The following is a 57,671-nucleotide window of genomic DNA, read 5'->3' as shown; positions in this document are numbered from 1 at the left end:
ATCTTTGACTTTTTGTGGTACATCCGCAGTTCTCAAGTTTAATAGAGTTTTGTCTTGCTCACGAGTCAGAAATACCCTTAAACGAGCGCCCATTTTACTCGCTTCCCTAATACATTTGTTCTGCGTCTTTTCCAGATTTATCTATCTTTACATAGTTTGGTTTTTTCATGACAGCTTACTTAATCCACTTAATGCAACTTTATAGGACTCATATTTAGTTTTTGAAATCTACGTAGGATACGTTATGCCAAAGGCTAACGCATCACTCTCAGTTTTTGGTGCGTTACGCTAATAAATAGTTAGCCCGCTTTGCCTTGTGTGTCTGTATTCTGGCGACAAGACGGTTAGGGAGGTATCTTATGAGCCTTGTAGAGGAAGTTGTAGCACAATTCGCCCGTCCCACAGGATTTTTTGGGAGTATCACTGGCTTCATCATGGCACATAGACCATCAAATCTTGAACGCAATGAGTGGGCAATTTCCCTGCTTAACCTGCAACCTTCCGACCGCGTCTTGGAAATCGGTTTCGGGCCTGGAGTAACGATCCAAAAGATGAGTAAAATTGCGATCTACGGTGTTATTTGGGGTATCGATCATTCTGAAGTGATGTACAGGCAAGCTTCAAAAAGAAATCAACGCGCCATTTCGGCTGGAAGAGTGCGATTGGTTCTCACTTCGGTATCGCAATTGCCCTCCTTCGACGACCCATTTGACAAGATTCTGGCTGTTAATAACTTTCAGTTCTGGGATAACAAGACTGATGTGCTGAGACGGCTAAGAGAGCACTTGCGCACGGGAGGAATCATAGCCCTCGTTCACCAGCCCAGAATCCCTGGCGCTACAGAAGATGATGCGACTGAAGCGGGAGGAAGGTTCGCACGCTATCTGGAAATGGCTGGATTTAAAGACATCAAAGTGGAACGGAAGATGATGAAGCCTGTTTCGACGGTGTACGTGCAAGGAAGAAATGTTCAATAGGGACGACAACAGAAGACAGTGCACGAAAATGCACCGCGTCTCCACAGCATTCTGGGTATAGTTAGGCATGGGCTAAAAACCGCGCTGCACCGGAACGTATCAAGTGATTGGTTGAGTTATAGGGTGTCTGCGTCCGCTGAGCGCGACCGTTAACTTACTGAGTTATCGTGAGAGCAAGACGAAAGATTATGTATAGAATGCGATCGCATCTCCAATCTTAATTTCTCAAATAGAATGCGATCGCCTCTTCTACTTAACCCCCCACAGCCCCAGAATAAATCAAACCCCGCTGCAGATCTAAAGTCAAAATTGCCCCATCCCGAATCACTTCGGTAGCGCGTTTGACTCCTACAATGACAGGAATCCCCAAACGCAAACCCAACACCGCAGCATGACTGGTAAGACTCGCATCTTCAGTGATAATCCCTGCGGCTTTGCGGATTGCATCGACAAAATCAGCAGAAGTGCGGGGCGCAACTAAAATTTCCCCAGGATTAAATTTACTCACATCTATCCCAGCGTGAGCTACCCTAGCGCGACCGCTAACGGAACCCTGACCGATGCCAATCCCTTGACCGAGTAAAGCTGTCACCACTTCTACCTTAATCAAATCTGTCGATCCCGATACTCCCTGAAGCGTCCCAGCCGTCATCACGACCAAATCTCCTTCTGTTAAGAGATTTTTCTCTAGCGCTACATTGAGAGCCGACTGAAACGTTTGTCCCGTTGAAGCTAAATCCAGTACTAGCAGCGGTTTTACTCCCCACACCATTTGTAACTGTCGGGCTATATCGACATGGGGAGTGACGGCAAGAATTGGAGTCTGAGGTCGAAATTTAGACACATTTCGCGCCGTCGAACCTGTCTTCGTCATCGTCATAATTGCAGATGCTTCTAATTGTTCGGCAATCTGTCCTACTGCCTGACTGATCGCATTAGGGATCGATCGCCGCGCATCTTTGATATGAGCTGGAGGCGAGGCTAGAGATTGTTCCTGTTCGATCCGCACGGCAATTTTTGCCATTGTCGCCACGGCTTCCACCGGATATTTCCCCACCGCCGTCTCATTCGACAGCATCACTGCATCCGTACCATCTAAAATCGCATTTGCCACATCCGAGACTTCAGCGCGAGTCGGTCGGGGACTGTGAACCATGCTGTCTAACATTTGGGTCGCCGTGATAATTGGGATACCCAAACGATTTGCCGTCACGATCAACCGCTTTTGCAAGATCGGCACGTCCTCCGCTGGTAGTTCTACCCCCAAGTCTCCTCTAGCCACCATCACACCATCGCACAGAGGTAAAATTGCCTCCATCTGATCGATCGCCTCGTGTTTCTCAATCTTGGCAACTACAGGCACTTGCTTGCCTGCATTAGAAATAATTTCTTTAATTTCTAAGATGTCTTGAGGATTGCGCACAAAAGAAAGGGCTACCCAATCTACACCTTGATCTAGACCGAAGAGTAAATCTTCGCGGTCTTTATCTGTCATTGCTTTGATGGATAGATAGACCCCAGGAAAATTTACCCCTTTATTATTAGAAAGAATGCCCCCCACAGTGACGCAACAGTGTAATTCTCGATTGCTGCGATCGACATCTTCCACGAGCATTTCGACTCGCCCATCATCCAGTAAAATTGACGCTCCTACGGGGACTTCATCGGCTAGCATGTCGTAAGTCACGCAACTGCGCTCTTGAGTCCCGACAATGCGATCGCTAGTTAAAGTAAAGCGATCGCCCCGACCCACTTGAATCGAGCCAGTCTCAAACTTACCCAGGCGAATTTTCGGTCCTTGCAAGTCTTGTAAAATTCCAACCGGACGATCCAATTCAAAAGCGGTTTGCCGGATCAGGCGAATGCTGCGTTGATGGTCGGCGTGAGTGCCGTGGGAAAAATTCAGCCGCAAAGTGGTTGCTCCAGCCTCAATTAATGCTTTGAGGACTTCTGGGCTACTAGTAGCGGGACCAATGGTAGCGACAATTTTAGTGCGACGAACGGAGTCTAGTGACTGCATGAAGGCAACTTTCAAGGGGAACATTAAGAGAGCTGAGGGAGCTGAGGGGCTGAGGGAGCTGAGGGAGAAAGGTCACTTTTGACTTTTGACTTTTGACTTTTGGCTTCTCTGCCCTTTTGCACTGGTAGCAGTAGTCAAAATGACTCATGCTACACAAAACTTTAGTATTCTAGTGAACGTACCATAATAATTTGCAACATAATTTGCAACAACCGATAACAAAAGGAGTCAAGATGATCGCGTCGGAGGCAAAAAAGCCACTGACAGTTCCCAAGGAGTTTTTAGCACCTCCTGAGACAATAAATCCCGATGTGTGGATGTTTCTGGCAGCCATGACCTTATTGGTATTATCCAACTGCGGTTACTGGCTGTGGGAGTGGCAACACTGGTGCTGCTTTACAATTAACGTTCTTGCCATTCATATGTCTGGCACTGTGATTCACGATGCTTGTCACCAAGCTGCCCATCCTAATCGAATTATCAATGCAATTTTAGGGCATGGCAGCGCCATGATGTTAGCTTTCTCGTTTCCCGTATTTACGCGGGTACACCTACAGCACCACGCCCATGTCAACGACCCAGAAAACGATCCAGATCATTTTGTCTCTACTGGTGGTCCCTTGTGGTTAATTAATGCTCGCTTCTTCTATCATGAAGTCTTTTTCTTTCAGCGGCGCTTGTGGCGAAAATACGAACTATTAGAGTGGTTTATTAGCCGTGCAATTGTCGCAGCAATTTTTTACATCTCTATTCAATATCACTTTTTGGGCTATATCCTCAATTTTTGGTTTATCCCAACTGCGATTGTGGGTCTGACTTTAGGATTATTTTTTGATTATCTACCCCATCGCCCATTTAGCGATCGCGGACGTTGGACAAATGCCAGAGTTTATCCCAATCCGGTACTGAATCTATTGATCGGCGGACAGAATTATCACCTCACCCATCACCTATGGCCTTCAATTCCCTGGTATAAATATCAACCCGCATACCATGCCACCAAGCATCTTTTGGATGCCAAAGGTAGTCCTCAAACTCTAGGTATCTGGCAAGGAAAAGACTTTTGGAGCTTTTTATATGATGTCTTTCTAGGGATTCGGTTGCATCGGAAAGAGGAAACGAGTGTAGAGACGTTACATGTAACGTCTCTACACAATGACCAATAACCAACGACTAACTACCACAATTCAATCTCTCATACGCATTGCTAATAACTCGCTGACCCCGCAGAAACCCTGTATTTGCTCCAGGGCAGATGTATTGTAAGGTTTCTGGGGTAAAGCGATCGCAAATGAGTTTGACGCTGCGTAATTGGCGTAACCAGTGGAAGGTTTTTGCCGTTCTCAGCGGTGCTGGTTCGCCTTGGAGATTGGGAAGAATATGACGACCAGAGAATAAAATACCCCCATGCTGCGGGTAGTAAAGGCAAGCAGAACCAGGCGAATGTCCGGGAGTCCAGATAATCTCAATGCCATTTTCCAGGTTAAATTCTCGCTCAAAAGTCGTAACTTTTAATCCCGGCAACAAATAGGCTTCTTGTTCCTGAATGATAATCTCGCAGTTGTACGTTGCTTGCAGGTGTCGCGTTTGACCGATCGCACCTCTGTGCGTCATAAATAACCAGCGGACTCCACCCAAAGAATTGAGATATTCCCGATTCACTTCGTCCCAACCTGGAGAGTCTATCAGAATATTGCCTTGATTTTCTACAATAAGATAAGCAGTTCCTCCTAACGTCTCTCTATTGGGTGGAAACGCAAATACGTTATGCCAAATTGCTTGTGGTAGTTTGGGAGAACGGGTAGGTTGGTTTTGCAAAGTTTGGGAATGATGAGTGAGGGGTAAAAGTTAAATTGAGAGTCTAATGGTGAACTTATGGTGGCGATAAAAGTTATGGCACTGGCACGGCAAACAGGAGGTGAAAGATAAGTTTTCTTAACTGACTTGTCTACATCGCCCAGACGCGATACCCATTCAGTACAACTGCAACAGACATGGAATTTTGGTTTCTCCTCCTCCTCGGACTATTTACTTATATCATCGTGCGGCGCAGTGTCGCTGGCATGACGCGGACACCCGTTTGGCTTTTATGGCTGGTACTGATGACACCAGCCTTAATTTGGAGCATATGGATGGCAGTCTACGGTCCAGATCAACCGCTGCCTATTGCCCTGGCGATCGGTCCGTTTGTCATTTGCCCAGTTTTGTACTGGCTGCTGATTCAGTGGGGACGGAGAGGGATGTCACCCGCGCCACCAACTGCTAACCCAGCAGCAGTCAATTCTAACCCAGAACCAACACCAGAACCGACACCAGTTCGCCCAATCGAGCCAGCAGAAGAAGCTCAATTGCGAGACTGCTTTCCTTGGTCAGCTTTCTACATTCACAACATTGAATATCGACCCCAAGCCGTGATCTGTCGCGGACAACTCCGCACTTCTCCGACAGATGCTTACGAGAAAATTCGCCGAAATATTGAAAATCAATTTGGCGATCGCTTTTTAGTTCTGTTGCAAGAAGGACTCAACAGCAAACCCTTCTTTGCCCTAGTTCCCAATCCCCAAGCGCGAAAAGATAGACCAGCGGAGCGATCGCAGCTCTCTAGACCTTTTTTAGCCGTAGGCTTAGTTGCAGCCACCTTATTTACAACTGCCGTCGTTGGCGTGCAATTAGCTAGTAACAATAACGCCACACCATCAGCAACTATTACCCAATTACATGAAGGATTGCCCTATGCCTTAGCTTTACTGGCGATTTTAGGCATTCACGAAATGGGTCACTATTTAACAGCTAGATTTCATAAAATTCTCGTTACACTACCTTATTTCATTCCCATTCCCTTTTTTCCTGGTACGTTTGGGGCATTTATTCAAATGCGCAGCCCCGTACCCAACCGTAAAGCCTTGTTTGATGTTAGTATTGCTGGTCCCGTAGCTGGATTTGTGGCAACACTACCGCTGCTGATCTGGGGTTTAGCAAACTCTCAAGTCGTGCCAATCCCAGAGAAAGCAGGAACTCTAGACCCCGATGCCCTCAACCCAGGATATTCGATTTTACTAGCAGTCCTGAGTAAATTAGCATTAGGCGCTCAACTAACCGCAGATAAAGCGATCGACCTACACCCAGTGGCGATCGCGGGATTTCTAGGACTTGTCGTTACGGCACTCAACCTAATGCCTGTAGGACAACTCGATGGTGGTCACATCGTCCATGCTATGTTTGGACAGCGTACTGGAGCCGCGATCGGTCAAATTGCGCGGTTTTTAGTTTTAGGATTAGCTTTAGTTCAACCTGGTTTTTGGTTGTGGGCGATAATTCTCTTTTTCATGCCCATTGCTGACGAACCAGCCCTCAACGACGTAACCGAACTCGACAACAAACGCGATATTATCGGTTTACTAGTCCTAGCATTACTCGTTTTAATTATCCTGCCAGCACCCAGATTTATTACTAATTTATTACAAATTTAGAGGGGTAAGGGATAGGACAAGGGGGACAAGGGAGAAGTTAAAATTTACCTCTTGGCAACTACCAATGACCAACGACCAATGACCAATGACAACATAATTCAAGTTATCGGTGGTGGATTAGCTGGGACAGAAGCGGCTTGGCAAATTGCCCAGGCGGGAATACCAGTGATTTTGCACGAAATGCGTCCTTTGCGATCGAGTCCCGCCCACCATACAGAACATTTAGCAGAATTAGTCTGTAGCAATTCTTTTGGGGCGCAAACAAGCGATCGCGCAGCGGGTTTGTTGCATGAAGAACTGCGTCAATTGGGTTCCGTGGTAATTGGCAAAGCTGATAGTCACGCCGTCCCTGCTGGGGGTGCTTTAGCTGTAGATAGAGGACAATTTAGCCAAGATTTGACTGAAACTCTATCTCGTCATCCCCTGATTCAACTGCGGCGGGGCGAACTTCACGCCATTCCAGAGGGTGTTGTCGTGTTGGCAACTGGTCCTTTAACTAGCCCCGATTTAGCCGCCGACTTGCATCGCTTCACGGGAATGGAGTACCTCAGCTTTTTCGATGCCGCAAGTCCGATTATTGTAGGCGAATCGATTAACCGTGATATTGCTTTTCTCGCTTCTCGCTACGACAGAGGCGATGCAGCCTATCTCAACTGTCCGATGAATAAAGAGCAATACTTGCAGTTTTGGCAAGCGTTATGCACGGCAGAACAAGCAGAATTAAAGGATTTTGAGCGCGAAAATGCCAAATTCTTTGAAGCTTGTTTACCAATTGAAGAACTTGCCCGACGCGGGGAGGATACCATGCGCTACGGTCCCCTCAAACCTGTAGGATTATTTGATGCCCGCAAGGGAGACTTCCGCGCCCCAGAAAATCAGTCGGAACGCCCTTATGCGGTAGTACAACTGCGTCAAGAAGATAAGGCGGGGCAGTTGTGGAATATGGTTGGATTTCAGACAAATTTACGCTGGGGCGAACAAAAGCGGATATTTCAAATGATTCCAGGTTTGGAAAATGCTGAGTTCGTGCGTTTGGGAGTGATGCATCGCAATACGTTTATTAATGCCCCACAATTATTGCAACCGACATTGCAGTTTAAAAAGTGTCCGACTCTTTTAGGTGCGGGACAATTAATTGGTACGGAAGGTTATACAGCAGCGGCGGCTGGCGGCTGGCTGGCGGGAACGAATGCGGCGAGAATCGCTTTGGGTAAAGATTCGTTAGTTTTACCACCCACAACAATGATGGGAGCATTATTTGAATTTATTAGTTCTGCTGCCCCGAAACACTTTCAACCGATGCCACCTAATTTTGGCATTTTGCCTGAGTTAGGCGAGAAGATTAAGAATAAACAGCTCAGATATGGTAAGTACCGCGATCGCTCTTTGGCGGATCTTGCCAGTTGGAAGGCTGGGCTATCTTTGGGCTTAACGACTATAGGAGTATAAAAATTTCGCTCTTTGTGACACTATCATTCTGGGGACTGCTCCTCTTCCTGCTGTTCATCGTCTTCGCCTGCTACCGTTTCCTCAATCGCTGTTGGGAAGAAATCAGAGTCTAGCACTTGCTCCAAGGAATAAAGACATTCTAAAGGAAAAATTTGCTCTGGCAATTCCGTCTCATCAGCCGCTACTTCCCTTGCTTCTAAGTAGCACTCATAGAAAACGGTTTCTGTATGCACTTTCAACACCGGATATTTGCGTTGTAGTTTAGCGACTTGTCGTCGCGCATCTTTGATTGAGATCGTCCAGCTATTCGTCCTTTTACTTGGCTGATACTGCCATTTCAACAAATGCATTAGCAGCCTGATTATTTGACTTTCTAGAGCATCTCTTTCACGTCTCCCCAAATCTCGCACCTCTTCCACCAAGTTAACTAAATCCAACTCATCCCAGCGCTTTTGCTCTAGTAACAAAGCTTGCTCGTCTGCCCACGCTACAAAGTCTCGTTCGTATAAACTTAAATTTGCGATCGCCCCAGTTTTGGCTTGCATGATAGTGTCTTCTCTTCCAATCCCTTAATTTACATCGTTACAGCTTTGTGAAAAAAGCGATCGCCTCTTGCCCCCAAAACTTCTCGGTTAGAATATATAACCCTTGGAGATCCCCCTTAACAAGGGGTCAATTAGACCGTTTTTAGCCCCCCTTGTTAAGCGGGGTTGGGGAGATCTTACACAAGCTTGCGGAAATTGCGCTGCTAATGTTGATGATTACCACTAGTCAGGATTGCATCGTATTTTAGGAAGAAAATAACTATGTTTCAACCTGCAAGTAAGAGAGCAAAGTTGCATTTCGTTTCTCACTTCCTCAGACGCGCACGTTTCTCTATTTTCATTGCAGGCATTTTCACTACCATAGCTAGTACTTCTCCAGCCGCAGCTCAAGTAGCAGTTCGCATTGTTAGCAATTCACAACTGGCAGTCAATGATATCGAGAATATCAACGGTCAAGTTTGGCTGGCAACAGAACAAGGTGTGTATCGCATCGAAGGCAACACTGCTAATCCCTCTTCTGTCAGAGTGGGGTGAAACCTTGATTTTTCGTTGGCTGAAACAACGCAAATACGTCAAATTTTCCAAAAGTGACAGAAGAGGAATAACAACTATTATTAGCCAATTAAATGCAGAAACTCATAAAATTTATCAAATTCCCCAAAACTTAGAATTTGCCATTGAAATAATTAAGCAAAATCAGCCTTTACCGCAAACTGAAAGAGAACTTTACGAAGCAACACTCAAACCAATTTTAGATTTATGGTGTCAAAATGGGCGGACAGATTACCCAGACATATTATTTGAACGAGCATATAAAATGTTCAAGTCACGCAATACATTTTTTGATCGCCAAGACGAACCCGTACCAGAGGAGTTACAAGATAACCTAAAAACAAAGAAATTTCTGATTCAGCGCGGCGAACATTACTATTTTCGTCATGACTTAATTCGATCCTACCTAGCAGCAAAATATTTTGTCTCTCGCTGGCAAAACCTACTCAATGACAGCGAAATTACTGTAGATGCTAACTGGCATTCTCTGCTAGAGTTTACAATTCTCGATCTGGAAACAACACAGCCTGCTGAGGTAAAGGATTTGCTGTTTACCGTTCTCCAGAAAAACAAAAAGGTAGCAGGAGAAGTATTCAATTGGCTGCAACAGTCTCATCCTCAACTTTGTACGAGTTGGACTGATGATTTTACTCGCAGCTTCGGCGCAGCTACTTTGGCACAGGTTTAGATTTTAAATATGGCGATCGCTTCCCAATTAACTTGCTGTGCTATAATATCCGAGTGCAAGGGCATATAGCTCAGTGGATAGAGCATCAGATTCCGGTTCTGAGGGTCGGGGGTTCAAATCCCTCTATGCTCGCTTTTTCATGTATGTAAAGGAATGTCAGCCAAAAGCGTGCAGCCTGAGTTGGGGGCAGTGTGAATATTGAATTCACCTCCTAAGCCTTGGGCGCGATCGCGCATACTTTGCAACCCAAAACCAGTGGTATTTTGATTTAATTGAAATCCTTTACCATTATCCGCAATTGTTAATTTTAAATGGTTTTCCGTAACCTGTAATTGAATTTTCACTTCAGTCGCTAACGCATATCTACTAATATTTGTCAATGCTTCTTGAGCAATGCGGTAAATAGCTGTAGAAACTTCTGTCGTGATGGGATCGGCAAGTTGAATTTGACATGAAGGAATAATCCCAGTGGAGCGCCCGAAATCCTCAGCCAAAGATGCGATCGCTTGCTCTAAAGAACGCCCTAGCAGCGGATCGCGCAGCGCTGAAACCGACTGGCGCACATCTTGCAAAGCTTGAGAACCTAAATTTTTTGCTTGTGCTAGGAACGTATAAGCTCTGGTAGAATCGCTCAGCCAAAGTTTCAGTGCCGTTTCTAATTGAAGATTGAGTGCTGTTAAAGAGTGTCCGAGAGAATCGTGAATTTCTCGTGCAATGCGACTACGCTCTTGTAAAGTTGCTTGGTCTTCAATTCTCAAAGCATATTTTCGCAGTTGTTCGTTCGCGATCGCCAGTTTTTCTCGACTTTGACGCTCAGCCAAAACTGCATTCATTAATAACAACACAAAAACTAAAACTAACCCAAATAATAATGCTAGGAGGAGCGGAAAAAAACGTAACCGTTCTTGAGCCGATGGTGGTGCGGGAATGCGATGAAAACGGCGCTGTAGCGTCAATAGGAAAAGAGTAAAAGATAAACCCGTAATTAATAATCTTCCTGGTAGCGCAAAAATCAGACAACTTCGAGTGACTAGAAGTAAGTAAAGGAAAGGAAACAGACGGATTGCTCGACTACCAGTTAGAGAAGTGAATAAAATTAGTACAATTTCAAATGCAGTATAAATAACTTTGTAAATTAACTTACCCGTGGGTAATCTCAACCCCATCAATCCAAAGCCAGTAATGCTTAACAGCGTTAGCAAAGGAAACCTTGGAAACCGCAAACTGGGATTAGGTAATAATTCAGTCCAAATTGCGATCGCCAATAATGCCCACTCTAGATAGAGCAGAAATGGAAACGGGTGATTTTGAGGTTGAATGGGACGAGTCACAAGGTTTAAAAGTCAAAGGTCAAAAGTCAAAAGTCAAAATTGGGACAAGGGAGATAAGAGAGACAAGGGAGAATTCGGAATTAGTATAGATTCCCTGATAACTGATAACCATTACTAAAGTCATAGGGCGATCGTGACTTTTTCTACATGAGGTTGAGCGAACTCGTTTATAAGATAGTGGCACAGAATTGCTATGACGGGTGTATTACCGAGCGTGAAGCTAGAATGAAAACTGACTTGCCTCATTCAGAGGCGTTCTCATCGCGCGTGAAAAACTTCAAGAAAGTAGGAATTACTAAGTGGGTGCTGGGGGTATTCTTGCTTGGCTTTGTAGCCGCAGGTAGCTACATTGTTTATCGTCAAATTGTCATTGTTCCTCGTCAAGCTGCCCAGCGACAAGCACTCTCCGTTCCAGTAGAACGATTAAATTTAACTGTAACTGTTGCAGCTAACGGCACAATTAAACCAGAGCGATCGATTAATGTCAGCCCTAAAAGTTCTGGACGGCTAAAACGCTTGTTGGTAAAAGAAGGAGATTGGGTAAAGCAAGGGCAAATTATTGCCTACATGGATGATTCAAACCTACAGGGACAATTAACCGAAGCTAAGGGAAGATTAGCAGAAACTCAAGCAAATTTACAAAAATTGGTGGCAGGAAATCGCGTTGAAGATATTGCTCAAGCGCAAGCAGAGTTACAAAATACTCAAGCCACTTTAGAAGAAGCAACCTCAAATCTGCGCCAAAACGAGCAGTTATTCGCCTCTGGAGCAATTTCTAGTCGAGATTTAGTTACATCCCGCGCTGCTTACAATAGTGCCAAAGCATCTGTGGATAGAGCGCAGCAAGCTTTAACTCTACAGCAAAACGGTTCGCGTCCTGAAGATATCGCTCAAGCCCGCGCTCAAGTTAAACAAGCACAAGGGGCATTGCAGAATATTCAAACTCAATTGAATGATACGGCGATCGCAGCTCCTTTTAGTGGCGTAGTAGCGCAAAAATATGCCGATCCTGGTGCTTTTGTCACTCCCACCACCGCAGGTAGTTCCGTATCTGGTGCAACTTCCAACTCGATCTTGGCACTGGCAGCAAATAATCAGGTTGTCGCGAATGTTGCTGAAAGTAATATTGCTCGAATTCGGATCGGACAAGACATCAGTTTTCGAGCTGATGCATATCCAGGTAAAACTTTCAAGGGGCGAGTAGTTCAAATTGCCGTTCAATCTACCGTAGAGCAGAACGTAACGAGTTTTCAAGTTAAAGCTGCAATTTTCACCGCTCCTCAGCTATTGCGATCGGGTATGAACGTTGATGTTGATTTTAAAGCAGGCGAATTGAAAAATGCGATCGCCGTCCCCACAGTTGCGATCGCTCGTCAACCTAACGGTACGGGTGTATTTGTCGCTAGCGAGAATAACAATCCCGTCTTCACCCCCATCCAAACCGGAGTGACTGTAAATGACAAAACCCAAGTATTATCAGGACTCACGGGAACCGAAAAAGTCTTCATCACCTTTCCACCAGGAACTCGTCCCCAAACCAGAACGCCAGGAATCCCAGGTATGGGAGGTTCGCGACGGTGAACAGTTATCAGTCGTAGGGGTGGGTTTAGCAAGCAGATGGACAACCTCAACATCACATCTTCGGTGATTTCCTTAGTTTTGACTTTTGACTTTTGACTTTTGACTTTTGAAATTTCATGCTCAAAAAACCATCTATCCCCAAGCAAACTAACACCGTGTCAACTGCTGAAGTTGTCGGGATGGCGGCGGAATCTTTATGGAATCATAAGTTACGCACGGGTTTGACAATGCTGGGCGTAATTATTGGTATTTCTTCGGTAATTTCTATTACTTCGGTAGGACAAGGCGTACAAAAATCTACCGAGCAACAGATTCAAGCTTTGGGTACGAACGTGATGCTCGTCCTCGCTGGTGCGTCTACGACTGGTGGCGGGATTAACCAAGGGGTGGGTTCGGCTTCAACTTTGACTTGGGAAGATGCTAAAGCAGTAGCGCAACAGGCTCCAGCAGCGATGGGAGTGACTGCTTTTTTACAACGTCAGTTTCAAGTTGTTTATGGCGGACAGAATATTTCTACTAGCGTTCTCGGGACGGATCTATATTACTCTGAGGTGAAAAATATCCGCCCCCAAGTCGGACAATTTTTTACTCAAGCAGATTTAGATGCGGCTCAGCCAGTTGTAGTTTTGGGTTCTAAGGTGCGAGATCAACTATTTGGCACAGAAGTCAATCCAGTAGGAGCCGATATTCGCATTCAGCGACAAAGTTATAAGGTACTGGGGGTCATGGAGCCAAAAGGCGCGGTTGGAGGTCAAGATCAAGACGATCGCGTATATGTACCGTTAACGAATATGTCGGCGCGGTTGGTAGGAAATAATGCTTTAACTGGAGTTTCCATCAATGGATTTTGGTTAGCAGCCAGTAACGAGACGCAGTTAGATGCGGCACAATTTCAAGTCACGAACCTCTTACGCTTGCGTCACAATATCTACCCACCGCAAGCAGATGATTTTCGGATTATCAATCAAGTCGATATTATCAACACGTTTAGTAGTGTAGTGGGATTATTTACCGTTATGGTAGGGGCGATCGCGGGGATTTCCTTAGTCGTTGGCGGAATCGGAATTGCCAATATCATGCTAGTTTCGGTTGTCGAACGCACAAAAGAAATTGGTATTCGCAAAGCTGTAGGTGCGACTAATGCAGCGATTTTAATTCAGTTTTTAGCCGAAGCGGTTGTCGTCTCTGTCGTTGGCGGAGGGATGGGAATTGGTTTGGGAGTGGCGATCGCGGCTACTGCTGCTAATATTTTCAAATTTCCCCTGATCGTATCATTATGGTCGATCGCGAGTGGGTTTGGGCTTTCTTTCGTCGTCGGATTGCTAGCAGGAGTCATCCCAGCTCGGAATGCTGCTAAATTAGATCCGATTGCCGCTTTGAGAAGCGAGTAAAAATCTTTTATTCTCTGCTATAATCGTAAAGCCAATATGCGGATGTGGCGGAATTGGCAGACGCGCTAGATTTAGGTTCTAGTACCGAGAGGTGTGAAGGTTCAAGTCCTTTCATCCGCATTCCCTCTCTCTTCAAGCCTTTCAAGCTTTTCTACACGGGCGAGTGGCATCAGTGTAATTGTGAGCGATCCGACTCCTAGCAATTTACCGCTAATCCTTCCCCGTTCGCCGATTCTAGCTAGTGATGGCGCTAACTGGAAAAACATTCAATTTGCTTATTTTCGACAACCACCTTGCGATGTTCCAGAACGTGTGTCGTCTCAGCACGTTATTTGTCTGAATGTCGGAAAGCCCGTGCAGTTGGAGCAAGCAGTTGGCGGACGATATGAGAAGGTAGGATCGGGATTTGGAGATATGAAAATTTATCCAGCCTACCTCAGCCAACAGTTTCACTGGGATAAAGAAGCTGAGTTTTTCAATTTGTTGTTATCACCGTCATTTCTAGCTACAGTTGGTTATGAGGTGTTTGGCAGCGATCGCCTCGAACTGATTCCACATTTAGATACACTATTCGATCCATTAGTTGAGCAGATTGGCTTTGCACTCAAAATATCCTTAGAAATTGATGGGAAAAACAGCCATCTTTATGCTGACTCGCTAGCTCATGCACTTGTGGTTCATCTTTTATCGAGATATTCTACTAACTCACGTCCGCGTAAAACTGTTACGGGTAGCTTGACGCAACAGCAATGGCAGCAAATTGTTGATTTTATAGAAGCCAATTTAGATAGAAATATTAGCTTAACTCAGTTAGCAGAAATAGTGCGGTTGAGTCCATATCATTTTGCGCATTTGTTCAAAAAGTCAACTCAGATTTCACCGCATCAATATTTAATTCGTTGTCGGATCGAACGAGCCAAACAACTGATAGTTATGGGTAATTTATCATTGGCGGCGATCGCTCAGACAGTTGGTTTTGCTAGTCAAGGACATTTCACTTACCATTTCAAACGCCTTGTCGGAGTTACACCCAAAGTTTTTTGGCAGTTGTCGCAAGAACGTTGAAAACAACCGCAAGAACCTTGAAGCGAAGAAGTTAAAAATAGTTGGATACTGAATGCGTCAGTCGATGAATTCTGACGAGAAAGGAGAATTTATGTCACAACAGAATTTAGAAAATGTTCGCTGTCTTTTCAAAGCTGTCGAAGAACGCGATATTGCTGGAGTTCTTGCAGCTTACGCTCCTGAAATTGTCATTCGCGATGCAGAGTCACTTCCTTATGGTGGAGTACATTACGGTCTTGAAGGTGCAAAGCAACACGTTGAAGGCGCTGCTCAAACTTGGAATCATCTTCAACCACCAGCCGAGAGGAAAATGGATGCAGTCTTTTTAGATGCAGAAGATTATGTCATCGTCCTTTGGCGGTTGAAAGGGCTGGCGGCGAGTGGCGGTAAAAAGCTTGATTCGCCAGTCGTAAGCGTGTATAAAATGCGTGATGGCAAAATTGTCGAATCACAGATGTTCTACGCAGATACAGTTGCGATCGGGCAATTCCTATTGCTTGATGCGTGAATTGTGAGTTGTGAGTTGTGACTTCTCCCTTGTCCCCCTTGTCTCCCTTGTCTCCTATAATTCCGGTGATATCAGCAATTTCAAAATCTTAGCCGTGTTATCTAAGTCACCTACGAGTCTTCGGACTGGGTGAGGCCACGCTCTGACTAAAGTAGGGGTAGCAGAAACTTGATATAGTTCGGCTTGCTCTGGATGTTTAAAGACATCGACAACTTTTAAGGTATAGGGATGGCGTAGCGATTGTTCTAGCAGCTGATGTAAAGTCTGAAGGATTCGCTCTGTATTTACACTGTGTCCCGCTACAAATAAGCGCAGCACGTAACCTAGCTTTTCGGAATATTGAGATTCTGCTGGGGTTGCTTCTGTCGCTGTAACTGTGGTTTCTATTTCCGGTGCTTTTAGCTCCGTCTGAGAGAAATTAGCAGTCGCATCGTATCTCATATGTGGGGTAGCAGTGGATGGATCGAACCGCACGATCAAACCACGGTCGTCCCACAATTGGGGAAAACAAGCGCGATAGGTAGCTAATGCGATCGGATCGCAAAATTCTTCCGACCAAGGAGCTGCCTGCCACACTAATTCTCCGACATCAAAAACTGCATTGAGTAATGCCTGATGGCGCATCACTAATGGATAAGCTTCAGCAAAGGTTTGGATGTGCTGAGTCTGTGGATCTAACCAACAATCTAGCGTTGCTGTGTAGCAAGGAACGAGAAAGTGGGGTGGCTCTGGCAGTCCTAGTATTTGTTGTAGCTCCATGCATAACTGTAAATGCCAGCGCTGCTGTTTCGAGCGGTCGATACAATAAATCAGATCCCCCCCCGGCGTAAACAGGGCGATGCCTTTAAATACTTGGAGCGATTTGGAATGACTCAATTTTAGCGGGGGTAGGGGATAAGGGGAAAGTCGCAAGTCGCAAGTAAGGCGCGATCGCGCCTTACTTCCAATTTACTAAACTCGACCTCTGAGGGTCATAGCCATTTCGTTGGGTTTGGGTGAGGCTTCTAGGGCTGTTTCTTCCGTGATTCGTCCTTGTTCGTATAGCTGATACAAAGACTGGTTCATGGTACACATACCCTCGAAGCCACAGCGAGGAATAATTGCCTCTATTTCTTCAACCTGATTACGTATAATGTAATCTTTAATTGCGTCTGTATTAATCATAATTTCGTGTACGGCTGCTCGTTTGCTATCTGTAGTACGAACTAAGCTTTGAGCGATGACTGCTACGAGCGATTCAGCTACCTGAATTCGCATGGGTCCCTGTTCTTCGGGATTGTAAAGGTTCAAGATCCGTTCGATAGTTTTTACAGCGCTGTTTGTGTGCAACGTACCAAATACTAAGTGTCCGGTTTGTGCTGCTTTGAGGGCTGTGTTTACTGTCTCGCGATCGCGCATTTCCCCAATCAGAATGATATCTGGGTCTTCTCGTAAGGATGCTTTGAGGGCGTTATCGAATTTTAATGTATGAATTCCAACTTCCCGTTGTTTGATCAACGACTTTTGACTGACATGCACGAATTCAACTGGATCTTCAATTGAAATGATATTCTTCGGCATAGTCTTGTTGATAAAGTCGATCATCGCTGCCATCGTGGTAGACTTACCCGAACCTGTCGGTCCCGTCACCAAAATTAATCCTTTGTGGTAGTGACATAGATCTCTGAATACCTGTGGCAAATTCAGTTGTTCCATTGTTAAGATTTTTAACGGAATCAGCCGCAGTACCATTGCCGGACCATTGAGAGCAACAAAAATATTGATCCGCACCCGCACCAATCCTTCATACTGGGTTGCACCGTCGAATTCTAAATCTTCTTTGAATTGCTCGATTTGTCGATCGCTGAGTATTTCTCGCAGCCAACTGAAAAAAATCTCTTCGTCGATCGGGGGATGATCGGTAAGTATAATCTGACCGCGATCGCGAAAGCGCGGTACTTCACCTACTCCTAAATGTAAGTCGGAAATACCGCGATCGTATGCTTCTCTTACCAATTGTTCTAATGTAGGTGCATTATTCGTCTTACTTTGTCTAGGACGGACAGCACTAGGTGGTGCTGGTCTAGGTACGTTGAGACGAGGACTTGTAGATGGTAAGGGTAACGGTTCTTCTAGCGGATTCACCGCTACATGAGTGCTGGGTATCGGCTGAATTGGCTGCGTCGAGCCTACTCCTGTCACATTCACTGCTACATGGGTGCTGGGTATCGGCTGAATTGGCTGCGTCGAACTCACCACTCCCGTGTCTCCACTGGAATTCATTCGCTGCGGTGGTGGTGGTATGGGAGGAACGCGGGGTGCGGGAGGTGGATAATTTGGCTGACGTTGGGGTTCTGTCATATGCCTCTAGTCTGTGTGATTACACGTTTAGTTTTCCCCTAATCAGTTATCAGTTATTCAGTTATCAGTGGTACGTGGTGCGTGTTTGAATTTTGAATTGCTCCCTTGTCTTCCTCCTGTTGCCTGACTCCTCAATTTTGACTTTTGACTTTTAATTTTTGACTTCCACCTCGCTAGTTATAAAAATTCATGAACTTGCTTTGAGGATAGTTTTAATTTAACGAGTAACGAAATGAGGAATTAAGGTGCGCGATCGCTTTCTTTTTGGTCAATAAGTCTTGGAGGAATTATGAGAAACCACCACTGTATTTATACGAAATGTTAAGCCAATAAGGGTGCGATCGTTTTTTGCATTTGCGAGCGATCTTGTTTCACATAAGATCTCTCGCTCGATCTTTGTGAAAGCTAGTATCTAAAAGACTTTGAGGTTGTATATCTCAAGATAGATGTTGTGACTTGCAAAGCGTTTTCATATGCTTTTCCGTTCGGATTTATAAACAGAAATTATCTAGTGTAAAGATTAATAACTATCCGATCATCTTATCTATGGGTATCTGTATACTAATTTTCAATAGGGCTTAACTGGCTCCGACTCGGCGTACAGAATTTTACAAATCTGAATTTTTGCATTGACTTTGGAGAGAAACTATGGCTTTAACTCAAAGCTCCAATTTAGGGACATCTTCTTCTTTATTTACACTCAAAAGCTTTTTAATCTGGAGTTTCACATTAGCAGTTTGTTTGCTCGTTGTGGGCTTTCCTTTAGTCGTTTTGATGGCTACAGTAGCCTTCTTGTTGTCGATGGTACTGCAATCTGTGATGCCAGTAAGTGCGGTTTTATTAGTAGCAGGAAGTGTAATTGGTTTCAACGTTTTGGCAGTGCTGATTGGAGCTAGCATGTTGACTTTGAAAGGAATTCATCCACATGAAGTTAAATGGTTGAGCTGGCTGCATGGCGAGGCAGATGACATTCATACTTCCGTCTATGCAGCTTGTCCTTTGACCTGCGATACGGAGCCAAAGTTCTAGCGGAAGCTAAGTTGATTTCATCCAAATAATGCATCTGCCCAGTGACCAGCTGGGTTTTTTCATTTTTGTAGAGCTGTCGATAAGTAGCTAACGATATACTATCGAGTCTATTGGGAATAACCTTGTCTTTTATAAGCAAAATAACGATTTAAATCTTTGCTACTTGCCATATAGACCGGAATAATAGCGCTGAGAACGATTGCGATCGAACTTCCAACGATCGAAATAGTAGAAAGCCTTGAACTCAGTGCCACAATCACTGCGATTAGACTGACAACGAACAAACTACAGATGCCAATCAGAAGCCATCTTGCCCATTTTCGCCCCTGCATCACAAAATACATCACGACAATTGTTAGTAATATACGACCGATAGCCCACCTGTCCCGTACTGCGATCGCTAACGTAACGTCTAAAATGCAGAGTAGTAAAAACATAGCGAGTAATTTATTTCGAGCTTGCATAGCAGCTCGGTCGAGCTGAGTCATGGTTTTTGTAGTAAGGGTAAGACATTGATATTTACTGTACGATAAATGACCGTTGACCAATTACCATTGACCAATGAACCACTAGCAAAACCAGCTCAATGAAAAAAGTCTGCATTATCTTAGGCACTCGCCCGGAAGCAATCAAGCTAGCACCAGTGATTCAGGTGTTTCAACACGCACCTCAGTTTGATACCCAAGTTGTTCTAACCGGACAGCATCGAGAAATGGTTGCTCAAGTCATGCAACTATTCAACCTAAAGGCAGATGCAGATTTGGAAATTATGCAAATGCAACAATCTCTGAGCGATATTACTTGTCGCAGTCTGCGAGGATTGGAAACCTTGTTTGAACAGCAGCAGCCGGACTTAGTTTTAGTTCAAGGGGACACGACCACGGCTTTTGCAGCTTCTTTGGCAGCATTCTATCAAAAAATTCCGGTAGGACATGTAGAGGCGGGGCTGAGAACAGACAATATATACGATCCATATCCAGAAGAAGCAAATCGCAGGTTGATTTCTCAGTTGGCACATTTGCACTTTGCCCCCACGCCGCAAGCAGTAGAGAATTTGCAACGTTCTGGCGTTTTAGGAGAAATTCACCAAACGGGTAACACGGTCATTGACGCATTACTATCGGTAGCAGAACAGCAACCAGCTTGTCAGATCGATGGTTTAGAGTGGGACAAATATAGAGTTTTATTAACTACAGTGCATCGGCGAGAAAACTGGGGCGAACCGCTTCAGGGAATTGCCCAAGGTTTTTTGCAGATACTAGAAAAGTTTGAGGATACAGCTTTATTGCTGCCATTGCATCGCAATCCGATCGTGCGCGAACCGCTACAAGAGATTTTGGGCAAGCATCCGAGAGTCTTCTTGACAGATCCGCTAGATTATGGAGAATTAGTAGGGGCGATCCAGCGATCGCACTTGCTGTTAACTGATTCTGGTGGTTTGCAAGAAGAAGCACCGAGTTTGGGTAAACCAGTTTTGGTCTTGCGTAAAACGACAGAAAGACCTGAAGCAGTGACGGCTGGAACGGCAAAATTAATTGGAACTCAAACAGAAGAAATCGTGATGGCAGCGGCTGAGTTGTTGAGTAACCCAACTGCTTATGAAAAAATGGCAACAGCTATTAATCCTTTTGGAGACGGATGCGCAGCGGAACGAATTTTGCAGGCTGTGACCAATTACATATGCTAATAACTTATGCAAATTAACCTAATTGCAGATTATGGAAATGGCGACCCAGCTTTTGCTGAAGTTACCCAACGGCTATTGATGTCGTTACCAACAGCGCAAATTCATTGGGTTTCCGTACCACCATTCAGCACCCTAGCCACTGGCTTTTGGGTGGCTCAACTCGGACTGAATCCCGGTGCAGCAGAACGGCTAATTTATCATAATTGTGCGCCGCGCCAAGATGATGCACAACCCAGAAAAGACAATGAAGGCGAGGGACTGACGTACGTACTGTTACCCAACAATATCAAAGTTGTGGGAGTTAATGCAGGTTATACTCTATCTTTCATTAAGTCAATGGCACAGACGATCAAAATTGTCAAGGTTTCTCGCGGCGGTTCGCAGTTTCGATCGCGAGACGTATTTCCTCAAGCAGCGGCAGCGATCGCCTCTGACGATCTGAGTTTGTTAGGCGACGAGTTAGATCCGCAGCAGATTCCCGACCCACCAAGCGATCGCGTGGCGTGGATCGATGGCTACGGTAACATCAAAACTACCATTTCCGCCGATCGCGTCAACTTAGAACCAGAAACTAAGGTAACGATTCGGGTAGGGGATACGATCAGCGATGCGGTGTATTCGGATGGTAGCTTCCGCGTTCCAGAAGGGACGTTGGCTTTTGCGCCAGGGAGTTCTGGCTGGCAAGAGACGAACGGGAGAGAAATTCGCTGGATGGAATTATTTCTACGTGGGGGCAATGCCTGGGAGAGATTTGGCAGACCTCGGATCGATCGCGTCGTGACTTATAGCAAGTAATTGGTAATTGGTAATGGGTAATTGGTCGTATTACTGTAGGGGCAGGTTTTTCAAAGATCTCTGTCAATTACGAAGAGATTGAAAAACCCGCCCTCAAAGGATTGACTGGGTAAGCAATTATTGATGCCGAATGCGATCGTAAATTGCTAGATATTCCGTGCCTGGATGGTTCCAAGAGTAGTCGTATGCCATGCCTTGTAGGGCAAGCTGGCGAAACTCTTGAAGATGGTTGTACCACAAACCAATCGCCCGATCCATTGCCGATTCTAAAGCGCTGTAATCGGTCTGATAGAAGACGTAACCGTTACGTTCTTCTGGAGATTTGTTGGGATCGTAGTCGCGATCGAATACCGTATTGACCAGCCCGCCAACTCCGCGCACGATCGGTACAGTACCGTATTTCATCCCGATTGTCTGCGTCAACCCGCAAGGTTCATAATTACTGGGGACAAGAATCATGTCAGCGCCAGCATAGATTAAATGAGATAATTCTTCGTTAAAACCGAGTTCTAAATGGCAGTCGGGGTTATCGTTTAAAAAGTTTTTCTCATGTCTGAAATGAGCGTTGATTCCTGGTTCTGTTGCTGAACCTAGTAAGACGAACTGCGCTTCTCTCTGGAGAGCATAATAGATCGCGTGATGGACGAGGTGCACCCCTTTTTGATTATCTAATCGACCGATGTAGGCGATAACTGGTTTTTGCGGTTCATCGCGTAGTAAAAGCCGTTCTCGTAAAGCTTTCTTGTTATAGACTTTTTGCTCAAAGTCGTCTGGGGTGTAATTGAAAGGTATGTATCGGTCTACTTCTGGATTCCAGAAATCGTAATCAATACCGTTGAGAATGCCGCTAAATGTATCTTGATGCTGGTGTAGGGTATGACCTAGACCACTGCCAACTTCTGTATAATGAGCTTCCCAAGCATGGTTGGGTGATACAGTCGTGACGGCGTTAGAGTAGACAATCCCCCCTTTCATCAGGTTAATGGCAAAGGGATTGAAGTTATCTTGTAGCTTTTCATATTGGAAATAATAATCCGCCCGATTTAATCCTGTTGCCTGTAATACTTCGTTGCCAGCAATCCCCTGGTGTTTGAAGTTGTGGATTGTATAACAAACTCGTTGGTTGCCCATGCCATGATACTTGTAGATTTCGTACAGCATCACGGGTACTAGCCCTGTTTGCCAGTCGTGACAGTGAATTATATCAGGGCGCTTATTGCTCTGGTTGAGAAATTCTAAAGCGGCTTTGCTGAAAAAAGCAAACCGCATATTGTCATCATTACAGCCGTAATAGCAGCCGCGATTGAAGAAGTTATCTTGAGAGTGCGGTTCGATAAAGAAACAGACTCGCCCGTGTACCCAACCGCAATAGACAGAACAGTGGATCTTACCGTCGTACCAAGGAACCCACAAATCGCGGTAGGCATCGTGCAATCCCCATACGTGGTCGTAGCGCATACAATCATATTTGGGTAGGATCAGCTCGACACTGTTTCCCCGAATCTCTAATTCCCGACTCAGCCCGTAGACGACATCGCCTAAGCCGCCTGCTTTGATAACGGGAGCGCATTCAGAAGCAATTTGCACGACGTACATCTTTAACTTTCTCCTCGCTTAACAGCTTAATAAAAGTTCATTTTTAGATTTCATCCATTATATGAAAAATGTACTCATTGACAATAGCTGACGTAAGTGATAAGCAATAATGTTTTAGTCGTGGTGATTGTTATAGAGTTTTGGAGAGTTGACAGTTGACGGGAAAAGTCACTCTCCGTACATGATGGCTTGTACTGAAAGAGCAGTTAATAAAAATGTACTTTGTCGTCATATATTTATGTCGTTAGATAGAAGACAGCTTTCTACTGCTTTTTAGAGTGAAATTTTGTGAAAATGGTTGAACCAAGTTAACAATTACTGATTTACTAATAGTCAGGAAAATATAGAATAAGCTAGGCTAAAACTGAGCCACAATTTAGCACTTCTGCGTGATTGAATGCGATCGCCTGCCTTCATTGATATTAAAAGTTGAGCGAGATAAAAAATGTGGCAGATGTGACGCAAAGTTGGTAAAAAATCTCAAAAGTGTTGGTAAGGAAGTATGGGAATTAAGTTATGAAGCTGATTTACAACAAAGAAAAACCAACCTCAATTGAAAAAGCTGAAATTGAAAATACCTTAATTGAGATGTGCGATCCTCAAACGAGGGCTTTGTTACGTCTGGCTGTAGATTTTAACGTTTGGTCTTGCGAACAATCTAACCGCCCCAAGCTGATGGTACACTGCAAGAGCCGCGAGGTGACGGCAGCAATTGGCTCCAGGCAAGAGAGCCTCAAAAAACTACTTCAGCGCATCCTCGGTTGTGAGGTGACAATGGAAGTCTACTACAACATTCCTGAAGGACTCGTGTACTTCGACACTGAAGACGCAGTTGCACCCGCGAAATGGTATCTTTGCAATCGCAAAGATTGCGGTTCGATGAAAATTCCTTTACCGGATTGAATTGGTAATGGGTAATTGGTAATGGGTTGAGTGTTGTTGGTTACAGATAACTGAATTCGCTATACTGGCTGTGAGATGTTGACTACGATGTTGCTGATGACAGCGGGTCGGCGATCGCATCTACTTTATTACCTTTTATTACTCTACAAACTGGTTCGCAATACTCATGTCTTCCCTCAAGACGCAGTTAGTTGGGCTTAAAGCAGATTCTTTTCGTCATCCTTTAGACTTAGAAGCGACTAAAGCACTGAAACAAATTCCTGGTGTCGATTTGCTGGTGCGAAATTTATTGGGACAATTGGCAGAACAATTTTTCTATATTGAAAATATTGCCTCAAGTATTTTGGTGAGCGATCGCCAATTACCTCAATATCATCAACTGTTAATAGAAGCGTGTCGGGTTTTGGATCTGGAACCGCCACAATTATATGTCAGACAGCATCCAGTCCCCAATGCTTACACGTTTGCCATGCGGGGCAAACAGCCATTTATTGTCATGCACACTTCGCTGATCGATCTGCTGACACCAGAGGAAGTGCAGGCGGTAATTGCTCACGAACTGGGTCATCTCAAATGCGACCACGGGGTCTATTTGACGCTAGTGAATTTGATTGTCCTTGCAGCTGGACAACTACCGAATGTTGGTCAGTTACTCGTCCAAACCCTCCAGGCGCAACTACTAGAATGGGTACGCTGTGCTGAGTTTACTTGCGATCGCGCTGCCTTGCTAGCGACTCAAGACCCCAAAGTCGTGATGTCGATATTAATGAAACTCGCTGGCGGTTCTCCCGTTCTTGCTTCCCAGCTCAATCTCGATGCTTTTATCGAGCAAGCGCGCGCTTACGACAATATTAGCAATACCGAAATTGGCGAAATGCTGAAATCGGCTCACTCCTCTCAACTCACCCATCCCGTGCCAGTCTTACGCGCTAGAGAAATCGATCGCTGGGCATCTAGTCGCGAATATCAAAACTTGTTAGAAAATACAAAAATAGATTACAATAGTAAAGCTGAAAAAAAGGGCGGGTGGCGAAACTGGTAGACGCACTTGACTCAAAATCAAGCGGGCTTAAACCCATAGGAGTTCGATTCTCCTCCTGCCCATCAGCACAATACCAGAAAAGCTGCAAAGGAGCAGAGTATGCGACTCAAACGATGGGAGTCGCCCCGTCGAGAAGGTAGAAACGACAAAGGTAGAGGCGGTGCGGCAAGAGCCAGACAACTAAAGAAACAGGCGCAGATGATGCGTCAAAAGTTAAAAGAAGGCGACCGAGCCAAAAATAATCAAAATAACCGCAAGAAAGAGGGGAAGGACAATAAAAATCCTTCCCCTCTTTTTTTAAATATGTAGGGGCGCACAGCTGTGCGCCCCTACATTCAAATGAAATACATACTGCGATCGCTATTGCATTCTCCCCAATTCAGGCAGCTTGCGCCCGTTTAATTCATATTCCGATTCAGCCAAGCTATCACTGGCAAAATGGTTGTTGTACAAAGCACAACGAGGTAGGACGCGCAAAACTTCTTGTACGGTGGTCAACCCAGCCATTACCTTCTCTACCGCTGCCTTGCGGAAAGAAGCATAGTTAATCTCTCGTAGGTATCGCTGTAACTGGGTCATCGTACCTTCGTAGATAATATCGCGGATGCGATCGTCTACGTCAATTAACTCGACCACTGCTTCCCGTCCCAAAAATCCAGAATTGAAGCACATCGAGCAACCTCGACCTTTACGCCACGTATCAGTACGGATTTGGTCTCGTCCCAATCCCAGCACTTTCAAATCTGATTCTGTAGGGGTATAAGGTTCGCTGCAATGGGGACAAACACGACGTACCAAACGCTGAGCCACTACTCCCAACAACGCATCGCTCAACAAACCAGGATCTATACCTAAATCCTTCAGCCGGGGAATTGCCCCGAGGGCATCATTCGTGTGGAGCGTCGTAAATACCAAGTGTCCGGTTAGCGCTGCTCTGACTGCGGTTTCTGCGGTTTCGCTATCGCGGACTTCACCCACCATGATAATGTCTGGATCTTGACGCAAAATTGCCCGCATCCCAGCGGCAAATGTCATTCCTGCGGCTTCGTGAACTTGAGTTTGAGTAATTCCTGGCAGTACGTACTCCACCGGATCTTCTACCGTGACGACGTTAACGTGTTCTTTAGCAACATTCTGCAAACTCGTATAAAGCGTACTAGTTTTACCGCTTCCCGTGGGACCCGTTAGAATAATCATGCCTTGGGGTTGCTCTAACCAAGCTTTGTAGGCGTTCATCGTTTCTGGAACAAAGCCCAGGTTGCCCAAGTGAGTAAAGGGATTTTCTCGGGGCAAGAGGCGGATAACTGCTTTTTCGCCATTGACGCAGGGCAGGGTACTGACGCGCATATCCATGTTAAGTTCTGCTTCATCGCCTGAAGCATACTTTTCCTCAATCCTGCCATCTTGAGGGCGGCGGTGTTCGGCAATGTCCATGTTGCACATCACCTTCAACGCCATCACGACGCGGCGGCTCATGGTTATTGGTAGGGTGGTAATGTCGCGTAGCACGCCATCAATTCGATAACGCACTCTCAAGCCGTCTACCATTGGCTCTAAGTGGATGTCGCTAGCTCGGTTGCGTAATGCGCCAGAGATAATCGTTTTGATCCGCTCGATTTGATCGCCAGCTTTGCTCAAATAAATTTCTGTAGTTTCGCTGATGTCTTCTTGCTCTAGTTGTCCCGTAATCGGGTTAACTATGGGCATAGAGCTAATCCGATTGGGATTGAGGCTTTGAGAGTGAAACCAAGTACGGTAGCTTTTGTCTGCAATGGGGACGACTTCGATTTGGCTACCCGTGCGCTGTTGTAGTTGGGCTAGCGTTTCTTTCGAGAGGGATACGGGCGAACCGAGATAGTAACATCCACGCCACAATAGCAAGGGAATAGCTGGAGGCAAGGATGTTTTATCGGGAAAGTGGCGCAAAAATCTGCTACTAACTTCCTTATCTAGTAGTGTTTGGTTGACAATTCCTTCATTATCTACTAGAAGGGCGATCGCTTCTTCACAGCTCAATTCGTTCTTTTTGAGCCGTTGCCAAGCGGAGGTAATGTTTGGGGAAGCTTGCATGATTCCTCTGTAAAAGATTTGTGTAGCAGCATTGACAGATATTGCACGCCAAACACTTCAAGCAAAACTATAAATTGCCCAACTTGCCGACGCTAGGAGATGTTCTCGAATTAATTTACTAACATAATTTAATGAACTTATAAAAATTCCTTCATAAACTTATCTTCACTTTCATTCAATCTTCAAGCGGACTTTTACTGTAACTTCATTTTATTTTTTATACCAACTGCTCGTTACTTCCGTGAATGTACAGTTATATTCTAGAAAAATCTCGTCCAAATATGAGTTTGATTATAACGTTTTTTGAATTACTAAAGTCACATTTTTTACATCAAGCTTAAGCATATACGTATGAGAAAATATTACCGCTAAATTCGATCGCGTAATTAGTTTCGTTGTTGATAAGAAAGTAGTGCGTAGTGCGTGAGTTAAATTATTCTTCCCTACTCCCTGTTCCCTACTCCCTTTCTTCACCGATGACTGATAACCCAGACCAGCGATCGCGCAACAGTCCGGCAAGGGATTTTAAACCCCATTGTTCGCAACGGCGATGTCCCACTGCGATCGCACTAATTTCCGTTTCCTTCAAAGCTTCAACGGCTGGCTGCCGCATTTGTCCAGTGACATACAAATTAGCGCCGCGTGTTGCAGCTTCCCTAACTAGTTCATCGTTCATTCCTCCTACAACTGCTATACGCGAAACTTCTACTGTTTTACTTAGATGTACTTCTTCTAGTCCGCCAAAAATTTCGGTAATGCAATGTAAATATTCCGTGAGCTTTTGCTGGGGGATGTTGCCGATCGCACCAATCGCTCGCCCTTGTTTTTCTCCCAGTCCCTCCAAGTGTGACAGAGATAATACATCCGCTAGACGGGAATTAAACCCCAATGTCATGCACTCGTCAAAAGCCAAGTGATAGGATAAGACTCCAATATCTGGCAATAATTCCGCTTGCAATTTCCAAGGACGATGGAGAAACAGTGCATCCAATTTTTGTTTCTCCACCCACTGGGGTAAATTTTCCCACGGCTCTAAAGCTAGTCCTATTCTACTAATTGGGCGCGGTGATGGTATGTAAACACCACCCCTTTCAGAAGGAGAATAGCGCTCGATCGCAAAAAAGCGATCGAGAAATTGAGCTAAATCGTTTAAGTAAGGCATGGAGGTCAGTTCTTAGTGGCTAGTAATTGGTGGCTAGCGACTAGATAAAGATTCTAGCTACTAGCCACTAGCCACTCACAAATGACAAATGACAAATTTAAACGGCTGCTAATTCTTGCGGTTGAGAGTCGGCTGGCGTTTCGGCGGGAGCGCCTTCTGTTACTAAAGAACGTGGTTTGTCTTTGCCTTGAAGCATATTGCTGGTAAATGCAAGTAGAGCATTGACTTTGCGGGTGCGCCACTCATCTACGAGTTGTTGCACTTGGTTTGCAGGCATTCGCCGCATCATGGCTTCATAGAGGTAGTTGGCGTGACCAGTTTCATCTTGAGCTACACTCAGAAGGCTCTTTTTCAGGTTACGGCTAGTTGGTTCGTCTTCAGGTAACACCTTCGCCATGCGGACAAAATCTTTACTAGCATCCAACTCTAAAATGTAGGTGCTAGCTAGAAATACATTCCACTCCATATTTTCCGGCTTGAGCTGCTCTGGGGAGTAGCCTTTGAAGAAAGCATCAAAAAAGGGACTGCGCTGCTGTTCCTTCGGTTTTTCCTCTGGCGTTTTTTCGCGCTCCCGCTTGAAATCGATGACCTGTTTATTCAGTTGTTTCAAAGCATGGGCGAAAATTTGACCGTGCCTAGTTTCATCAGCTGCGTGTTTCGCCAGTTTCTCAGCCAACCACTCATCGCCTTCTGCGCCAGCACGTTGACTCAATTTTGTCAAGAAGGGAACCGAGCCTGATTCTGCTAATTGGAAGCCAGCGAGAGTATTGGGACGTGTGAGCGGATCGCGGATTTGTCGAGCAGTATGGTAGGCGATCGCACCCGAACCTACCACATGGAGAACGTAAGTTAAAAAGTTCATGCCTGCTGCATCTGGAAGATTTCTCTGTTTTATCCTAGTACATTTGTCAGGGAGCAGTGACCAGTGACCAGTGACCAGTTAATTCTCTACTTACGACTTACGACTTCATAATGGTTCTTTTTTGTCGGTTGCGATGATGTGCAGATCGATATTTTTTAGTAGGCGGACTAATTTTTGAGTTAGGGAGCCTTTCAATAAGATTTTCCAACGAGATCGCTGGCTTTCACCGATGACGATTTGGGTGACATGATATTTACAGGCTACCTCTGCGATCGCTTTGGCAATGTCATGATTCTTGACACGAATAAATGTACCGCTAAATTCTTGACATAATTTTTCACAAGTCTCGACGTGTAAGCTTTCTTCCCTGGTGAGGAATTTATCTGGATCTTCCACAAACACAGTGTAGAGTAGTGCATTCATGTAACCAGCAATTCTCGCCCCTCGTCGCAAGAGCTGAACGGAATTAGGATAAGTCGAGACACATACTAATACTCGTTCGTGAATGTTACAATACTGTCCGTCTAGGTCGTTTCCGTTGTTACGGGCGTTTAGTTCTAAAGCATCTTCCTCAACATTATCGGCGACTTCTCTTAGTGCTAGTTCGCGCAAAGCAATTAAATTGCGACGTTGAAAGAAGTTTTGCAAACATTGGTCGATTTTGTTAGTTGCGTAAATTTTACCTTCTAACAATCTCTCTTCCAAAGTTTCTGGCGTGACATCGACGACTACCACCTCATCTGCTTCGTCTAGTAGGCGATCGGGAACCCGCTCTCGTACTACAATTCCTGTTATTCGCGCTACGAGATCGTTAAGACTTTCGAGGTGTTGAATGTTGACAGTAGAGTAGACATCAATTCCCGCTCTTAAAATATCTTCTACATCCTGATAGCGTTTTTCATGAATAGAATCAGGGACGTTCGTATGAGCGAGTTCATCTACTAATACTAACTGAGGCGATCGCTTGATAATTGCCTCGGTATCCATTTCTGTCAATGTCATGCTGCTACGCAAAATTTGTTGACGCGGTACGATCTCTAATCCCTCAGCTTTTTGTGCTGTTTCTTTCCTTCCGTGGGTTTCTAGCAATCCAATAACAACATCAATTCCTTCTCGCTTCAAAGCATGACCTTCATCTAGCATTCGATAGGTTTTTCCTACCCCAGGAGCCATACCAATAAAAATTTTATGCTTACCTTTTTTCGTCATTTGTCATTTGTCATTTGTCAGTGGTAAGGAGTTAGTATTTGATAACTTTTAACTTTTGTACGGGCGGGTTTAATTGCAAAACTATTCGTTCCACAACCAGTGTCTTCTAAAAACCCGACCCTACGATTTACGACTTACGACTTCCCCTTGGCGATTTCCAAAATATCTAATTCTTGATTTAGCTTTAATACATTAACTCCAGGTTCGCCAAATATGCCCAAGAATCTACCTTGAGTATGCTTATTTACAAAAGGTACAATTTCATCAGTTGAAAAATTCCGTGCTTTGGCAACTCTTACTAACTGTGCTTCTACTGCTTCTAATGTAATATGAGGATCTAAGCCAGAACCAGAGGTATAAACCAGATCGGCAGTGGGTTGAATACCGTTCTCTTGCAACTGTTTGGCTTGTGCTTCAATTCGTTTGAGTAATTCTGGATTGCTAGGAGCTAAATTACTCGCACCAGATACACCAGTGGATGCAGTTTCTTGACTCGTACTATAATCAACTGTACTAGGACGACTTTGAAAATATCTTTCAGATGTAAATGGTTGACCAATTAAAACTGAGCCTACAGGTTGATTTTCTAAATTTAATACTATACTGCCATTAGCTTGACTTTGTAAAAATGGTAATTGTCCCACTAAGAGAATTAAACCGGGATAAATAACTGCTGTTAGTACCCACAGCGCCAGAGTTAGACGAATTCCTCGCAGAATTTCTCGAAATATAGACATTAGTATCGCTCCGGTCGAAATACGACATCAAATAAATAAATTACTAGTGCCAATGTTATGAGACCTAAAATTCCTAGTGCATAGGCTTGGGTTCGTTGCCATGTTTCATCTGTAGCTGCATATACTATTGGAGCGAGGATGACGTTAAGGGATAGAACTAGGAAAATTACGAGGGGTAGTTTGGGACGGATACATAAATTGGTAGTTGGTAGTTGGTAGTTGGTAGTTGGTAATCGATTGGATTTTATTCGTTTCATTTATTTTTGCTCCTCGATATCTTCATTTGTGTTCATCTGCGTTCACATTATCTAAATATCTCGGCAGGGCGGGTTTGTGTGGATATTGGGTGAGAGTCAAATATGGTAGGTAAACCCGCCCCTACAGGCGATCGCCATCTGCGTTCAAAATCAACATCATGCCAAACCTACCGCTGACACCAAAATATCAATTAACTTAATTGCAATAAATGGTGCAATTACCCCACCTAAACCATAAATTAGAATATTTCGTTGTAGCAACTGATTTGCCGATAGTGGTCTAAATTTAACTCCCTTCAAAGCCAAAGGAATTAAAGCCGGAATAATCAAAGCGTTGTAAATCAAAGCTGATAATACAGCCGAGTTTGTACTAGTCAAACCCATAATATTCAAGCTGTCTAAATTAGCAGCAGTAAAAATGACAGGGATAATTGCAAAATACTTAGCGATATCATTGGCAATCGAAAAAGTTGTCAGCGCCCCACGGGTAATTAGCAGTTGTTTACCAATAGTCACGATGTCAATTAGTTTTGTCGGATCGGAATCTAAATCGACCATATTCGCTGCTTCTTTCGCTGCCTGAGTTCCCGAATTCATCGCAACTCCCACATTCGCCTGTGCTAGTGCTGGCGCGTCATTCGTTCCGTCTCCTGTCATGGCAACAATTTTGCCTTGCGCTTGTTCCCGTTGAATTACCTCGATTTTGTCTTCGGGTGTGGCTTCGGCAATAAAGTCATCTACCCCAGCTTCTTGAGCAATTACACTAGCAGTAATGCGGTTATCTCCAGTTAACATGACTGTGCGTACACCCATGCGGCGCAACTGATCGAAGCGATCGCGTATGCCTGGTTTAACGATATCTTTGAGGTAAATTACACCGTAAATATCGCCGTTAAGTGCAACTGCTAATGGCGTTCCACCTAATTGAGAAATGCGTTCGTAGGCTGTATCGAGTTCGGGGGTTTCTCTACCATGACGCGAATGGGCTTCGCCCACGCTTCGCGATCGCACGAACCCTTTAATCGCGCCTACCGCACCCTTACGCACCTCACTCCCATCGGGTAAATTCGTCCCACTCATGCGAGTTTTAGCAGAAAATTCAATTCCTTCAGCAAGGTTGCGATCGAAATCTACTGTTGCTCCCAATCTTTCTGCAAGGCGGACGATTGATTTTCCTTCCGGTGTATTGTCAAACAAGCTGGCTGCTAACGCCACTCGCGCAATTTCATTCATCGTATGACCGTTGACAGACACAAACTCCTCTGCCAAACGGTTGCCTAGCGTGATCGTACCTGTTTTGTCCAAAACGAGAGTGTTGACATCGCCGCAGGCTTCTACGGCGCGTCCAGAGGTGGCTATGACGTTAAATTGTGCCACCCGATCCATACCTGCAATTCCGATCGCGCTCAACAAACCGCCGATGGTAGTTGGGATGAGTGCGACTAACAAGGCAATCAAAATTGCGATACTGACGGGACTGTTGACGTAGTTGGCGATCGGGGGTAGTGTTGCTACGACAAACAGAAACACCAAAGTTAAAACTGCTAATAACACCGTTAAAGCAATTTCGTTTGGAGTTTTAGCGCGTTCCGCCCCTTCTACCAAGGAAATCATGCGATCGATAAAACCTTTGCCAGGATCGGCGGTAATGCAGATGCTTAATTCGTCCGAGAGAATGCGCGTTCCACCCGTGACGGAACTTGCTACGTCTGAACCTGGTTCTTTCAATACGGGTGCGGATTCCCCCGTAATTGCCGATTCATCGACTGAAGCTACACCCGCTAATACTTCGCCATCAGCGGGAATGATATCGCCAGCCACTACCTTCACCATATCGCCGCGATGTAATTGGGTAGAAGAAATTTCTTGAATCGATCCATCGGGTAAAAGTTTCTTGGCAATTGTATCCGATTTGGTCGATCGCAAAGCATCGGCTTGCGCCTTACCTCGTCCTTCTGCCACAGCTTCAGCAAAGTTCGCAAAAACAATGGTGAAGAATAAAATTACGGCGATTAATCCGTTAAAAAATCGTAGGTTTTCTCCTTGAACTGGTCCAAATAAATTAGGGTCAAATGTCATTAAGATGGTGATAATTGTTCCTACGTAAACCACAAACATGACGGGATTTTTTAACATCACTCGTGGCTTAAGCTTCACAAAAGATTCCTTAATTGCTCTTTTGTAAAGTCCTTGAGTGTTGACTTTAGGTGTATGCTTGCGATCGCCGCGAGGTCCTTGCGGTCTAGGACGTGGAGGTTTTGTAGAGGCTGTAGAATTCATAGATGGGGGACAGGGAGGACAAGGGGGACAAGGGGGACAAGGGAGAAGTGTTAAACCAATTACCAATTACCAATTTGAAATCCTTCTGCGATCGGTCCTAAAGCCAGGACGGGAAAGAATGTGAGTACGCCAAGGATGAGAATTACACCAGCCGTAACGCCAGTAAATAGCAGGGTGTCGGTTCTCAAAGTGCCAGTTGTTTCTGGTACTGGTTGTTTGCGTGCCATGCTATCTGCTAATAGTAACAAGGCAATAATTGGTAAATAGCGTCCTGCCAACAAGCTGAAACAAGCGGTTAAATTCCACCATAAAGTAGCATCCCCTAATCCTTCAAAACCGGAACCATTGTTAGCGGCGGCTGAGGTATATTCGTAGACAACTTGAGAAATTCCGTGGAAACCAGGGTTGCTAATTCCAGCTAGAGTATCGGGAAAAGCCAGGGTAATCGCGCTGGGAATTAGCACTGCGATTGGGTGGACGAGCAGAATAACGCTAGCAAGAACGATTTCTCGTTTTTCAATTTTACGCCCTAGAAATTCTGGGGTTCTCCCTACCATTAAACCTGTGAGAAACACGGTCAAAATTAGGTAAACGAACAAATAAGCCGTTCCCGTTCCTTGACCACCCCAGACCATTTGCACGAACATATTAAATAGGGTCGAAAAGCCGCCATTTGGCATCAGAGAATCATGCATTCCGTTGACTGCACCGCACATCGTTCCTGTAGTTAAAACTGCCCACAATGCTGTTTCTGCCCAACCAAATCTAACTTCTTTACCTTCTAAGTTGGGACTATCACCAATCAAATTATTTACTAGAGGATTACCTTGGTATTCGCCTACTCCTGTCACCACAACTAGCGTGACAAAAATGATAAATACCATCCAAAACAGCAACCATCCTTGCTTTTCATTATTTGCAAAAATGCCGTATGTGATAATTAAAGCAGCAGGAATACTGACCATCGCTAGTATTTCTACTAAATTAGTAAAAGCATTTGGATTTTCAAATGGATGAGCGGAATTGATCCCAAAAAAGCCGCCGCCATTTTCTCCCAGTTGCTTGATAATTTCAAAATGAGCAACCGGTCCTCTGGCAATAACTTGAGTTGCACCTTCTAAAGTTGTAACTGTAGCTGGTTCTGCTAAAGTTTCTGGAACGCCTGCAATGAGTAATGAGATCGCCCCAATTATGGAAATTGGCAGTAAAATTCGCGTAATCGATCGCACCAAATCGACATAGAAATTTCCTAAAGGTCTACCTGTCAAACCGCGAATAAAGGCAATTCCTACAGATAAACCAGTTGCCGCTGAGGTAAACATCAAAAATCCTAAAGCTAGCATTTGACTAGCATAACTAAATGTTGTCTCGCCAGAATAATGCTGTTGATTGGTGTTAGTAACGAATGAGATGGTTGTGTGCAGTGCTAAGTCCCAACTCGGTGCTTGTAAATTGGTTGGATTAAGAGGTAAAATTCCCTGAAATATGAAGATGAAATAAACAAAAATACCCATGACAATATTGCTATAAATAATTGCCTGGGCATATTGCCATCCAGTCATATCACTCTTGGTAGGAATGCCACCTAAAGCGTAGATGACACGTTCTATAGGCTTCGCTACTGGATCGAGAAATGTTTTCTTTTCTAAGAAAACGGAGGCAATGTAGCTACTAAAAGAAGGGGTAATAGCTACCAAAATAATTAGTGTTATTGCGATTTGAAGAAATCCTTGCCACATATATATTTAAAATTGATATTTTTGATAGCAAAGTAGGTTTTATTTACCTTGTGCTTGAGATTCGGCTGACTTCATCTTGTAGAGTAGGCTCACCACCTGCTAATATAAAGAGTTTTTTCTGTTTCAAACTATAGCAACATCATTATTTGAGCAGTCTGCTAAATATTTATGACTTGTAATAACCTAGCTGATATTACTTAAATTCTACAATTGAGTTTAGATATAAGTTTTATATTGTTACTGTTTAGACAATGACAATAAAAATAGCAGCGATCGCGTACACTAAACTATGTATATAATATATTTCCTTTCTATATCAGTAGGTATATTTAGAACTAAACGCCGTCTAAACGCTACTTACATTAGAGACAAACAGCAAGATATACCAGCGATCGCATGAATTTTTCAGCTTGGGTATGACAGAATAATAGTTAAACAAAGTAGAATTCAATGTCGCGTCGCTTCATTAAGGGTAAAATCTTTATACCCGATAAAAACTCCAAGTGGAGTTCGCTGTGGCAGGTTATTTGTCTATTTGCAGTAGTGTTGGTATTGGAGTTTACCACTCACGTAGATTATGTTTTTGGCTATCTTTATACGGGACCAATTTTAATTTCTGCTTTTCGTTTGGGAAGGAAAGCAACATTATACGCTACGCTTGTGGCTGTAGTACTAACAATATTAAATATATGGCTTCCCGTTGGTGAGGTAGTTAAACCTTCAACAATAGCCAGTCGTATCATTGCCGCGATCGCTCTGATTGTGACAGGAATCTTGGGCGATCGCAACCATCAATACGAAATTGCGATCGCTTCTCAACAAGCTAAATTACAATCTCAGGAACAGTTAGCTAGAGTTAGAGAAGATTTCGCCTCAACGCTTACCCACGACTTAAAAACTCCATTATTAGGTGCAATTGAAACTCTCAAAGCTTGGGAACAAGGGAAATTTGGTACGGTTGCGCCTACCAATCACAAGATTTTAGAAAAGATGATCCGTTCGCATCAGTCTACATTACAACTGGTAGAAACCTTGCTAGACGTTTATCGCAACGATACGGAAGGATTGCAATTACAGCTAGCGCCTGTGGATTTAGTCACAATAGCGCAAGAAGCAATCGCCTCCTTGACAGATCTTGCTGCTTCGCGTCAAGTTTATATCAATTTGGGATATGGCAACTCAGATTTTCGCCGCGCCATGCGGGTAAATGGTGATGCGCTGCAATTAGCGCGGGTGTTTACCAATCTCCTCACAAACGGAATTAATCATTCCCGTCGCGGTGGTAAGGTAGAAGTGGTATTTGAATCTCAGGCGGAATATTGTCTTGTCAAAGTTTTGGATAACGGTTTGGGAATTACTGCCGCACAATTACCACATCTATTTGAACGATTTTATCAGGGACATAGCGATCGTCAAGCGAAAGGTTCTGGTTTGGGACTATACTTAACACGGCAAATTATTTCCGCGCATGGCGGTACAATTTGGGCAGAGAATCGTTTGCCTCAAGGTGCGCTTTTCTGTTTTCGCTTACCAGCTTTGTCAGTTTATACATAAGAATGTCTCCTTCCTTACGGTTACTCCTGGTTGAAGATGACGAACTCTTTCGCCTTGGTTTAGAAGTCAAATTGCAACAAGAATCAGGTATAGAAATCGTTGCTGAAGCGGAGGATGGGGAAACAGCCGTAGAAATGGTACAGCGTCACGCCCTCGATGTGGTATTACTCGATGTAGGATTACCTGGAATTGGCGGTGTAGAGGCGTGTCGGCAAATTAAACAGCAAAATCCCCAGTTACCAGTTTTAGTCTTAACTTCTCATTCTCAAAAGTCTTTGATTGCGAGGTTGATTGCCGCAGGAGCAGCGGGTTATTGTTTGAAAGGGATTGCTGCCGAGACTTTGATTTTAGCAATTCGTTCGGTTGCTGCTGGTGCTTCTTGGTGGGATCGCACGGCAACTACAGAAATTCGCACTACATTCGAGCATAACCCAGATACGAGTGAGGCGATCGCCACTCCAGCAGAATCGACTTTACCGCTAACGCAACGAGAACAAGAAATTTTAGCTTTAATTGCGGCGGGTAAGTCTAACCAAGAAATTGCTTCTACCCTATACATTACTCCTGGTACGGTTAGGGTACACGTCCATACCATTATCCAGAAATTAGGAGTACGCGATCGCACCCAGGCGGCGGTGTTGGCAATTCAGAAAAAATGGATTGCTGGCGGGTAATGCTTAAATCACTAAATTTCATAAAGATATTCAAACAATTTTCTCCCATTTGTGCAAGTGCAGCTAAGCTATTCGGAGATTCAAACCGACCAAGAGCTGTATAGCGAGGATGTCAAATATGACCTATACGATCGCCACTGCTAACATGAAAGGAGGTGTCGGCAAAACGACTCTCAGCGTCAATCTAGCCACAGCACTAGCAAAAGAGCATGGTAAGCGAGTATTGATTTTTGACTTAGATACTCAAATTAGCGCCACTCTCAGCTTGATGGCTCCCACAGAGTTCGCTAACTATAGAAAAAGAAAACGCACCCTCAAAAATTTTATCAATCAAATTATTCAACCAAACTCTCAAGCCAGACTTCCGGTTCAAGATGCAATCCATCGTTCGGTCTGTAATATTGCCAACCTGGATTTGTTACCAGGAGATATTGAGTTATATGACGAATATATGGTAGCAGAGATGCTACATGAAAAAGCTTTTGAAGTCGATCGCTTGGACTTTGAAGTTGTCTGGAATCGGTTTGAAAGAACTTTGCTCAAACAGATTTTACAGCCAATTATATCTGATTATGACTGCATTATTTTCGATTGCGCTCCTGGTTACAATCTCATGACTCGTAGCGCTCTTGCTGCTAGCGATTTCTATATTTTACCAGCTAAGCCCGAACCCCTATCAATTGTAGGAATTCAGTTATTAGAAAGACGCATCGCCGAATTGAAAAAAAGCCATGAAGCCGAGGCTGTCATGGGAATTCAACTGATCGGTATTGTGTTTACAATGGCTGGTAATCTCTTTACAGGTAGATACCAAAGGCAAGTCGTACAGCGGATAAATCAGGATTTTACCCCTGATAAAATCTTTAATACTCAAATTCCAATGGATGTCAATGTTGCGAAAGCAGTTGATAGTTTTATGCCCGTAGTTTTGAGCAATCCTCACTCTGCTGGAGCCAAAGCTTTTAGTCAGCTAACTCAGGAGTTCGTTCAGAAGTTAAACGTAGCTCAAGAGCGAAAAACTCAGCCGATGAATCCTAGTTTTGCCACTATTTAAAATATGAGGGTGCGTTCATAACGCACCCCAGAACTATCCTTTAGAAATTTTACCTTCAAGAATAACTCGGTTGGCGATCGCAATTAATGTTTCTGCAACCTCATCGCGACTCATTAAGTTAACCAAACCAATAATTGAACCAGATAAACAGCTATTATCAATAACTACATTTAAGCCTGAGTGTTCGCCAATCAACCGCTGTACTAACTCGGCTTTATCTTCTAGTGGCAAACTTTCTGCAAGAGGCAGAACTTCATCTAATGTACGTTTAATGTTACCGTTTGAAGCCACAACGCACCTTTTGTTTTCTAAGTGAAAATTGAATATGAGATCATCCTAGAATGAGGCTGATTTTTATTTAACCGCAAATTCACTGGTTTATTCTGCACTTGTGCAGCTGTCTCCGCATTCCTACTTAGATGTTACTAGGTATTTGTTGGTATATTCTCAGGTGAGAAGATGCGATCGCCTATTCTAAAGGTATATCGGTAAGGTTACTGAATTGCTGAGATGAAACACGTAACCTGTGGTAGGGGCGCACAGCTGTGCGCCCCTACAAGTATCATGCTGTATAGAATATTTACGTTCTCATCCCCCATGTCAAAAGATCCTTATGCTTGGATAGAACAATCTTTAGCAACCATCCACAAAGCCGATTGGTATCGTGCCGTACAGACAATTGACAGCCGCCCTGGTGCTATTATCCGAATGGAAGGGCGATCGCTGATTAATTTTGCTAGTAACGACTACTTAGGGTTAGCAGGGGACGCACGGTTAATTCAAGCAGCTATAACGGCTACGCAGATATACGGTGCGGGAAGTACGGGTTCTCGTCTACTTAGCGGACATCGAGAATTGCATCGAGAATTGGAACGAGCGATCGCAATTCTAAAACAAACTGAAGATGCTGTAGTTTTCAGTTCGGGATATTTGGCAAATTTGGGTACAATTGCGGCTTTAGTTGACAAACGCGATCTAATTCTTTCAGACCAATACAATCATTCTTGCTTAAAAAATGGGGCAGTTCTCAGCGGTGCAACAATAATTGAGTATCCCCATAACGATATTTTATTTTTAAAAACCCAGCTAGAACAACGCGATCGCTACCGTCGTTGTTTAATTATGACTGATAGCGTCTTTAGTATGGATGGGGATGTATGCCCTTTACCAGAACTGATAGATTTGGCAGCACAATATAACTGTATGCTATTAATTGATGAGGCTCACGCTACCGGAGTTTTTGGTAAAACTGGGGCTGGTTGTGTAGAACATTTCAATCTTACTGGTAGCCCGTTAATTCAAGTTGGCACGCTGAGCAAAGCTTTGGGAAGTTTAGGCGGTTATGTTGCAGGTTCGGCTGCTTTAATTGACTTTTTGCGCAATCGTGCGGCTAGTTGGATCTATACTACTGCTCTTTCTCCTGCCGATACAGCAGCTGCGATCGCGTCTATTTCCATTGTACGAGAAGAACCAGAACGCAGACAGAAACTCTGGCGAAATATTAATTATTTAAAACATTTAATGACTCAAGAATTACCGCAATTAAAATTATTACCTTCTGAGTCGTCAATTTTGTGCTTGCAATTAGCAGATGCCGCTACAGCTTTAAAATTTGGTTTGCAATTGAAAGAAGCAGGAATTTTTGCCCCAGCAATTCGTCCCCCTACCGTACCGACAAGTAGGATTAGATTTTCCATAATGGCGACTCATGAGTTGAGTCAGATTGAGCAATTAGTAGAAATTTTGTGTCAGCTTAATTCTCAGGTGCATTTCAAGATATAGTTTTGTGCCGCGCATCAGCCGTAGGCGAAGCGTTAGACGCAAAGACACAAAGAGGAAGACTTTAACTTATAGATCCTTCGCCATAAAAACACTGTTTGGATCTTCTTTATATGTGGAAAAAGGCGCACAGTTCTTAAAGCCGTATTTCGCATATAAATTGCGTGCTGGCTCAAAAAAAGGCATTGAACCAGTTTCTAAACTTATACGCCGATAACCTCGTAGCTTCGCTTCGTTCAAGATATGCTGAAGTAGCATTGACGCAATACCTTTCCCTCTAGATAAAGCAGTCGTACGCATCGACTTAATTTCAGCATGGCTTGTGTCTAATTCTTTCATTGCACCACAGCCTGTTAGTCTACCATCATCCCACACCGTCCAAAATGTAATTTCTGGTTTTCTTAACCCTGCTAAATCTAAAGCATGTTTACTTTCAGGAGGCGAAACAGACTTCATTTCTCTGATATGTTCTTCCAAAAACTCAGCAATTTCAGAGCTAGAAAGATCGTCAATCTTTATTTCCATTTATATTTCCATTTGTCTCCTTTTCTGCTGCTGTCGCGTCCGATAAGCGTATGATGGACTATTGCAAATATCTGCTTCTGCACTTGCGATCGCTCGATCCAATAATTCGTTCAACTCGTCAAACTGATGACAAACTTCTTTCAACTTCTCAACAGATCGTCTTCTTGTCTCTAGATCGGGTATTCTAGGCTGGCTACTCATGGCAAATTCCAATTCCTTTTAACATCCATAATACTTGCTGCTGCTGAATCAACGTAAGCTCTTGCCTGCTCTATCGATTGCTCTAGCAAATTTAGCGTAGCAGAGTTAGCTGTTGGTTGTGCTTCTGCTACTCTCAATAACAGAGTGTAGAGTCGAGTGTAAGCAGATGTTGCTCTCTCCCTAATATTTTGAAGTTCTTCTAGTTCTGGCATTGTCTCCTCTACTTCGCCAAACTGCTCAAAGATGGCTGCGTCTGTAGCTGTAGCTTCGTCGATGCGTTCTAGCAGTCGTCGTTGCAAGCTAAAAATAGTTGAAAATGTTGCGTCAGGTAACTTTGCCATTTCGCTCGCCGTTGCATTTTTGAATCATGTGGCATATTACCTTTAAGAGAGACTGCATAAACTGACTCGATGGTAATTCCTCAACTACTGGCTCAAGAACTAAATCTCAAACCCTTCCAGGTGCAAAGCGCCCTAGAATTAATGGCAGAGGGTGCGACAATTCCGTTTATCGCTCGTTACCGCAAAGAACGCACGGGAGAAATGAACGAAACCCAACTGCGGGAACTAGCTGACAGACACGCTTACCTCACAGAACTAGAAGAAAGAAAAGCAGCAATTTTAAGCGCGATCGCCTCCCAAGGTAAAATGACAGAGGAACTACAGGCAAAAATCACCGCCTGTTTGCAGAAAACTGAATTAGAAGATTTATACCTTCCCTATCGCCCCAAACGCCGCACCCGTGCTACGGCGGCGCGAGAAAAGGGATTAGAACCCCTCGCCGAGTGGATTAAATCTCTCAATGTCAAAAACGCCCCCATCGTACCTTTAGAATCAGAAGCAGTAAAATATATTTCTGAGGAAAAGGGAGTTAAGTCAAACGAGGAAGCGCTTAAAGGTGCGGCTGATATCTTAGCGGAAGAAACTGCCGAAAAAGCAGAGTTACGCGCTTACATTCGCGAATATCTACTCAATGAAGGGGTGTTTGTCTCGCGGATAAAGGACGATTACCCCGAAGGTACGACAAAATTTGAAATGTACCGCAACTATCAAATTCGAGTTGAAGATATCGCACCGCACAATTTACTCGCGCTGTATCGCGGTGAAGCCGAAGGAATCTTGGATTTCGATCTCAGTTTTGATGAAGGGGTGGTATTGTCCTATCTAGAATCACAGGAAATTCGCACAAAGAACCCCAGTTTGAGGAAATTCTACCACGATTTACTCAAAGATGGATGGACGCGATTAATGAAAGAGTCATTAATTAGTGCCGTCCGTGCTGAGAAAAAAGGCTTTGCCGATGTTGAATCAATTAAAACTTTTGAAGCAAATTTACGCGATTTATTGTTATCCAGTCCAGCCGGAATGCGTCCGACACTGGCGATCGATCCTGGATTTAGGACGGGGTGTAAGGTAGCCGTGCTGTCGCAAACAGGGCAATTTTTGGCATATCAAGCAATTTTTCCCCACCAATCAGCAGCAGCGCGATCGCAAGCAGCACAAACAATTAAGCAATTGCTGGAAAAACATCAAATTGAGTTAATTGCGATCGGTAACGGTACGGCAGGACGAGAGACGGATGAATTTATTACAGAAGTTTTGCAGACGGTGGAACGCAAACCAATTAAAGTGATGGTGAATGAATCGGGCGCATCGATCTATTCTGCCAGTCAAGTTGCGATCGCGGAATTTCCCGAACTTGATATCACCGTGCGCGGTGCAATTAGTATTGGCAGACGCTTGCAAGATCCGCTAGCAGAATTAGTTAAAATCGATCCCAAATCAATTGGTGTGGGACAATATCAGCATGATGTAGACCAAAAACTTTTGAAGCAAAAGCTAGAGGAAACCGTAGAAAGTTGCGTGAACTACGTAGGCGTAGATCTGAACACTGCTTCGCAAGAATTATTGGGCTATGTATCTGGAATTACGACAACAATTGCCAATAACATTGTTGCCTATCGGAATGAAAATGGTGTATTTAAAAACCGTCGTCAATTACTCAAGGTAGCTAAATTAGGACCAAAAGCCTTCGAGCAAGCTGCCGGATTTTTGCGAATTCGAGGTGGAGAAAATCCTTTAGATAATACCGCAGTCCACCCGGAAAGTTATAAAATTGTGGAAGCGATCGCTAACGACTTAAACGTATCATTAACTCAAATTTCTCAAGTTGCATCTAAGCTCAAAGGAACGAATCTGAAAAAATACGTTACTGAAACTGTAGGCGAACCAACATTAAGAGACATTATCGGCGAATTAGAAAAACCCGGCAGAGATCCTAGAGCTGAATTTAAATATGCTACATTTCGAGAGGATATCAAAGAAATCTCCGATCTCAAATCGGGCATGGAATTAGAAGGAATCGTTACTAACGTAGCCAACTTTGGCGCGTTTGTAGATATTGGCGTACACCAAGATGGTTTAGTTCATATTTCTCAATTAGCCGATCGCTTTGTGGACGATCCAAAAAAGTTTGTCAAGGTTGGACAAATTGTCAAAGTGCGCGTATTAGAAATTGACGTGCAAAGAAAACGAATTGGGTTGTCAATGAAGTTAAATAAATAAAATGTAGGGGTGGGTTCACCAAAAGTCTTTATCTTCTTGCGGATATTTTCCAAACCCACCCTACCAAGATCCATTAATTCCCACAGATTCCATCAAGTCTGAGATCGCAGCAACATTTATCAAAATGCATCAATTTTTACAGATCTACTGGGGTGAGTTTATCAATAAACTGCAAGTATTTCAAGTATTTTTGGTGAACCCACCCCTACACGAATATGATATTCAAACCAATAAAATCAAATTTAAATTACTCGTTCGCCTTAATTTGGCTAATGATTTCCCTTAATGTTTCATCCACGGCTTCATGCGCGACTTGACAAGTTCCAGCGTTGGCATGACCACCACCACCATACTTTAACATCAACTCGCCAATATTAACCTGAGAACTGCGATCGAAAATCGATTTGCCAACGGCAAACACTGTATTTTGTTGCTTCAAACCCCACATTACATGAATTGAGACAGTACACTCAGGATATAAAGCGTAAACCATAAACCGATTCCCCGCGTAAATAGTCTCTTCTTGCCTCAGATCTAATACAACTGTTTTGTCACGAACAGTCGCACACTTTTTAATTTGTGCTTGAAATTTAGCCTCGTGTTCGCGATAAACATCGACCCTTTCTTTCACGTCAGGAAGATTTAAAATCTCGTCAATCGTGCTATCTTTACAAGCATCGATCGAATTCATCATCAAATCGTAATTAGAAATTCTAAAATCTCTAAATCTACCTAACCCCGTTCTCGCATCCATCAAAAAATTCAGCAGTATCCAGCCTTGAGGTCGTAAAACTTCCTCTAAAGTAAATTGAGCCGAGTCCGCTCGGTCAACTGCTGTCATCATCTCTTGGGAAATATGCGGAAATTTTTCCGCTCCACCAAAATAATCGTAAACAACTCTGGCAGCAGATGGAGCGTTAGGATCGATGATATGAGTGGAGGAGCGATCGCGATTTCTCAGCGTTTCGCTAAAATGATGGTCGAAGGCTAAATACGCACCTTCAACATAAGGTAAATTTGTAGTAATATCATGATTAGTAATTTCAATTTTGCCATCTTGCATATCTTTCGGATGGACGAACTTAATCTCATCGATCAAATTCAAACTTTTTAGTAAAACAGCACATACGAGACCGTCAAAATCGCTTCTCGTAACTAATCGATACTGTTGGGTTTTTAGTAACATACTAATCTTGACCTCTTGAGCGATTGTTCAAATGGATTTGCATAGACAGTACGCTTATTAGTTTCTAGCTATGCTCGATCTAGTTTTCCCAGGAATTTGCTTAAATAAACACTTAATAAGTCGGAATTAACTGATAACTGACAACTGATAACTGACAACTGACGAGAGAAAATTCTTGAACACACTCTACTTACTGGAGCAAATTTCAGCCGCAGAACGCCTACAGATAGGAGAAAAGGCATTCCATCTCGGTCGGATTGCGACAAACGGTTATCCAGTAGTACCTAGTTGTGTCGTTCCCGCTCAAACTCTGTGGAAATTTCTCACGCAGTTAAATTCGTCCGATCCATTAATTGCCGATCTGCCAGAATCCTCATTGAGAATAAATGTTGATGATAGTCATCAACTCCAGAAAGTTGCCCAACGCCTACAGCAAGAAATTCTTGCCGCACCCTTACCAGAAGAGTACTGGCGATCGCTGCTAGAAGCGACGCAATCGTGGCAAGCATCGGCATTAATTTTTCGCCCTTCTTTAATTCTGAAAACTGCGGCAATCCAAAATCTCAATTTCTCTGGACTGCTAGAAGCTCAAATATGTTGTCCAGAACCGGAAGCGATCGCCCTAGCTTTGAAGCAAACTTGGAGCCAGTTATTTCGCGCTAGAAGTCTTTTGTATTGGCAGCGCCACGGGATTGAATGGCGAGACATTCATCTAGCAGTCTTGGTACAACCCCTACAAAATGCGATCGCCTCGGGAATTTTAACGTGTAGCCCCTCTGAGATTGAGATTAGCGCTACTTGGGGTTTAGGTATAGCGATCGCCCGTGGGGAAGTTTCACCCGATCTCTACTTCGTTTCCACCGCAACGAATCAAGTGCGATCGCGGCAGTTGGGTAATAAAATCTTGGCTTATGGAGTCGGCAATATTCCCTTCATTTCAGATTTAACTCTTTGCACGACTTCTCTTTTACCCTCATCTGTCACCCCTTGCTTGCAAACATACTTGTTGAGCGAAGCACAACAGCAGCAGTATGCTCTCAGCGATGAGTCTCTCCAACAACTGATTCAACTCACGCAACAACTAAAAACAGATTTGGGCGCAGCATTCTATTTAGAGTGGACGTTGGCTCAAACAGGGATCGACGCAGAACCGCAACTCTACTTGACTCACGCGAATACCTATAGAGTTCGGGAGCCAGCAGCCAACAGCCAAAAGCCAAAAGAAGATTCGGAATTCCGAATACCTCTTCACTTAAGCCAGCTACGGAATTCGGAATTTATCTCAGGAATCGCAGCAGCAAGGGGAGAGGTCATTGCTCCAGCATACGTGATAGCAAAAGGCGAACCGCGACCTGTCACTATACCAGCAGGATCGATTTTAGTCGCTCCAGCGATCGCCCCTGACTGGCTACCCCTATTGCAACAAGCAGCAGGAATCATCACCGAGCAAGGAGGATTGACTTCTCACAGCGCCATTCTTGCTAGAGAATTAGGTATTCCGGCTGTTGTGAATGTTGCACGCGCCACAGGATCGATCCGAACAGGAGAATTATTAGGATTGAATGGCGATCGCGGTGAAGTGTGGAGAAGAGGCGACAAGGGAGACAAGGGAGAAGTCAAAATTCAAAATTCAAAATTCAAAATTTCCCGACTCCCGACTCCCGACTCCCAACTCCCGACTATAGCCACTCAACTCATGCTCAATTTGAGTCAGCCGAGTTTAATTGCTCAGGTTAAGGATTTACCCGTCGATGGCGTGGGGTTGTTGCGATCGGAACTGATGATGTTGAACGTGTTAGAGGGACAGCACCCGAGAGTGTGGTTGCAACAAGGACAACAGGCAGAATTATTAGATTTATGGACAGCACAAATTAGTCAATTCGTCAATGCTTTTGCTCCCAGACCCGTATTCTATCGCTCTTTAGATTGGCGATCGCCAGAATTTCAATCTTTGAATCTGGATGGTGTGGATGCTGCTGCTGGTAACAGCCGTAATTCCATTCTGGGACAGCGCGGTACGTTGAGTTATCTCAAAGATCCGAAAGTTTTTGACTTGGAACTAGCTGCTTTAGCCGCCGTGCAGCAGTCCGGTCAAACAAATCTTCACCTCATGTTACCGTTTGTCCGCAGTGTCGAAGAGTTTAGTTTCTGCCGTCAGCGCGTCGAGCAAGCAGGACTAACTCAAGTTGCGCAATTTCAATTATGGATCGTGGCAGAAGTGCCTTCAGTGCTATTCCTGCTACCCCAATACGTCAAAGCAGGAGTTCAAGGAGTTTCCATTGGCACGAACGACTTGACTCAATTGTTGCTGGGAGTAGACCGCGATCGCGGTGAGTTAGCCGCTAATTTAAACGAACGCCACCCAGTTGTCTTGCAAGCGATCGCCCAAATTATCCAAATGGCGCAGCAAGCTAATATTCCTTGCTCGATCTGCGGTCAGGCTCCCGTCCTTTATCCAGAAATTATCGACTCTTTGATCCGATCGGGCATTACCTCTATTTCCGTCGAACCGAATGCCGTCGAACAGACTTATAAAGCGATCGCCCGTGCTGAGCAAAGATTGCTCCTAGCTGCTGCGCGTCAGATTGGAGCAGAGGGGCAGAGGAGCAGAGGGACAGGTTGGTCAACCCGCCCCTACCATACCTGACTCCCGTTAATAGGCTCTAGCAAAAATGACTCGCCGATCTGTCTGCCTACCCGTATAAAAACATTTCCCCGTACCTTGTTGTAAGTCGAAAGGAATGCAGCGTCCGGTTGCTTTGGTTTCTTCTTTGATTTTCTCTTCGTCGTCAGAATTACCATCAAAGTAAGCAACGTAAAAACCTGCTTTTTCTTCGATCTGTTGCTGAAATTCAGCGTAGGTTTCGACGAAGTGTAAATTTTGTTGCTGAAATTCTTGCGCCCGTTTGAATAAGCTAACTTGGATGTCCTCTAATAAAGTTTTAATTTGGGATTCCAAGTCACTTTGAGCTACACTCATTTTCTCACCAGTATCGCGACGAACTACCACGGCAGTACCATTTGCTAAGTCTCTCGGACCCATTTCTAAACGCAACGGAATACCCTTTAATTCCCAATCATTAAACTTGAACCCAGGGCTTAAATTATCTCGCGTATCGACTTTAAATGAGAATGCCTTCGTTGCTTTGAACTGCTCTTGTAGTTCGGTAAATCGAGCTAATACTTGCTCTTTTTCCGCATCTTTACGATAAATCGGTACGCCAATAACTTGTAAAGGAGCAATACGCGGCGGACAAACAAAACCGCGATCGTCGGAGTGGACCATAATCAGAGTACCGATCATTCTGGTCGTGATACCCCAACTGGTAGCAAATGGATACTCTTGTGTTCCTTCAGCAGACAAATATTTCACGTCAAAGGCTTTAGAAAAAGTCGTGCCTAAATTGTGGCTAGTACCGACTTGAATGGCGCGTTTATCTTGCGTCATTGCTTCGATTGTATAAGTATGTACAGCCCCAGGAAACTTTTCGTTTTCTGTCTTGCGTCCGGCAAATACTGGAATAGCTAAATACTGCTCGACAAAAGTTTTGTAAATTTCTAACATTTGCCTTGCTTCAGCTTCAGCTTCATCAGCAGTTGCATGAGCTGTGTGTCCTTCTTGCCAAAGAAATTCGGTTGTGCGTAAGAAAGGTCTGGTTCTCAACTCCCAGCGACAAATATTTGCCCATTGATTCAATAGAATCGGTAAATCTCGATAGCTTTGAATCCAATTACGATATGCTGACCAAATAATAGTTTCGCTTGTCGGTCTGACGACGAGTGGTTCGGATAGTTCAGCATCGGGATCGACGGTAATTTCTCCCGATTCAGTCAGTTGTAGCCGATGGTGAGTGACGACAGCGCATTCTTTGGCAAAGCCAGAAACGTGTTCGGCTTCTTTAGAGAAGTAGCTGACGGGAATGAATACCGGAAAGTAAGCATTCGTGTGTCCGGTGTCTTTAAACATTCCGTCTAGGGTTTGCTGCATTTTCTCCCAAATCGCAAATCCTTCCGGTCGAATAATCATGCAACCGCGAATCCCAGAGTCTTCGGCTAGCTTAGCTCTGTCTACAATGTCTAGATACCAGCGGGAGTAGTCTTCATCGCGTCTGGTGATTTTGAGTGCATCAGCTTTCTCTGCCATTGACGTTCCCTTGTGCCTTGACGATCTCAGATTTAGTCTAAAGCATTAGTTGCCACTGTTAAGGATGTCATTTAGGTTGGATGTGCGATCGCAAAACTCAAGCAAGAAATACAATGTTAAGATGGCAAGCTCTGAGGGTCAAGAATGGATTATTCAGTTGCGATCGCGGCACTTACAAAATCCGACCCTATCCTTGCTACTCTAATTCAAAGAGTTGGTGCTTGTCGCCTCGATCGAGTCCAGCAAACGGGAGATTTATTTTTCTCCCTCTCCAAAGCCATTATCCATCAACAACTTTCAACTAAATCTGCAACTGCCATTCACCAGCGATTTTTGAAAATTTCTCCCACACAACTTCCCTCAGCCTTAGATATCCTCAACACTCCAGATGAAGTTTTGCGGGGAGTGGGTATTTCTCGTCCTAAGATTGTTTACCTCAAAGATTTGGCTGCTGAAGTCCTAGATGGATTACCTACCATTGCCGAGTTGGAATTATTAGACGACGAAGCGATCGTTCAGACGCTTACCCAGGTTAAAGGAATTGGACGTTGGACGGTGCAAATGTTATTAATTTTTCGGTTGCATCGCTGGGACGTGTTACCCATAGATGACTTAGGGATTCGAGCTGGCGTACGAAAAGTATACAATTTGGCAGAGCTACCCCACCGTAAAACTGTAGAACAATTGGGACAGCAGTGGAAACCTTATTGTACGATCGCATCCTGGTACCTTTGGCGCAGCCTGGAACAGTTATCAGCGAACAGTGACCAGTTATCAGTTATCAGTTATCAGTGACCAGTTATTTCTGACTTATGGCTTACCAACTACCCATTACCAATTACCCATTACCAACAACCATAACTAACAACAAATAAAATATGACTACAGGTATTTGGGTTTTAGGCGATCAACTTTGGATGGGACAATCAGCACTACAAAGTTGTGCTGATAAAACACACCATCCAGTTATTTTTATTGAATCTTTGCGCCATGCTCAAGAATTACCCTACCACTTACAAAAATTGGTATTAGTATGGTCGGCGATGCGTCATTTTGCCGAGGAGTTAAAGCAAGCGGGATGGAATATTACTTACAAGCAAGCTGAAGATTTTCAAACTCCTCTAATAGAGTGGATTCAACAAAATCAGATTGCAGAATTACGGGTAATGACACCGAGCGATCGCCCTTTTGCTAAATTAATAGAAAGCTTAAATCTCCCTTGTCAAATTCAATTTACACCCAATAATCGTTTCGTTTGGGGTGATGCAGAATTTATCCAGTGGGCAAGCTCTCGCAAGCGCCTGATTATGGAAGATTTCTATCGGGAAGGTAGAAAGCGGTTTGATATTCTTATGGTAGGCGATTTACCCGCAGGCGGACGTTGGAATTTTGACAAGGAAAACCGCCAGCCGCCTAAAGGTAAACTAAAATTACCAGAAGCTTTATGGTTTGAATGCGATCGCATGACTCAAGACGTAATTGATTTTGTCAAACAGTCACCTGCATTTAAAGATAGTCAAAAGTACTGGCAAATCCAACCTTTTCGGTGGGGAGTTACCCGTCAACAAGCATTACAAGTTCTTGACTTTTTCATTCAAACTCGCTTGTCTGATTTTGGACCCTACCAAGATGCAATGGTAACGGGAGAACAGACAATGTGGCACGCGATGCTATCTCCTTACCTAAATTTGGGATTAATTCATCCTTTAGAAGTCGTGCAAGCCGCAGAAAAAGCATATTACGAAAATCAGGGTGAGTGGGAACTCAATAGTATCGAGGGATTTATTCGTCAAATTTTGGGTTGGCGCGAATATATGCACGGGATTTATATCTATATGGGTGAAGATTATCCTACAAAAAATTGGTTTAATCACGCTCAACCCTTACCTGAATTTTATTGGACTGGAAATACGCACATGAATTGTTTGTACCAGATCCTCAAGCAGGTAAAAGAAATTGGCTATGCTCACCACATTCAGCGGTTGATGATCTTAAATAACTTTGCCTTAATTGCAGGGATTTCACCGCAAGAATTAGAAGATTGGTTTCACGCTGCATTTATTGATGCTTATGATTGGGTCATGCAAACAAATGTCATTGGCATGGGACAGTTTGCTGATGGGGGAATGATGGCATCGAAGCCTTATGCAGCGTCGGCAAATTATGTCAATAAAATGAGCGATTATTGTAAGAATTGTTATTATAACCCTCGCGATCGCACGGGTGAAAAAGCTTGTCCTTTCAACTTCTTTTACTGGGATTTTCTCGCCCGTCATTACGATAGTTTGAAGCACAATCATCGCATGGGTCAAATGTTGCGAAACTTAGAAAGAATGTCAGGGGAAGAATTAGAGAAGATTCGCGATCGAGCGTCAGAGTGGCATAAAATTAATTCGTTGATGTAGTAGAGTGGCTTTCATTAGCAACCTCAAGCCAACCTTCAATAGCATCTTTCAAGTTAGTCATTACTTCTTCCATTGTTTCTCCTTCAGTAATGCAGCCAGGAAGTGCAGGAACCTCTGTCCAGTAGCCTCCCTCTTCTGCTGGGTGAATTATTGCTTTAATTTTTATATACTTAGCCAGTTATTTTTGTATCAATACTATAGTACAGTCTATGTTATTCTTGATTGTATATTAATTTTCTAGCTTAAATTTCTTTAGTTTTTTATAATTGCGCTCCCAAGAGTTTTGTTGCTCTATAGTTTCTTCTGGCAATGGATCTTTAAACATGGTTTCACAATAAAGTACTAATTCTTCTACAACTCCTTTTACTCCAAAAACCTGAATATAAGCTTGTAATGCATAATTGAAAAATATGTCGCTTAATTCATTTTTATTGAGGTTTTGAAAATATTTGTCAATGGGAAGAGGGTGATTCATATAATAAATTTTGGCTCTCCTTGTCAAAACTACTTTTATTAAGCAGTCAGTGACCGCTCCTAGTAAAAGTTATGTTAACATAAACAGTAAGATTACCTCAATCAACATAGTAATAGTAAAAATTGTTATGGTGTTAACAATCGTAGCTGAAACTGCTCCACTAGATACTAATGCTGATGGCGTGGTTCGAGTAGGAAAGACTCGCGTAACTCTCGATACTGTGGTTGCTGTTTTCAAACAAGGAGTGACGGCAGAAGAAATTGTTTATCGTTTTCCATCGCTCAAATTAGCTGATGTGTATGCAACGATTGGATTTTATCTCAACCATCAGCAAGAAGTTGAAGCGTATCTCCAGCAACGGCAGAAACAATCGCAAGAGATTCGCAAAGTCAATGAATCGAGGTTTGATTCGCAAGGATTGCGTGACAGATTGCTTGCTCGTAGAGTAGAGCGTTCTACACAATGAAGTTTTTAGCTGATGAAAACTTCGACAACACAATTATTAGGGGGTTAATTCGCCGTAACTCCAACATTGATATCATTCGCGTTCAAGATGTAGGTTTATCGGGTAAAGATGACCCAACTATATTGGCATGGGCAGCACGAGAAAACCGAATATTACTTACTCATGATGTTGCTACAATTACGCGCTATGCCTATGAACGAGTGGTAGCAAGTCAGCCGATGCCAGGAGTTATAGAAATTAGTTTAAATGCACCAATTGGTAAAGTTATAGAAGATATTCTCTTGCTGCTAGAGTGTAGTTCTGAGAGTGAATTAGAAGGGCAAATTCAGTATCTTTCTCTGTAATGAAGGGATAAGTCAAGTATTAACTTTTATCCTCACTAGCCAAAAACTCTAACACCAAATTATTAAACTTCTCTGGATATTCTAAATGAGGATGATGCCCGCAGCGATCGAAAATGTGGAGATGAGCGTTAGGTATAGTTTTGGCTGCAATATAAGCATGAGCTACTGGTATAATTCTGTCTTGTTTGCCCCAAATTACTAAAGTTGGTACGGTAATGGTAGCAAGTTGACTGAGAATTGGACGAAATACTTGCGATCGCACTCCTAACAAGTGAAAATTCGTCTTAACCATCGCCATCAGTGCGGGTTTTCTTCCAGGTAAAGCAAAGATGGGATATCGCAGTTCCACCCACTCAGAAGGAATGCTTTGCGGGTTGAAAAAATTATTTTTTAACATCGGCGCTAGCAGGCGGCGTGACGGACGCAGTAACCTAATCAGCAAGGGTAAAGTTGTTAGGCGGATACCTAAAGCGATTTCCTTACCAAATCCCATACTATCTACCAACACCAACTTATCCACCCGTTGGGGAAACAGCAAAGCCAACTGTAAAGCCGCACCACCACCCATAGAATTGCCAATCAAAGTTGCAGATTCAATCCCAAGGGTATCCATAAAATCTTTGATAAACTGAGCCTGGTAGGTAAGAGAATATGATGCTTGAGGCTTATCCGAACGTCCAGAACCTACCATATCGAGTGCGTAGACGCAGTGAGATTTTGCTAGAGTACCAATGTTATACAACCAAAACTCTACCGAACCTTGACCCCCATGTAACAAAATAACGGGATTTCCACTTCCCATCATCCAATAACGAGTATTAATAGAATCAACTTTAACGTATCGATCTACTGGTACTTGCATCTGATTCATAAGTCATAAGTCAAAAATCAGAATTCTTCCCCGACTCCCTACTCCCTAATTCTGAATGTCTAAATCATACAAACATCTAGACGCGATCGCGACTTTATTTGTTACTGTTTTACTCATCTCAAATATTACCTCAACTAAAATCGTTAGCTTGGGATGGTTTACCTTTGATGGCGGAACGCTAATTTTTCCACTCAGTTATATTTTTGGCGATATCTTAACTGAAGTTTACGGATACTCTCGTTCTAGAAAGGTTATTTGGTTGGGTTTTTTCTGTGCTTTTTTAATGGCTGTAACTTTTAGTCTTGTTGGCGCATTACCTCCAGCAGCAGATTGGAAATATCAAGAAGCATATAATCAAATCTTAGGAGCTACTCCGAGAATTGTTGCTGCAAGTTTAATTGCTTATTGGATTGGAGAGTTTTCTAATTCTTTTATTTTAGCAAAATTGAAGATCTTAACTCGCGGCAAGTGGTTGTGGACTCGCACGATTGGCTCAACTTTAATCGGACAAGTTTTGGATACGACAATATTTATCTTAATTGCTTTTCTTGGAGTAGTTCCCAATAGCATAATATGGGTACTAATCGTATCCAATTATTTATTTAAATGCGGAATTGAAATTTTATTTACACCTATAACTTATTGGGTTACTCATTGGTTAAAGCGCCAAGAGCAAGAAGATTACTACGATATCAATACGAATTTTAATCCGTTTCGTTTTTCCAAAACAATTTAGTGTAAGAGGAGCTGGAGTTACGCGCTTGAAGTTCTAGATCTCGATCCCCCCTGGTTCCCTCCTTGAAAAAGGGGGAAAAAAGCCCCCTAGAAAAGAGTTTTAGGAAATCGAGTTCGTAACTTCTAAGGGTAAAAAGTTAGAATAACTCATCAGCGATCGCTAGTACAAACCAAATCAAAGACAAAATCTTGAATTGTTGTCTTAAAATTAGGATCGCCAGCAGCAGGCTTCACCGACAAACTCAATCTTACGGGATTTTTGACTCTTCCCAAGGCAAAAAGATTACCAATATCTCGCCGAAAAAGTTCCGCTTCTGGTAATTGTCCCGTTACCGTCCTCGGATCTCCATTTGTCAGTGTTGTTATTTCTAAATCGGCGAAATCTTCAAAATTTAGAAAATCATTCCATAGACTAGCTACAGTTAAAGTATCCCAGAAAAATAGTGTATCAAAAACGAAAACACCTGGAGCGGGCGAATTGGCAAATTGAACGTTTTTGATATATTGTGCAGGAGCAGTATTACACTGAGAGGGATTATCTTGAATGCGTTGGGCAAACCCTTGCAAGCGGGCGAAATTTGTAGCATTTAACGGGACGATATCCGCTGGAATTCCTGAATTGAGAACTTTATCTACCGCAGGTGCATCAATCCAAAAATTGACTTCGGCATTGTTGAGTGAATTGAAAGCTTTTTTGTGTTCTCCAGTTTGAATATTTTCAAAATTCGTCCCTGGAAATGGTAAATGGTGCGAACCAAAAACATGTTCTCCATCTTGATAGTAAATATTGCCTTCTGTCCAAACTGGAAATGGTTCGTTTAAACGGTAGTTACCATTAACATCAAAATTATCAGCTTTATTTTCATCCAAAACACCACCCATGTGAATAGTAGAAATAACAGAACTTAAATCGGCAAGTTTAATTTTCTTAGGACAGCCGTACTTACGAGGATTTTCTTCTATGTAAGAATAGGCTCTTGCTAAGTTAGTAACGGGTCCAACAGTAGCGATTGTCAGTGGATCGTCTTTTTTGTATGCTTCACAGATAGAAGCTGCTAAATAATTAGCAGCTTTCTTTTTCGGATCGATTAGATCGACTTCTCGAAGTTGAAATCGATTTAGAGCTGCTTCAGCTTGCGGCAAAATATACCTTAAAGTTTCATCGCGAAACGTTCGATTAAACTCGTTCCAGCAGACAAAATCGCGGGGAGAAGACACGAATTCTTGATGGAATAGACAAGGTTCTAAAGCTGGTTTACCTGCAAATGGTAACTGTACCCGCACTGGAGTCAATTCAGTTCCAGGGACGGGTTGACCAAAATCGTCAGCCTCATTTGGTACGTTAATAGTTGTCGCACTTTCATCACAACCAGAATAAATTTTTGCATCGCGATATTGAGCGATCGCTAAAACTTTTTGTGTTAGTCCGTCAATCGATCCTGCTTCAGGACTAAAATCGCCTAGCAGCTCTCGTTTTAATTCTGGATAACCTTCAGAATTATTACAATAAGATTCTCCGTGCGCCATTGTTGTGATTCCAATCAGCTTGACTGGCGGAGATTTCTGTTGCGAAGCAAGGGCTAGAGTTAAGATGGCATAATAATCTTCAAACGCGCCATCGTGATCGAAGATAACTCGAATTGGACGATCGCTAGCTATGGCAGAATTTGGCAAGCAAAAAGTAGCGGCAATAGCTGCGATCGCTAATCCAGAAACGAGTTTTTTCAGTTGATAATTTAACATAATTCACTTGTCTGCAAATGGAGACAAGTTAGCACGAGCAAAGATTGTTCTTGGTATCGAATTTTACTCCTACTATTGCGATCGGACTACGCCATAGAAGATCCCCCCAACCCCCCTTACAAAGGGGGGCTTTTGCGCGTTATTAGAGTGCCATGACCTCAACCAAAGCATCGCCAACAGCGGCGGCGTGACCCATATCTGCAAACGCAGACGAGGTTGCAGCATTGATGGTATTATTGGCGAGGCTGAGTTTACGCCAATATCCCAAAGGTGCGATCGCCACCCCAGAGCGAGTCATATCGCTGACAATTGCAGGGACTTGGAAAGAACCGCGATCGTTAAATACGTTCACCACTTGACCGTCAGCTATACCCCGCTTAGCTGCATCGTCGGGATGAATAATCACTCTCGGTTCGCCTTGCAGTTTGGCATGTTTGGGTAAATTGGCGAAACAAGAGTTGATGAATTGGTGGGGTTTCGCCGAGAGAAGATTCAACGGATACCGCTTTGCGAGTTCGGGGTTGCTTGCTGCTGATTCCCGTTGTGGCGTGTAGGTAGGTAGAGGATCGATTGGTTCTCCTGGTTGATATTCCTCATATCCCTGACGAAATGCTGGCAAGACGAAGTTACTATCTACTTTTGCGGTAGCCAGAAACTCGCATTTCCCTGACGGTGTGGGAAAATTACCCTCAGCATGGGGAACCAAATCGACTTTCAACTTACCATATCCCTGCTGTTGCAGCGACTCCATACTCATATCCTGCATGACGGGAGCCGACCAGTCGAGGACTTCCATCGCCAGTTGTTCGTCAGTCAATTTGAAACATTCTTCCTCAAAACCCATCCGCGCCGCCAATCGGCGGAACAATTCGGTATTGGGGACGGCTTCACCCAAAGGCGCGATCGCGGGTTGGTTTAATGTTACATAGGTATGACCCCAAGAAAACATCAAATCTAAATTTTCAACTTGAGTCGTTGCAGGCAGGAGAATATCAGCGTAGTCGGCAGTATCAGTCATAAAATGTTCGCTGACTACTGTAAATAAATCTTCCCGCGCCAAACCAGCGACAATCTTGTCTTGCTCTGCCGATTGCGTCACGGGGTTGCAGTTGTAAACAAATAGCGCCTTAATTGGGGGTTCGAGACTCACTTCACCCGTTAGCGCCGCACCTAACTGCCACAAGTTAATTAATCGCGTCCCAGGCTGAATAAATTCAGGGCGATGCACGACTTCCCAACGGATGGGGAAGGGCCACATCGGAGCTTGCAGCAATCCGCCGCCCAAATGTCGCCACGCACCGACTAAGGCAGGCAAACAGCAAATAGCTCGGACACCCTGACCACCACCTGCTTGTTTTTCTAGCGCCACTCCCAAGCGGATTACAGATGGCTGGCTAGATGCATATTCCCTTGCTAGTGTCAAGATATCTGACACGGGAACGCCCGTTATTTGGGCAACTTTCTCTGGTGGATACTGGGCAACTCGTTCTTTCAGTTCTGCGTAGCCGAGAGTATACTTTTCTACGTACTCGGCATCGACTAGATTTTCGCTAATAATAACGTGCCTGGTTCTACTCTAGTTTGTGTTTTTGTAAACGCGGGAAGATAGAAGCTATTAGGTTATATAGGATCGAGAACAGAGCAAGCTGGAGGATGTCTTCCAATG

The 57,671-nt window shown here is 43.9% G+C and carries 54 protein-coding genes and 3 tRNA genes; 30 read left to right on the top strand and 27 right to left on the bottom strand.

Annotated features, from left to right (window positions below):
• Nucleotides 1-359: 359 nt before the first annotated feature.
• Nucleotides 360-977: a class I SAM-dependent methyltransferase gene (locus H6G17_RS25690; protein WP_192161411.1), complete on the top strand. Its 618-nt coding sequence runs from the start codon at nt 360-362 to the stop codon at nt 975-977.
• Between the two features lie 253 nt (nt 978-1,230).
• Here H6G17_RS25690 and pyk read toward each other — a convergent pair whose 3' ends face one another.
• Nucleotides 1,231-2,997 (bottom strand): pyruvate kinase, encoded by a 1,767-nt coding sequence (gene pyk, locus H6G17_RS25685; RefSeq protein WP_192161410.1) that lies wholly within the window; start codon nt 2,995-2,997, stop codon nt 1,231-1,233.
• A gap of 233 nt (nt 2,998-3,230) precedes the next feature.
• On the opposite strand from pyk, the gene crtR reads away from it, so the two are divergent.
• Nucleotides 3,231-4,163: a beta-carotene hydroxylase gene (crtR, locus tag H6G17_RS25680; protein ID WP_192161416.1), complete on the top strand. Its 933-nt coding sequence runs from the start codon at nt 3,231-3,233 to the stop codon at nt 4,161-4,163.
• A 7-nt stretch (nt 4,164-4,170) separates the two neighbouring features.
• Here the strand turns inward: crtR and H6G17_RS25675 are convergent, their stop codons facing one another.
• Nucleotides 4,171-4,815 carry an MBL fold metallo-hydrolase gene (locus H6G17_RS25675; RefSeq protein ID WP_192161409.1) on the bottom strand — a complete coding sequence of 215 codons (645 nt, stop codon included), beginning with the start codon at nt 4,813-4,815 and terminating at the stop codon, nt 4,171-4,173.
• A 176-nt stretch (nt 4,816-4,991) separates the two neighbouring features.
• On the opposite strand from H6G17_RS25675, the gene H6G17_RS25670 reads away from it, so the two are divergent.
• Nucleotides 4,992-6,467 (top strand): site-2 protease family protein, encoded by a 1,476-nt coding sequence (locus H6G17_RS25670; RefSeq protein WP_192161408.1) that lies wholly within the window; start codon nt 4,992-4,994, stop codon nt 6,465-6,467.
• Between the two features lie 78 nt (nt 6,468-6,545).
• The gene (gene trmFO, locus H6G17_RS25665) at nt 6,546-7,916 is read left to right on the top strand and encodes an FADH(2)-oxidizing methylenetetrahydrofolate--tRNA-(uracil(54)-C(5))-methyltransferase TrmFO (protein ID WP_192161407.1); all 1,371 of its coding nucleotides are present in this window, start codon (nt 6,546-6,548) and stop codon (nt 7,914-7,916) included.
• Nucleotides 7,917-7,939: 23 nt separating this feature from the next.
• Here trmFO and H6G17_RS25660 read toward each other — a convergent pair whose 3' ends face one another.
• Nucleotides 7,940-8,461 carry a DUF29 domain-containing protein gene (locus tag H6G17_RS25660; RefSeq protein WP_192161406.1) on the bottom strand — a complete coding sequence of 174 codons (522 nt, stop codon included), beginning with the start codon at nt 8,459-8,461 and terminating at the stop codon, nt 7,940-7,942.
• A 261-nt stretch (nt 8,462-8,722) separates the two neighbouring features.
• Between H6G17_RS25660 and H6G17_RS25655 the strand changes: the two genes are divergently transcribed.
• The 3 genes from H6G17_RS25655 (at nt 8,723) to H6G17_RS25645 (ending at nt 9,833) form a co-directional block, all read left to right on the top strand.
• A complete protein-coding gene (locus tag H6G17_RS25655; RefSeq protein WP_192161405.1) occupies nt 8,723-8,995 on the top strand; it encodes a hypothetical protein in 273 nt (90 codons plus the stop codon).
• A 4-nt stretch (nt 8,996-8,999) separates the two neighbouring features.
• Complete coding sequence (locus H6G17_RS25650; protein ID WP_192161404.1) at nt 9,000-9,701, top strand: hypothetical protein; 702 nt, start codon at nt 9,000-9,002, stop codon at nt 9,699-9,701.
• A gap of 59 nt (nt 9,702-9,760) precedes the next feature.
• Nucleotides 9,761-9,833 (top strand) — tRNA-Arg (locus H6G17_RS25645).
• A gap of 5 nt (nt 9,834-9,838) precedes the next feature.
• On the opposite strand, the gene H6G17_RS25640 is transcribed toward H6G17_RS25645, so the two are convergent.
• Nucleotides 9,839-11,032 (bottom strand): histidine kinase, encoded by a 1,194-nt coding sequence (locus H6G17_RS25640; protein WP_192161403.1) that lies wholly within the window; start codon nt 11,030-11,032, stop codon nt 9,839-9,841.
• A gap of 147 nt (nt 11,033-11,179) precedes the next feature.
• On the opposite strand from H6G17_RS25640, the gene H6G17_RS25635 reads away from it, so the two are divergent.
• From H6G17_RS25635 to H6G17_RS25615, 5 genes are all read left to right on the top strand, one after another.
• Complete coding sequence (locus H6G17_RS25635) at nt 11,180-12,613, top strand: efflux RND transporter periplasmic adaptor subunit (RefSeq protein ID WP_192161402.1); 1,434 nt, start codon at nt 11,180-11,182, stop codon at nt 12,611-12,613.
• Between the two features lie 116 nt (nt 12,614-12,729).
• Complete coding sequence (locus H6G17_RS25630) at nt 12,730-14,004, top strand: ABC transporter permease (RefSeq protein WP_192161401.1); 1,275 nt, start codon at nt 12,730-12,732, stop codon at nt 14,002-14,004.
• A 38-nt stretch (nt 14,005-14,042) separates the two neighbouring features.
• Nucleotides 14,043-14,124: transfer RNA gene (locus H6G17_RS25625), tRNA-Leu, on the top strand.
• 60 nt (nt 14,125-14,184) lie between these two features.
• Nucleotides 14,185-15,069, top strand: a complete 885-nt coding sequence (locus H6G17_RS25620; protein ID WP_192161415.1) for a helix-turn-helix domain-containing protein — start codon at nt 14,185-14,187, stop codon at nt 15,067-15,069.
• Nucleotides 15,070-15,160: 91 nt separating this feature from the next.
• Nucleotides 15,161-15,577, top strand: coding sequence for a nuclear transport factor 2 family protein (locus H6G17_RS25615; RefSeq protein ID WP_192161400.1), 417 nt, complete (start codon nt 15,161-15,163; stop codon nt 15,575-15,577).
• A 54-nt stretch (nt 15,578-15,631) separates the two neighbouring features.
• Here the strand turns inward: H6G17_RS25615 and H6G17_RS25610 are convergent, their stop codons facing one another.
• Together H6G17_RS25610 and H6G17_RS25605 are read right to left on the bottom strand one after the other, a co-directional pair.
• Nucleotides 15,632-16,453, bottom strand: a complete 822-nt coding sequence (locus H6G17_RS25610; protein WP_015155201.1) for a circadian clock KaiB family protein — start codon at nt 16,451-16,453, stop codon at nt 15,632-15,634.
• Nucleotides 16,454-16,528: 75 nt separating this feature from the next.
• The gene (locus H6G17_RS25605; RefSeq protein ID WP_192161399.1) at nt 16,529-17,917 is read right to left on the bottom strand and encodes a type IV pilus twitching motility protein PilT; all 1,389 of its coding nucleotides are present in this window, start codon (nt 17,915-17,917) and stop codon (nt 16,529-16,531) included.
• Between the two features lie 648 nt (nt 17,918-18,565).
• Here H6G17_RS25605 and H6G17_RS25600 point away from each other — a divergent pair.
• Nucleotides 18,566-18,946 (top strand): hypothetical protein, encoded by a 381-nt coding sequence (locus H6G17_RS25600; RefSeq protein ID WP_192161398.1) that lies wholly within the window; start codon nt 18,566-18,568, stop codon nt 18,944-18,946.
• Between the two features lie 107 nt (nt 18,947-19,053).
• On the opposite strand, the gene H6G17_RS25595 is transcribed toward H6G17_RS25600, so the two are convergent.
• Entirely contained in the window at nt 19,054-19,434 is a 381-nt protein-coding gene (locus H6G17_RS25595) for a hypothetical protein (protein ID WP_192161397.1), read from the bottom strand.
• Between the two features lie 98 nt (nt 19,435-19,532).
• On the opposite strand from H6G17_RS25595, the gene wecB reads away from it, so the two are divergent.
• Nucleotides 19,533-20,633, top strand: a complete 1,101-nt coding sequence (wecB, locus tag H6G17_RS25590; RefSeq protein ID WP_192161396.1) for a UDP-N-acetylglucosamine 2-epimerase (non-hydrolyzing) — start codon at nt 19,533-19,535, stop codon at nt 20,631-20,633.
• Between the two features lie 6 nt (nt 20,634-20,639).
• The gene (locus H6G17_RS25585; protein WP_192161395.1) at nt 20,640-21,428 is read left to right on the top strand and encodes an SAM-dependent chlorinase/fluorinase; all 789 of its coding nucleotides are present in this window, start codon (nt 20,640-20,642) and stop codon (nt 21,426-21,428) included.
• Between the two features lie 117 nt (nt 21,429-21,545).
• On the opposite strand, the gene glgA is transcribed toward H6G17_RS25585, so the two are convergent.
• The gene (glgA, locus tag H6G17_RS25580) at nt 21,546-23,024 is read right to left on the bottom strand and encodes a glycogen synthase GlgA (RefSeq protein WP_192161394.1); all 1,479 of its coding nucleotides are present in this window, start codon (nt 23,022-23,024) and stop codon (nt 21,546-21,548) included.
• A 516-nt stretch (nt 23,025-23,540) separates the two neighbouring features.
• Here glgA and H6G17_RS25575 point away from each other — a divergent pair.
• From H6G17_RS25575 to H6G17_RS25560, 4 genes are all read left to right on the top strand, one after another.
• A complete protein-coding gene (locus H6G17_RS25575) occupies nt 23,541-23,927 on the top strand; it encodes a hypothetical protein (protein WP_192161393.1) in 387 nt (128 codons plus the stop codon).
• A gap of 166 nt (nt 23,928-24,093) precedes the next feature.
• On the top strand, nt 24,094-24,969 hold the full coding sequence (locus H6G17_RS25570; RefSeq protein ID WP_192161392.1) for a M48 family metallopeptidase: 876 nt from the start codon (nt 24,094-24,096) through the stop codon (nt 24,967-24,969).
• Nucleotides 24,948-25,031 (top strand) — tRNA-Leu (locus H6G17_RS25565). Before H6G17_RS25570 ends, H6G17_RS25565 begins: the two co-directional genes overlap by 22 nt.
• 37 nt (nt 25,032-25,068) lie before the next feature.
• Nucleotides 25,069-25,278 carry a hypothetical protein gene (locus H6G17_RS25560; RefSeq protein ID WP_192161391.1) on the top strand — a complete coding sequence of 70 codons (210 nt, stop codon included), beginning with the start codon at nt 25,069-25,071 and terminating at the stop codon, nt 25,276-25,278.
• Nucleotides 25,279-25,329: 51 nt separating this feature from the next.
• Here the strand turns inward: H6G17_RS25560 and H6G17_RS25555 are convergent, their stop codons facing one another.
• The 8 genes from H6G17_RS25555 to kdpA form a co-directional block, all read right to left on the bottom strand.
• Nucleotides 25,330-27,039, bottom strand: a complete 1,710-nt coding sequence (locus H6G17_RS25555; RefSeq protein ID WP_192161390.1) for a GspE/PulE family protein — start codon at nt 27,037-27,039, stop codon at nt 25,330-25,332.
• 457 nt (nt 27,040-27,496) lie between these two features.
• Nucleotides 27,497-28,201: a Nif3-like dinuclear metal center hexameric protein gene (locus H6G17_RS25550; RefSeq protein WP_192161389.1), complete on the bottom strand. Its 705-nt coding sequence runs from the start codon at nt 28,199-28,201 to the stop codon at nt 27,497-27,499.
• A 97-nt stretch (nt 28,202-28,298) separates the two neighbouring features.
• Nucleotides 28,299-29,063 (bottom strand): ferritin-like domain-containing protein, encoded by a 765-nt coding sequence (locus H6G17_RS25545; protein WP_192161388.1) that lies wholly within the window; start codon nt 29,061-29,063, stop codon nt 28,299-28,301.
• 105 nt (nt 29,064-29,168) lie between these two features.
• Nucleotides 29,169-30,272, bottom strand: a complete 1,104-nt coding sequence (locus H6G17_RS25540; RefSeq protein WP_192161387.1) for a universal stress protein — start codon at nt 30,270-30,272, stop codon at nt 29,169-29,171.
• A 134-nt stretch (nt 30,273-30,406) separates the two neighbouring features.
• Nucleotides 30,407-31,009 carry a K(+)-transporting ATPase subunit C gene (gene kdpC, locus H6G17_RS25535; RefSeq protein ID WP_192161386.1) on the bottom strand — a complete coding sequence of 201 codons (603 nt, stop codon included), beginning with the start codon at nt 31,007-31,009 and terminating at the stop codon, nt 30,407-30,409.
• Nucleotides 31,009-31,266, bottom strand: a complete 258-nt coding sequence (locus H6G17_RS25530; protein ID WP_192161385.1) for a potassium-transporting ATPase subunit F — start codon at nt 31,264-31,266, stop codon at nt 31,009-31,011. The genes kdpC and H6G17_RS25530 overlap by 1 nt, the downstream gene beginning before the upstream one ends.
• A gap of 156 nt (nt 31,267-31,422) precedes the next feature.
• Nucleotides 31,423-33,546: a potassium-transporting ATPase subunit KdpB gene (gene kdpB, locus H6G17_RS25525; RefSeq protein ID WP_192161384.1), complete on the bottom strand. Its 2,124-nt coding sequence runs from the start codon at nt 33,544-33,546 to the stop codon at nt 31,423-31,425.
• Nucleotides 33,547-33,605: 59 nt separating this feature from the next.
• Nucleotides 33,606-35,285: a potassium-transporting ATPase subunit KdpA gene (gene kdpA / locus H6G17_RS25520; RefSeq protein WP_192161383.1), complete on the bottom strand. Its 1,680-nt coding sequence runs from the start codon at nt 35,283-35,285 to the stop codon at nt 33,606-33,608.
• Between the two features lie 450 nt (nt 35,286-35,735).
• Here kdpA and H6G17_RS25515 point away from each other — a divergent pair, with 450 nt between their 5' ends.
• The 3 genes from H6G17_RS25515 (at nt 35,736) to H6G17_RS25505 (ending at nt 38,567) form a co-directional block, all read left to right on the top strand.
• Nucleotides 35,736-36,839 (top strand): HAMP domain-containing sensor histidine kinase, encoded by a 1,104-nt coding sequence (locus H6G17_RS25515; protein ID WP_192161382.1) that lies wholly within the window; start codon nt 35,736-35,738, stop codon nt 36,837-36,839.
• Between the two features lie 2 nt (nt 36,840-36,841).
• Nucleotides 36,842-37,513: a response regulator transcription factor gene (locus H6G17_RS25510; protein ID WP_192161381.1), complete on the top strand. Its 672-nt coding sequence runs from the start codon at nt 36,842-36,844 to the stop codon at nt 37,511-37,513.
• A gap of 118 nt (nt 37,514-37,631) precedes the next feature.
• Nucleotides 37,632-38,567, top strand: a complete 936-nt coding sequence (locus H6G17_RS25505; protein WP_192161414.1) for a ParA family protein — start codon at nt 37,632-37,634, stop codon at nt 38,565-38,567.
• A gap of 33 nt (nt 38,568-38,600) precedes the next feature.
• On the opposite strand, the gene H6G17_RS25500 is transcribed toward H6G17_RS25505, so the two are convergent.
• Nucleotides 38,601-38,858, bottom strand: coding sequence for a hypothetical protein (locus H6G17_RS25500; RefSeq protein ID WP_015155180.1), 258 nt, complete (start codon nt 38,856-38,858; stop codon nt 38,601-38,603).
• A 306-nt stretch (nt 38,859-39,164) separates the two neighbouring features.
• Here H6G17_RS25500 and bioF point away from each other — a divergent pair, with 306 nt between their 5' ends.
• The gene (gene bioF, locus H6G17_RS25495; protein ID WP_192161413.1) at nt 39,165-40,349 is read left to right on the top strand and encodes an 8-amino-7-oxononanoate synthase; all 1,185 of its coding nucleotides are present in this window, start codon (nt 39,165-39,167) and stop codon (nt 40,347-40,349) included.
• Between the two features lie 66 nt (nt 40,350-40,415).
• Here bioF and H6G17_RS25490 read toward each other — a convergent pair whose 3' ends face one another.
• From H6G17_RS25490 to H6G17_RS25480, 3 genes are read right to left on the bottom strand one after another with little or no spacing between them, the layout of a single operon-like run.
• Entirely contained in the window at nt 40,416-40,871 is a 456-nt protein-coding gene (locus H6G17_RS25490) for a GNAT family N-acetyltransferase (protein WP_192161380.1), read from the bottom strand.
• Nucleotides 40,872-41,072, bottom strand: coding sequence for a hypothetical protein (locus H6G17_RS25485; RefSeq protein WP_192161379.1), 201 nt, complete (start codon nt 41,070-41,072; stop codon nt 40,872-40,874).
• Entirely contained in the window at nt 41,069-41,413 is a 345-nt protein-coding gene (locus H6G17_RS25480; protein WP_192161378.1) for a hypothetical protein, read from the bottom strand. Before H6G17_RS25480 ends, H6G17_RS25485 begins: the two co-directional genes overlap by 4 nt.
• 69 nt (nt 41,414-41,482) lie before the next feature.
• Here H6G17_RS25480 and H6G17_RS25475 point away from each other — a divergent pair, with 69 nt between their 5' ends.
• Nucleotides 41,483-43,636 (top strand): Tex family protein, encoded by a 2,154-nt coding sequence (locus H6G17_RS25475; protein WP_192161377.1) that lies wholly within the window; start codon nt 41,483-41,485, stop codon nt 43,634-43,636.
• Nucleotides 43,637-43,883: 247 nt separating this feature from the next.
• Here the strand turns inward: H6G17_RS25475 and H6G17_RS25470 are convergent, their stop codons facing one another.
• Entirely contained in the window at nt 43,884-44,822 is a 939-nt protein-coding gene (locus tag H6G17_RS25470) for an exopolyphosphatase (RefSeq protein ID WP_192161376.1), read from the bottom strand.
• Between the two features lie 175 nt (nt 44,823-44,997).
• Between H6G17_RS25470 and H6G17_RS25465 the strand changes: the two genes are divergently transcribed.
• Entirely contained in the window at nt 44,998-47,469 is a 2,472-nt protein-coding gene (locus H6G17_RS25465) for a putative PEP-binding protein (protein ID WP_192161375.1), read from the top strand.
• Nucleotides 47,470-47,475: 6 nt separating this feature from the next.
• Here the strand turns inward: H6G17_RS25465 and proS are convergent, their stop codons facing one another.
• Nucleotides 47,476-48,966: a proline--tRNA ligase gene (proS, locus tag H6G17_RS25460; protein WP_192161374.1), complete on the bottom strand. Its 1,491-nt coding sequence runs from the start codon at nt 48,964-48,966 to the stop codon at nt 47,476-47,478.
• A 144-nt stretch (nt 48,967-49,110) separates the two neighbouring features.
• Between proS and H6G17_RS25455 the strand changes: the two genes are divergently transcribed.
• Together H6G17_RS25455 and H6G17_RS25450 are read left to right on the top strand one after the other, a co-directional pair.
• Nucleotides 49,111-49,761, top strand: a complete 651-nt coding sequence (locus H6G17_RS25455; protein ID WP_192161373.1) for a DNA-3-methyladenine glycosylase 2 family protein — start codon at nt 49,111-49,113, stop codon at nt 49,759-49,761.
• A gap of 83 nt (nt 49,762-49,844) precedes the next feature.
• Nucleotides 49,845-51,371 carry a cryptochrome/photolyase family protein gene (locus tag H6G17_RS25450; protein WP_192161372.1) on the top strand — a complete coding sequence of 509 codons (1,527 nt, stop codon included), beginning with the start codon at nt 49,845-49,847 and terminating at the stop codon, nt 51,369-51,371.
• Here the strand turns inward: H6G17_RS25450 and H6G17_RS25445 are convergent.
• Complete coding sequence (locus H6G17_RS25445) at nt 51,355-51,537, bottom strand: type II toxin-antitoxin system HicB family antitoxin (protein ID WP_192161412.1); 183 nt, start codon at nt 51,535-51,537, stop codon at nt 51,355-51,357. The genes H6G17_RS25450 and H6G17_RS25445 overlap by 17 nt on opposite strands.
• Nucleotides 51,538-51,600: 63 nt before the next feature.
• On the bottom strand, nt 51,601-51,846 hold the full coding sequence (locus tag H6G17_RS25440) for a hypothetical protein (protein ID WP_192161371.1): 246 nt from the start codon (nt 51,844-51,846) through the stop codon (nt 51,601-51,603).
• 127 nt (nt 51,847-51,973) lie between these two features.
• On the opposite strand from H6G17_RS25440, the gene H6G17_RS25435 reads away from it, so the two are divergent.
• Nucleotides 51,974-52,312, top strand: coding sequence for a DUF433 domain-containing protein (locus tag H6G17_RS25435; RefSeq protein ID WP_192161370.1), 339 nt, complete (start codon nt 51,974-51,976; stop codon nt 52,310-52,312).
• Nucleotides 52,309-52,656, top strand: coding sequence for a DUF5615 family PIN-like protein (locus H6G17_RS25430; RefSeq protein ID WP_192161369.1), 348 nt, complete (start codon nt 52,309-52,311; stop codon nt 52,654-52,656). Before H6G17_RS25435 ends, H6G17_RS25430 begins: the two co-directional genes overlap by 4 nt.
• Nucleotides 52,657-52,675: 19 nt before the next feature.
• On the opposite strand, the gene H6G17_RS25425 is transcribed toward H6G17_RS25430, so the two are convergent.
• Nucleotides 52,676-53,527 (bottom strand): alpha/beta fold hydrolase, encoded by an 852-nt coding sequence (locus H6G17_RS25425; RefSeq protein WP_192161368.1) that lies wholly within the window; start codon nt 53,525-53,527, stop codon nt 52,676-52,678.
• Between the two features lie 55 nt (nt 53,528-53,582).
• Between H6G17_RS25425 and H6G17_RS25420 the strand changes: the two genes are divergently transcribed.
• On the top strand, nt 53,583-54,263 hold the full coding sequence (locus tag H6G17_RS25420; protein ID WP_192161367.1) for a queuosine precursor transporter: 681 nt from the start codon (nt 53,583-53,585) through the stop codon (nt 54,261-54,263).
• A 149-nt stretch (nt 54,264-54,412) separates the two neighbouring features.
• Here H6G17_RS25420 and H6G17_RS25415 read toward each other — a convergent pair whose 3' ends face one another.
• Complete coding sequence (locus H6G17_RS25415) at nt 54,413-56,005, bottom strand: nucleoside hydrolase (protein WP_192161366.1); 1,593 nt, start codon at nt 56,003-56,005, stop codon at nt 54,413-54,415.
• Nucleotides 56,006-56,147: 142 nt separating this feature from the next.
• The gene (locus H6G17_RS34820) at nt 56,148-57,560 is read right to left on the bottom strand and encodes a molybdopterin dinucleotide binding domain-containing protein (protein ID WP_347276472.1); all 1,413 of its coding nucleotides are present in this window, start codon (nt 57,558-57,560) and stop codon (nt 56,148-56,150) included.
• Between the last annotated feature and the right edge of the window lie 111 nt (nt 57,561-57,671).

Source organism: Chroococcidiopsis sp. [FACHB-1243], from assembly GCF_014696895.1.
GTDB lineage: Bacteria > Cyanobacteriota > Cyanobacteriia > Cyanobacteriales > Chroococcidiopsidaceae > Chroococcidiopsis.
The sequence above is the reverse complement of the archived record's forward strand: the minus strand, read 5'-3'. Positions and strand labels throughout refer to the sequence as shown.

Coding starts and splice junctions, on each gene's coding strand:
- H6G17_RS25690 (WP_192161411.1), top strand. CDS start 360: ATGAGCCTTGTAGAGGAAGTTGTAGCACAATTCGCCCGTCCCACAGGA.
- pyk (WP_192161410.1), bottom strand. CDS start 2,997: ATGCAGTCACTAGACTCCGTTCGTCGCACTAAAATTGTCGCTACCATT.
- crtR (WP_192161416.1), top strand. CDS start 3,231: ATGATCGCGTCGGAGGCAAAAAAGCCACTGACAGTTCCCAAGGAGTTT.
- H6G17_RS25670 (WP_192161408.1), top strand. CDS start 4,992: ATGGAATTTTGGTTTCTCCTCCTCCTCGGACTATTTACTTATATCATC.
- trmFO (WP_192161407.1), top strand. CDS start 6,546: ATGACCAATGACAACATAATTCAAGTTATCGGTGGTGGATTAGCTGGG.
- H6G17_RS25660 (WP_192161406.1), bottom strand. CDS start 8,461: ATGCAAGCCAAAACTGGGGCGATCGCAAATTTAAGTTTATACGAACGA.
- H6G17_RS25655 (WP_192161405.1), top strand. CDS start 8,723: ATGTTTCAACCTGCAAGTAAGAGAGCAAAGTTGCATTTCGTTTCTCAC.
- H6G17_RS25635 (WP_192161402.1), top strand. CDS start 11,180: ATGAGGTTGAGCGAACTCGTTTATAAGATAGTGGCACAGAATTGCTAT.
- H6G17_RS25630 (WP_192161401.1), top strand. CDS start 12,730: ATGCTCAAAAAACCATCTATCCCCAAGCAAACTAACACCGTGTCAACT.
- H6G17_RS25615 (WP_192161400.1), top strand. CDS start 15,161: ATGTCACAACAGAATTTAGAAAATGTTCGCTGTCTTTTCAAAGCTGTC.
- H6G17_RS25605 (WP_192161399.1), bottom strand. CDS start 17,917: ATGACAGAACCCCAACGTCAGCCAAATTATCCACCTCCCGCACCCCGC.
- H6G17_RS25600 (WP_192161398.1), top strand. CDS start 18,566: ATGGCTTTAACTCAAAGCTCCAATTTAGGGACATCTTCTTCTTTATTT.
- H6G17_RS25595 (WP_192161397.1), bottom strand. CDS start 19,434: ATGACTCAGCTCGACCGAGCTGCTATGCAAGCTCGAAATAAATTACTC.
- wecB (WP_192161396.1), top strand. CDS start 19,533: ATGAAAAAAGTCTGCATTATCTTAGGCACTCGCCCGGAAGCAATCAAG.
- H6G17_RS25585 (WP_192161395.1), top strand. CDS start 20,640: ATGCAAATTAACCTAATTGCAGATTATGGAAATGGCGACCCAGCTTTT.
- glgA (WP_192161394.1), bottom strand. CDS start 23,024: ATGTACGTCGTGCAAATTGCTTCTGAATGCGCTCCCGTTATCAAAGCA.
- H6G17_RS25575 (WP_192161393.1), top strand. CDS start 23,541: ATGAAGCTGATTTACAACAAAGAAAAACCAACCTCAATTGAAAAAGCT.
- H6G17_RS25570 (WP_192161392.1), top strand. CDS start 24,094: ATGTCTTCCCTCAAGACGCAGTTAGTTGGGCTTAAAGCAGATTCTTTT.
- H6G17_RS25560 (WP_192161391.1), top strand. CDS start 25,069: ATGCGACTCAAACGATGGGAGTCGCCCCGTCGAGAAGGTAGAAACGAC.
- H6G17_RS25555 (WP_192161390.1), bottom strand. CDS start 27,039: ATGCAAGCTTCCCCAAACATTACCTCCGCTTGGCAACGGCTCAAAAAG.
- H6G17_RS25550 (WP_192161389.1), bottom strand. CDS start 28,201: ATGCCTTACTTAAACGATTTAGCTCAATTTCTCGATCGCTTTTTTGCG.
- H6G17_RS25545 (WP_192161388.1), bottom strand. CDS start 29,063: ATGAACTTTTTAACTTACGTTCTCCATGTGGTAGGTTCGGGTGCGATC.
- H6G17_RS25540 (WP_192161387.1), bottom strand. CDS start 30,272: ATGACGAAAAAAGGTAAGCATAAAATTTTTATTGGTATGGCTCCTGGG.
- kdpC (WP_192161386.1), bottom strand. CDS start 31,009: ATGTCTATATTTCGAGAAATTCTGCGAGGAATTCGTCTAACTCTGGCG.
- H6G17_RS25530 (WP_192161385.1), bottom strand. CDS start 31,266: ATGAAACGAATAAAATCCAATCGATTACCAACTACCAACTACCAACTA.
- kdpB (WP_192161384.1), bottom strand. CDS start 33,546: ATGAATTCTACAGCCTCTACAAAACCTCCACGTCCTAGACCGCAAGGA.
- kdpA (WP_192161383.1), bottom strand. CDS start 35,285: ATGTGGCAAGGATTTCTTCAAATCGCAATAACACTAATTATTTTGGTA.
- H6G17_RS25515 (WP_192161382.1), top strand. CDS start 35,736: ATGTCGCGTCGCTTCATTAAGGGTAAAATCTTTATACCCGATAAAAAC.
- H6G17_RS25510 (WP_192161381.1), top strand. CDS start 36,842: ATGTCTCCTTCCTTACGGTTACTCCTGGTTGAAGATGACGAACTCTTT.
- H6G17_RS25505 (WP_192161414.1), top strand. CDS start 37,632: ATGACCTATACGATCGCCACTGCTAACATGAAAGGAGGTGTCGGCAAA.
- bioF (WP_192161413.1), top strand. CDS start 39,165: ATGTCAAAAGATCCTTATGCTTGGATAGAACAATCTTTAGCAACCATC.
- H6G17_RS25490 (WP_192161380.1), bottom strand. CDS start 40,871: ATGGAAATAAAGATTGACGATCTTTCTAGCTCTGAAATTGCTGAGTTT.
- H6G17_RS25485 (WP_192161379.1), bottom strand. CDS start 41,072: ATGAGTAGCCAGCCTAGAATACCCGATCTAGAGACAAGAAGACGATCT.
- H6G17_RS25480 (WP_192161378.1), bottom strand. CDS start 41,413: ATGGCAAAGTTACCTGACGCAACATTTTCAACTATTTTTAGCTTGCAA.
- H6G17_RS25475 (WP_192161377.1), top strand. CDS start 41,483: ATGGTAATTCCTCAACTACTGGCTCAAGAACTAAATCTCAAACCCTTC.
- H6G17_RS25470 (WP_192161376.1), bottom strand. CDS start 44,822: ATGTTACTAAAAACCCAACAGTATCGATTAGTTACGAGAAGCGATTTT.
- proS (WP_192161374.1), bottom strand. CDS start 48,966: ATGGCAGAGAAAGCTGATGCACTCAAAATCACCAGACGCGATGAAGAC.
- H6G17_RS25455 (WP_192161373.1), top strand. CDS start 49,111: ATGGATTATTCAGTTGCGATCGCGGCACTTACAAAATCCGACCCTATC.
- H6G17_RS25450 (WP_192161372.1), top strand. CDS start 49,845: ATGACTACAGGTATTTGGGTTTTAGGCGATCAACTTTGGATGGGACAA.
- H6G17_RS25440 (WP_192161371.1), bottom strand. CDS start 51,846: ATGAATCACCCTCTTCCCATTGACAAATATTTTCAAAACCTCAATAAA.
- H6G17_RS25435 (WP_192161370.1), top strand. CDS start 51,974: ATGGTGTTAACAATCGTAGCTGAAACTGCTCCACTAGATACTAATGCT.
- H6G17_RS25430 (WP_192161369.1), top strand. CDS start 52,309: ATGAAGTTTTTAGCTGATGAAAACTTCGACAACACAATTATTAGGGGG.
- H6G17_RS25425 (WP_192161368.1), bottom strand. CDS start 53,527: ATGAATCAGATGCAAGTACCAGTAGATCGATACGTTAAAGTTGATTCT.
- H6G17_RS25420 (WP_192161367.1), top strand. CDS start 53,583: ATGTCTAAATCATACAAACATCTAGACGCGATCGCGACTTTATTTGTT.
- H6G17_RS25415 (WP_192161366.1), bottom strand. CDS start 56,005: ATGTTAAATTATCAACTGAAAAAACTCGTTTCTGGATTAGCGATCGCA.